The sequence below is a fragment of the Vibrio sp. DW001 genome (assembly GCF_029016285.1).
GTDB lineage: Bacteria > Pseudomonadota > Gammaproteobacteria > Enterobacterales > Vibrionaceae > Vibrio.
In genome coordinates this window covers 1038085-1095755 of sequence record NZ_CP091976.1, presented here as the reverse complement: position 1 = coordinate 1095755, position 57671 = coordinate 1038085, and the positions used below count along the sequence as shown (strand labels likewise).

Here is a 57671-nt window from a genome sequence, read left to right as displayed (position 1 = left end):
TTAACCCAGTAAGCTACATGTCATCTCATGACACAGAATTGTTCTTTAGTCGCTATAAATCATTCGATATGCAAAGAGACGCGGCAAGTGCTTTGTTGCTTAGCCCTGGGGCGATTCAGGTTTATTACGGAGACGAAGTTGCTAGAGCGATTGGCCCATACGCCGATGACTTTCATCAAGGCACACGCTCCGATATGGTTTGGCAATTAGATGACAATAGAAAGAAACTACTTGAACACTGGAAAACGGTTGGGCAGTTTCGAAAATCACACCCTTCTATCGGTGCAGGACAACATAAAGCGCTTAAACAAAAGCAAGGTTATGCTTTCTCTCGAGTTCTTGGGGATGACAAAGTGGTTGTCGCTTTTGTGGGTAAGTAAACTCTGTCCTGTCATTTTGTAGAGCGGGTATTACAATCAATATTGATCAAACACTTCACAAAAGAAATAATGAACCTATATAATCTCCTCTTATATAGGTTCATCAAAAAGGAAATAACCGTGATCTTTAAAAAAATTGTCGCCCTTGCTCTGGCTTTCATCGCTTTCTCAAGCTTTGCAGAAAACCGTGCTGAATTAGCATGGCAAAAAATAGAACAAGGTGCGCTAATCGTTGACGTTAGAACACCACAAGAATTTGACACCCAACATATTGAATCTGCGGTAAATTTCCCGCTAGAGACGGTGAATGTCGCGTTTAATAATGTAGATAAAGATCAACAGATTGTTGTTTATTGCCGCAGTGGTAACCGTTCAGGGCAAGCTGAACGCTTTTTGAAAAAAAATGGATTCACTAACGTTCACAATGGTGGCGGCCTTAACGAGATGCTCGCCTCTAAGTAGCTAGTTTATTCAGCCATAAGAGATCAACTCTACGTTTAGCGCGACTCTGGGTACTTTAGTGGTTTAACGACCATATCTAACCCTTCAATTTTTAGCGCTAAGCAGAGTTGCATCAGATCACCTAATTCTCCCTCAGGAAAAGAATCCTTACGAGCAAACCAGAGCAAATATTCTTCCGGAAGATCGATCAAGGTACGCCCCGCGTATTTACCAAACGGCATCTTGATTCTCGCTAATTTTATCAAGTTCTCTTTCTCTAACACTTATTCATCTCAACTAACTTTAAACCAAAAAACACCACTATACATTGTTAAACAAGAACTCTAAACGAAACGTAATCGTCGCTTCGTCCATTTTATCTTCTTCTATCTTGTTATCCCAATTGTACTCAGGCGTGATCTCATAGAATAACCAATCTCGATAGATATTGTGCCTGTAAGTTACAGATACATTTGTATTGCTGATGTAAGCGTCCGGCTTATCATACCCAGTGATGCTGGCATTATAGCTTAGCGCCTGCTTAGCAGAGATCGATTGATACAAAGTTAACCCACTGGCTAATTCGAAGCTATTGATGTCATCCTCATACTTTGCATAATTGGTCCAACGAACTAAGAATTGCTCATCCAGCGTATGGTCTACATCGATTTGAGTTCTTTCACCCAAAACACTCTTACGGCTATACACTCGCTGTGTAAAGTTAAGTAACGTATCTTGCGACAAAGGATAGCTATAGCGATATCGAGCTTCGATACTTGGTCTCAGTGTCACCTTAATATTGAAACTGCTTTTTTCCCTTGCGTACCAGTCGTATCGAAGCCCTACCGAATTTTCTAATTCGTCGCTGTTCGACGGAAATATATCTTGTAAATCATCGTCTGCATCCGATTCGATTACGATCTTAAGCTTTTTGGTCGCTCTTGGTAAATGCAGTTTCGCTTTCAGTGAGGTTCTAAACTTAAAACCATCCGATTCAGACCAAGAAAAGTCGTTATACCACCTCACCATCGTTCCAGCTCTAGCGTCATCTGTAATCCGTTCGTCCACGAAGAAACTATCAAACCATATCGCTGGTTGGCAAAATTTTGTATTCAAATAATGATAGGTTTTATCGAGTGACCCAACTTCTCTATTGTCACTATAACAGTGCTCCTCAGCACTCTTGAAAGTCACGGCGTCATTACTCTGGTCGATACTCTCTTCTTCTTGTGCCATGGCGAAAGAAAACGGAACAAGCAGTAAGATTATCCATAATTTAAAATATTTCATATCAGGTATAACACACTATATTTTGGAAAAGAGTTCGTTCAGTACTGGCCCTATAACCATGAATTTGATCCGCATGAAAGCGGCAACTTTCACCCGCATTAACTTTCTTCCATTTAGCATCGACATATAACTCTAACTCGCCGCTAAGAACGCATATATGCTCTACTACGCCTACCGCATGAGCGTCTGACATCTGTTGATGGTGATTAACGAGTTCAATCTCGAACATCTCTATTTTCGTATCTGGTTGATAAGGAAACACAGTTTTAACATGCATGTTCTTATCGTTTGGAAAGATGTTAACACTCAAGAGCATTTCGGGCTCCGTCGCAAAAAAAGCAGAAAAAGAGGTATCCAAACCACTCGCAATTTGCCACAGTTTAGAGATTGTCGGGCTCGACTCTTGTCTTTCTATCTGACCTAACATCGCTTTAGAAACCCCGGTCAACTTCGCCGTTGCATCCAAGCTCAACCCTCGATTTTTCCGCAACAGTTTTAGGTGCTCTGCTATATGTGAACGAAATTGGTTCTCACTCATTAATAAAAATCCTGTTGTGCGTTATTGCGCACACTGATATATTGACTCTTTCCTATGCGTTATCACGCACAAAGATTAGCATCCAAGCGAGAGTATTACCATGCCTAGTTCGTTTCAACTTAGTCATTTAACCGCCGGGTTTACTGCTGTCCTCGTTGGGTATACAAGCTCAGTAATATTGGTAATACAAGCGGCGACTTCCTCCGGCGCGTCACCCAATCATATCGCCAGCTGGCTATTCATGCTTGGGGTCGTATTAGGCGTAACGACTATCGGCTATTCTTGGTATTACAAAGTGCCTGTATTGACGGCATGGTCTACACCAGGTGCCGCTATGTTAATAACGGTTGCTCCCGATTACTCGTTACAGGAATGTATTGGCGCTTTTATCTTGTCAGGCCTTTTTGTATTATTAACAGGATTAATTAAACCTATTAACCAACTAATTGATCGCATACCTGCTCAGATCGCCACGGCAATGCTTGCGGCTATTTTACTTCCTTTTTGCCTAAAAGCTTTCGTACCACTAGAACACTCACCAATCCTATTTTTTTCCATGTTTATCGCCTACCTAATAAGCAAATCTGTTGTGCCCAGATACACGATGCTCATACTGCTATTGGTAAGTATCGCCAATGCTTTGTATTTCTATAGTTTTAGCTTTCACACTATTAACTTTACTGTAACCAAGCCTACTTGGGTCACACCTACATTTAGTAACAGCAGTGCTATCAATATCGCTCTACCGCTTTATATTATTACGATGCTATCCCAAAACCTACCGGGCATAGCAATGCTTAATAGCTACGGCTACAAGATTCAGACAAAATCACTTTTTCTTGGTACCGGATTGGCGAATATGATGTCAGCACCATTCGGTGGATTCAGCACCAACCTCGCGGCAATATCCGCAGCAATATGCATGAATAGGGACGTAGATTTAGACGCAAACCAGCGATACCGAGCAACTATTTGGGCAGGTATTTTCTATTTATTGACGGGATGTTGGGCAAGTGCTGTTGTCTCTCTGTTTCTGATTCTACCAACTGACATTGTGCAGATGTTGGCTGGTTTCGCGCTACTCGGCACACTACTCATGTGTCTAAAAACCTCTTTTAGCAAAGAAAAGACAACGGAACCTGCCTTGCTTACTTTCTTAATATCACTTTCGGGCGTCACACTATTTGGTATAAACGCACCAGTTTTGGGTCTGTTGGTTGGTATTGCACTCTTCAAATACCAACAAAAGGCTTAACGCTATCTTCTATATAAGCAGAAGCTCATTAGAAGATAGCGATCAACGTATTATTTTGAGTCAGCAACCGCTGAATCTTTCTTATTGAAATAGTTTTTAGTCAGGGTAAAGACCACCGGACTTAATACCGCAAGTGCTATTAGGTTTGGTATCGCCATCATAGCATTTAACGTGTCACCAAGAAGCCACACAAAGTCCAGCTCCATCATTGCCCCAATAGGTAAAGCAAGAATAAAGATGATACGGAATGGCAATACGGCCTTAGGACCAAATAAATATTCAGCACAACGCTCACCATACACAGACCAACCAACAATAGTCGTAAAGGCAAAAATCGCTAAGCTAACCGCAACCAAATAACTACCACCAGGAATAACCTGACCAAAGGCAGCAGATGTCAGAGCGGCACCAGAGATACCGCTTGTCCATGCGCCAGAAATGATAATGACGAGACCAGTAATACTACAGATGACCAATGTATCTAAGAACGTGCCTAACATCGCTATCAATCCCTGACGAACCGGGTCATCGGTCTGTGCGCTAGCATGCGCGATAGGCGCTGAACCTAGACCGGCTTCGTTAGAGAAAACACCACGGGCAACACCAAAGCGAATTGCCATCCAGACAGTCGCACCAGCAAAACCACCTTCTGCTGAAGCCGGTGTGAAGGCATGTTCAAAGACAAGTGCAAACGCAGGAATGACTTCCCCAAAGTTCATCAGAAGGATCACAACCCCGCATAGAATATAGGCTGTTGCCATAACTGGTACCATTGCACCCGCAAACTTACCAACTCGCTTTAGGCCGCCTAATATCACACCACCCGCTAGAACCATAATAATGAGGCCTACAACGAGGCGCGAAAATGAGAAGTTAGATTCTAAAACTTGAGCGATGGAATTCGATTGAACGGCATTACCAATACCAAAACAAGCAACCGCGCCAAATAAAGCAAACAGAGAACCAAGCCACGCCCACTTCTCACCCATACCATTTTTGATATAGTACATAGGACCACCGACAAATGAGCCATTCTCATCTTTTTCACGGTATTTAACGGCAAGAACAGCCTCTGCATATTTGGTTGCCAAACCGACAAGTGCCGTCAACCACATCCAAAATAGCGCACCCGGGCCACCAATAAATACAGCGGTTGCTACTCCTGCAATATTACCCGTACCCACCGTTGCAGACATCGCCGTCATCAACGCCTGAAACGGAGGTATTTCACCCTCTCCACTCGCCTCACGGCTACTCCACATTAACTTAAATGCACGCCCTACATTTAGGATAGGCATAAACTTCAACCCCACGGTCAAGTAAATACCAACCCCTAAAATGAGGACGAGCATGGGTACACCCCACACTATCCCATTAAGCTGACCGACCAATCCGGAAATAAACTCCATTTTCTGACTCTCCAATAATAGTGACTTTTTAAAAACTACCCTCTCATACCCGTAGCAAATAGCAGACCAAGCATAAGAAATGATTAGAATTATTCCATTTAAAGAGGAATTTCAATGGCAGTGAAACAATAATGAGATAACGCTGCAAGTATAAATTCACACGGCCTTCTACCTTTTATTAGTTTTTAATCTTGAATATTGTTATTTTATTGGAATAATACACTACATCGATATGCGAGAATACTTCACATTCTGGCAACAATAATTTAAAGACCAGTTTTTTCTTAGCATCAATCAGAATTAGTTTTAAACACTGAGTCTCTAACTTTTTTGATGTTCATTGCACCATTAATGATCATTAAGAGTGTGAGTTGTTCATATATGGTGCTGAGTAAAGACTATTATGCTGCTCATTTATTTATAAACTTAACGATTGAATATCGTAAAACCCGTGAATTGATAGGGTGTTATTTCTTTTTGTGTACAGCATATAATTTCGCAAATTTAGGTACATATTGAAATTATATACTTCTGATTAATTATTGATTTTGAATAATTTATCTAGCAATTCACTCCCATCAGAACATTCAACTAATATAGCCCTAAGTTATAGAATGAGGCCATATCCCTAGATTTTCGACATTTAGGCAAAACCCTCTCACTTACCTCTTTAAAAAAGTACATTTTTAATAATATCCGTATAAGAACACCCCATTAGTCGTCATTCCTGTCACGAATATTGCACTGCAACTGATGTCGATACATAGCCTAATCATCTGTGTAGCAACTAATTTCTTAAATGGAGAACACCAATGGAACTGAAAAAACCTTATTTACTTTTTCTTGGGGACGCAGCAGACCCGCTCGCGGCAAAAGTTGCTCAAGGCATAAAAACTTGGCACCCTGAATATTGCGTAGGTCAGTATCGCTTACCAACATGCAATGCGGATTGCGGTGTGGTTGATCTTTCTATTGAAGAAGCAATAGAAGCAGGGGCCAAGACTTTGATCATTGGGGTTGCTAACCGTGGGGGTATTATCTCAAAGGAATGGTGTAGCGTATTAATAGAAGCTTTAAACGCTGGGCTTGATATCGCTTCAGGCTTACATAATAAGTTGACCGACATTCCGGAGTTAGTGGCTAGTGCAAAAAAAAATGATCAGGCACTGTTTGATGTTCGATACCCAACTCAAAACTACCCTGTAGGCAATGGTAAAAAACGCCAAGGAAAACGACTTTTAACGGTTGGCACAGATTGTTCATGCGGCAAGATGTATACATCATTAGCAATAGAGAAAGCGCTGAAAGAACAGGGTGTCAACGCTGACTTTCGTGCAACAGGTCAAACCGGTATTCTGATTACTGGTAACGGAGTGAGTGTTGACTGCGTTGTAGCTGATTTCATCGCAGGTGCAATCGAGACCATCTCACCAGAAAGCACTATAGACCACTGGGACGTAATTGAAGGACAAGGATCTCTATTCCACCCATCCTTTGCTGGTGTGACGACTGGACTGATACATGGGGCGCAAGCCGATGCTCTTGTTCTGTGTCATGAACCCACAAGAACACACATGCGCGGTCTACCAAACTACCTCGTACCCGACATAAAAACGTGTATGGAACTTAACATTGCAACGGCCAGATTGACCAATCCTGATGTACAATTTATTGGAATTTCTGTAAACACCTCTCAGCTTGATGAAAAAGTCGCGCTAGAATTTATGGATAAAGTAGAATCTGAATTCGGTCTACCTGTCGTAGACCCATTCCGTCAAGGTGTAAGCCGTATAGTAAACAAGCTATCGGAGGTATAATGCAAATAAGCTTCAAGGTTAAAAGTTGGCCCATTAGAGGAAGCTTCACCATCTCTAGAGGAAGCAAAACTCAGGCTGATGTGATACAGGTAAAAATAAGTAGTCACGGTGTTATGGGTCGCGGTGAATGCGTCCCATATGCACGTTACAACGAGACGATTGATAGTACCTTAACTGAACTAGAAAACGTGTTACCTGCACTAAAAAATGGGGTCACTCGAGAAACATTGCAAGACCTAATGCCGGCTGGCGCAGCAAGAAATGCCGTCGACTGCGCACTATGGGACCTTGAGTGTAAACAAAAACAACAGCGAATTTGGGACAACTTGGCGATGTCTCCTGACGCTTTGGTCACAGCATTTACTTTATCCCTAGACTCCCCAGAAAACATGAAAAAAGCGGCGATAGAGAATGCATTTCGTCCTTTGCTTAAATTGAAACTAGGAGGCGGTGAAGACTTAGCAAGAGTTGCCGCGGTTCGCGAAGGTTCACCCAATGCAAAGATTATCCTTGATGCAAATGAAGCATGGACACCCGAACTCTATAAAATACTGATTCCAGAACTAGTGAAACTGGGTGTAGCAATGATTGAACAACCTTTCCCTGTAGGGATGGACTATATTCTTGAGACACTACCTAGACCTATTCCAATCTGTGCGGATGAATCTTGTCACGATCGAGAAAGTTTAGGCAAAATAATTGGTCGTTACGATATGATCAATATTAAAACCGACAAAACCGGTGGCTTAACAGAAGCATTAGCACTCAAAAATCAAGCAGAGCAAGCAGGGTTGCAGATCATGGTTGGTTGCATGCTTTCAAGCTCTCTGAGCATGGCACCAGCATTCGTTATTGCTCAAGGTGTCGATATTGTTGATCTTGATGGCCCATTACTGCTAAGTGAAGACATAGAGCACGGATTCGAGTTCGAAAACAATCACATGATGCCCTTCTCTACAGAGTTATGGGGTTAAGGAGTGGTTCATTGCGCTCCCTAGAAAAATTGAATTACATTAGGATGAAAATTATGCAACGTACTGTTTACTTAAATGGCGAGTATCTACCAGAATCTGAAGCAAAGGTTTCCATTTTTGACAGAGGTTTTTTATTCGCCGATGCCATTTATGAGGTGACTGCCGTTGTCGACGGAAAACTCTTAGATCTTGAAGGACACGTCGCGAGACTTGCTCGTTCATGTAGAGAATTGGAAATGAAAAATCCTCTTACTGCTGAAGATCTAATAACCATTCAAAAAAAACTCATTACACTTAATGATCTGAAGGAAGGTGGTATTTATCTACAAGTCACTAGGGGGTCATCTGGCGATCGTGACTTCCCTTACCCTGACGACACTGAGCCAACTGTTGTGTTATTTACTCAATCCCGTGCCGTGATCGACTCAACGAAAGCGAAAAAGGGCATCAAAATTATCTCCATGCCAGATCTTCGTTGGAGACGTCGTGACGTTAAAACGACCTCACTATTGGCAGCCTGTATGGCAAAACAAGCAGCCATGAGTGTTGGCTGTGATGACGCATGGCTGATTGAAGAAGGATACGTCACGGAAGGCGGCTCAAGTAACGCCTACATCGTAACCCAAAACAATACTATTGTTACACGTCCACTCAGTAACGATATTCTCCACGGTATAACACGAGCTTCACTGCTAAAAGTAGCGGAGAAACACAATCTGGCTATCGAAGAAAGGGTATTCACAATAGAAGAAGCTTACGCAGCGAAAGAAGCTTTTATTAGTTCTGCATCAACCTTTATATGGCCTGTCATCTCCATTGATGAGCGGCCAATTGGTGATGGTGTTCCTGGCCCTGTCGCATCACAGCTCCGTGAGATCTATATCGAATTTGCCAAAACACTTTCTGTATGAACATCAAATATTGCTAACATCATGTTAATTCCACGTTAACACCTTTATTCACTATATTGTTTCGCAGGAGCCCCCTTGGCTCCTGATTTTTATCCACTCTAGTTACTGTATACAAACTTTTTCCCTGTTTTTCTTCGAATATTTTTTTAAAACCAGTACAATGCAAGGTCAATTGGCGCCTAATAGACTATAAATTAGCCAAATTGATCAATTCTCAGACAGAAAATTAATACTAGGAGAAAGAATGGAAATGTTAGAAAGCTTTTTTGGGGTCATTGGTGACCTCACTTGGGGATGGTCGCTTATACCATTTCTTGTAATTTTTGGCCTATTTTTTACCATTGTTACTGACTTTGTTCAGTTCCGATTTTTCGGACGTATGTTCCGAGTACTATCAAGCAAAAACCAAACCGCGGGTAAAGACAAAATTTCCGGACGTGAAGCCCTTTTATTATCCGTTGGTGGTCGCGTAGGTGGTGGTAACATCGCTGGTGTTGCCGTTGCTATTACTCTTGGAGGTCCAGGTGCCGTATTCTGGATGTGGGCAATTGCATTGGTCGGTATGGCAACAAGCCTAGTGGAATGTTCACTTGCTCAGCTATACAAGCGTAAAGAAGGTAACGAGTTCCGTGGCGGTCCTGCACGTACGATTATTCATGGCCTTGGTGAAGACTATCGCTGGTTAGCGTATGTACTCGCATTCTGCTTGATTGCCGCTTTCGCGTTTGGTTTTAACGCGTTCCAAGGCAATACCGTTGCTGGTGCAGTGCAAGATAGCTTGGGTATTGACCGTATGTATACGGGTTTATTCCTTGCGATTATTGTCGGTTTCATCATCTACGGTGGTATCAGACGTATCGCTAAGGTTGCAGATATTGTTGTGCCTATTATGGCTATCACTTATGTAGCAATGGCTCTTCTCGTTATTATCACTAACATCACAGAAATTCCTGGTGTTATTGTAAATATCGTATCTAACGCATTCGGCATTGAGGAAGCTGTTGGTGGTGGTATGGGTGCAGCATTAGCGCAAGGTTTGCGTCGTGGTCTGTTCTCTAACGAAGCTGGCCTAGGTTCCGCACCTAACGTAGCGGCAACAGCAGACGTTACTCACCCAGTCAGTCAAGGCATTACTCAATCACTTTCAGTATTTATCGATACTATAATCGTTTGTAGCTGTACGGCTTTTGTTATTTTACTTGGTGATGTGTATGTACCTGGTGCAGAAGGTATTGATGGCATAGTACTTACTCAGCAGTCTTTGGTTTCTCACTTCGGTGCATGGACTCAGTATTACCTAACGTTTGCTATCCTTCTTTTCTCATTCAGTTCCGTTATATACAACTACTATCTTGGTGAGAATGCACTAACCTTTATGACTAAGAACCCAATGGCGATTCACATATTGCGTATTCTTGTCATTGGCGTAGTGTTTGTTGGTGCGGTAGCACCTGGTGCAACAGCGGTCTTCTTCTTCTCTGATCCACTGATGGGAATTTTGGCCATTGTTAACTTGTTAGCACTCATTATGCTGTTCCCAACGGCAACACGACTTATCAAGGATTACAGGAAACAACTTGATGCAGGTGTTGAGCATCCTGTGTTTAATCCTGATGAATATAAAGATCTTGATATCGATACGACTGCTTGGGTTAAAAAAAGTTAATCTAGATAACGTTTAGCTTTATTAGAAATTAATGCCAGTCCGTTCATTCTGACTGGCATTTTTATGTCTGGACTTCCACCCCTCCCACATCATTGATTCGATTAGTCTTCTTTTTGCAACAAACAAGTGAATTTAAAGTGATATATCAACCTTATTGGTTAATGTAGTATCAAACAACGAATGTAAGAACACATACATCATAAACACTTATATAATATATTTATAAAAAGTGATCTGATTGAAGACATCGATAACAAGAATATGCGAAAAACGTGAAGTAAATGAATCTGGAGCATGAATGGAATCTATATATAAAGAGTTGATACAAGAACTCAGCGTTCATATCGACGAAAAGAGAATCATCACAGACCCAACCCTAACCTTGGCATACGGTACAGACGCCAGCTTCTATAGAATGGTGCCCAAACTTATACTGCAACTCGACTCTCTTGATGAAATCGTTCTCGCAATCAAAACCTGCAATGTAAAACAAATACCACTTACCTTTCGAGCCGCAGGCACAAGTTTATCAGGGCAGGCAATATCCGACTCTGTTCTCATCACCCTGACAACCAGTTGGCGCAATCACCAGATAATCAATAATGGTGAACAGATATGGCTACAACCTGGGGTTATCGGCGCAGATGCAAATAAATATCTAGCTCCATTTGGGCGTATGATTGGCCCAGACCCCGCGTCAATCAATACCTGTAAAATTGGCGGCATTGCAGCCAACAATGCCTCTGGCATGTGTTGTGGCACCTCAAAAAATAGCTACAAAACGTTGGCTGGTATGACTGTCGTCCTTGCCGATGGTACCGTGCTAGATACCCTCAACAAAGACAGTATTGAGTCATTTAAATTCAGTCATAAATCCCTCATTTCAGACCTCATTACATTGGCAAAAGAGTGCAATAGTAATGCCGATATGGCGAACAAAATACGCCATAAATATCGCCTTAAAAACACCACGGGATACAGCCTAAACTCACTAGTAGACTATGAAGACCCTATCGATATTCTTCAGCACCTACTAATTGGGTCTGAAGGTACGCTCGGTTTTATCGCTGATATTACTTATAACACGGTGATTGACCACGCTTTCAAGGCGTCAGGGCTTTTTGTATTCTCAGATATTGAAACCACTTGTTTTGCAGTAAGTGAACTCAGCAAAACCAATGTAGCAGCAGTAGAGTTAATGGACAGCCGCTCACTCGCATCTGTAGCCAACGAACCGGGGATGCCCGATTTCATTGCCGAATTAGGGATAAAAGGAAACACAGAAGCAGCCGCTATTCTTGTAGAGATTCACGCCGAAGATGAGCAAGATCTTGCTGTGCAGTCCCAAGCATTAATCAATATAATTAGTCGTTATTCACCCATTGAGGCCGTCGAGTTCAGCCGTAACGCGACGACATGCGCTCAACTATGGGCCATCCGAAAAGGACTATTTCCAGCCGTCGGAGCAGTAAGAGAAACCGGTACAACCGTGATCATCGAAGATGTCGCGTTTCCACTCGACCAGCTCGCACCTGCGGTACGTGAACTACAAAATCTGTTCATTAAATATGATTATCATGAGGCGATAATATTTGGGCATGCATTGGCAGGTAATCTTCACTTTGTATTTACTCAAGCATTTGATAATGAGCCTGAAATAAACCGTTATAGTGCTTTCATGGATGCCGTAGCCCAACTGGTTGCCGTGAAGTACAAAGGGTCGCTCAAAGCAGAACATGGCACAGGCCGTAACATGGCTCCTTACGTTGAGCTGGAATGGGGCAAAGACGGTTACGAATTGATGCAGAAGATCAAAAAAATCTTCGATAAAACCGGCATTCTGAATCCTGGTGTCATCCTTAATAACGACCATGAGTCACATATTAAAAACCTTAAAGAGATGCCTGCGGCAGACGAACTGATCGATAAATGCATAGAGTGTGGATTCTGCGAACCAGTATGCCCTTCGCGAAACCTCTCTTTGACGCCACGGCAACGTAACACGGTGTACCGTGAGATCCGCCGCCTTTACAAAACCAACGAAGACCCTGCAAAACTGGCCGAAATGGAAAAAGTATTCCGCTATCAAGGTATTGATACTTGCGCCGCCACCGGGCTCTGTGCTGACCGGTGTCCGGTAGGTATAAACACGGGTGACCTAATGCGGAAACTGCGTGAAGATCACTCCTCTCTGGCCAATACAATCGCAAGTTGGACAGCCGATCATTTCGAAGCAGTTACCTCCGTTACCAAGCTAGGATTGGGTGCTGCCAATAGTGTGCACGGCATCATTGGAACCAATAACATGAGAGCGGTGACCAAAGCTGCTCACCAGCTATCAGGTAAACGCGTACCATTATGGACTCCCCACCTTCCAATACCAGCCAGAAATGTTTCCGCGATTACGATCCATTCCGTAGGAAAAGAAAAGGTCGTCTACTTCCCTAGTTGTGCATCCCGTAATATGGGACCAGAAAAAAATGCCATCGATAACAGATCATTAACTGAAGTGACCATTTCCTTGCTCGAAAAAGCGGGCTACGATGTTGTACTACCAGATGATATTAACAGCCAGTGCTGTGGCATGCCTTATAAAAGCAAAGGTTTTGTCGATACAGCAAACAGTAAGATGAACGCATTGCAAGACTCACTTTGGCACGCATCACAACAAGGGAAGTATCCTATTTTGATGGATACCAGCCCATGTGCAAGTCTGAGTAAGGGTGCACTTCAAAAAGAATTATCAATATACGAACCGTTTAAATTTGTTGCGGAATACGTCTTACCAAAGCTTACCATCACGCAGCAAAAAGAACCGGTGATGTTACACATTACCTGCACATCACGACGAAATGGTTTAGCAGGCATCATTCAAGACGTCACTGAAGCATGTGCTGAAAAAGTGATCATACCGGAGGATATACAGTGTTGTGGCTTCGCTGGTGATAAAGGATTCACTAAACCGGAACTCAACGCCTCTGCGTTAGCCTCACTGAGATCAGAAGTACCAGAGGATTGCAGCGAGGGGTATTCCAATAGCAGAACCTGTGAAATTGGTCTGTCAGAACATAGCGGGATTGAGTATCGCTCAATCCTTTACTTGGTAGACAGAGTCAGTTAAGACAAAGGTGCCATTTCGAAGTTTCATCGGAGTGGCAAACGGTCAGAAACTCTCTGCGCTTCGATTGTAACAATCGTAGATGTGATCGATAAACAACTTGGTTTTAGTTGGTAGGTGCTTGGTATAAGGATAGACCGCAAATATACCTAAGCATTTTCCAACCTGTTTATGAAGCACTTCTACAAGAGCGCCCTCTTTCAAATCTTCTGCCACCAACACCTTCGGTACGTAAATAAGCCCTTGGCCAAGGAGCGAGGCTCTTCTTAATGCTGAAGCATTATTAGTACAAAAGTTGCCCGATACCTTTAACGTAAATGGTTCTGTCTTTCCTTTAAAAAGCCACTCATCTGAGCCTGTTTCCTGAAACGAGTACCCAAGGCAGTTATGTTTACTCAGCTCTTGAGGGGTCTGAGGAGGTTTGTTTTTTTCGAAATAGCTTGGGGCACCACAAATAACCCAATGGACATCAACTAAACGCCGCGCAATAAGACTCGAATCTGGCAATACACCGGTCCGAATAGCGAGGTCGTAACCTCCAGATAATAGGTCAATAAACTGATTGTCTAAATCCATATGCACCGTGATGTCAGGATATTTACGGCTAAACTCTGCGATAGCTTGAGGCAAGATAAGTTCACCAGAAATAGTCGGTACAGTTATACGAATTGTTCCGGTAAAGGACTCACTCAACCCTTTCAGCTCTTCCTGAGCATTTTTTACGGTAAAATAGATCTCGCGCGCGTGGCGAAAAAAAACCTCTCCTGCTTCAGTAAGGGTCAGTTTGCGAGTTGTACGGAAGATAAGCTGTACGCCTAACTCCTGTTCCAAACGTGTAATACGCTTACTTATTACAGATTTAGTTAATCCAACCTTATCTGCGGCCTTACTAAAAGATCCCAATTCAATCAAATGATAGAAAATTAAAAAGTCGTCTGTATTTCTCTTCATTATTAAACTTCTTGCCGCGTTAAAAATTTATCGATGCCAATAGACTAATAGAAAATAGAGACAATTACAGAGGAATTATTACGAATTTAGAAAATATAACCCATCACAGGAACAATTAAACTCATCCAGAAGAAACCAAGAACCCTCAACTTTATCTAAAAGAAATAACTTTCCATCAGAGTACTTAAACTCAAACTTCCGCTCATGATCATCCGTGTAAGAAAGTCTAATATCATTTGGATTGGCACTGGTTACAGATACATGACTCGGTTCGGCGTTCGTCACATCTATGAATTTATCGACGGCTTCTTTAATTTGATATCGCATAACTGCTCCAGAGGTTGGCCTTTAAAGTAATGTAGATCATATACTTCCTTAAAAACGCGACCGTCATCTTCTTTATCTGGACAATAACGAATTTAATTTAATAACATGTCCTTACAAACGTAAACACACAGTATTCTTCTGTTGGGTTTAACAAAAATCAAGTTGTACTTATTACAAATTAGTAACAAGATAGCCTCATTCTATATCTACCACCCTGCGGTTGGTTTTAAATGTCACTACGTAACACACTTCAACTTTTTCTACTTGCTGCCCTTTGGGGGGGCTCATTTCTGTTTATGCGGATCTCAGCAACAGCTCTTGGCCCTGCCATATTGATTGAAGCTCGCGTCACATTAGCCGCACTGTTTTTATTGGTCGTATCCATTTTTATAAAAAGAAAGCTGCCACTTTTACAGTACAAAAAACACTTTTTTATTATCGGCTTATTTAATACTGCACTGCCATTTCTGTTTTTCGCCTATGCGGCACAAACACTAAATGCATCAACACTTTCCATCTTGAATTCTACTGCCGCGATATGGGGTGCGCTAATTGGTGTATTCTGGACACGAACGCCGTTAACAAAGCACGCCTTATTAGGCATGATTATCGGTATTGTTGGCGTGATTATTCTCGTTGGTTGGGACGCGGTAAATTTGGGCACGGACGCGATACTTCCGATCATCGCCGGAATATTGGCTGCTGTTTGTTACGGTATTGCGAGTAATTACACCAGAACAGCCCCACAAATTTCTTCCTTTGATAATGCCCATGGCAACATGTGGGCCGCCGCCTTGATTGTTTTACCATTAGTGTTTTTTATTCCTATAAGAGAAGTACCAACGATAGAAATCAGTTTATCGGTGTTGGCTTTAGGTATATTCAGTACTGGTGTCGCCTATTTACTCTATTTTAACCTAGTAGCCAGCGTTGGAGCAGCTTCAACCCTATCTGTGACCTTCCTTATTCCGGTATTTGGTATATTTTGGGGGTACCTGATATTAGATGAGCAAGTCGGTTGGAATACGGTTTTTGGTACTATTTTGGTTTTGTCAGGCACCATGTTAGTAACGGGTATTTCAATTCGTTCATTGTTGACTTCAAAAAACAGATACCGAGAGAAAGTATAAAACAATACATTAAGAGCATAGCTAGAATAATGGTATGTGAAATGAATTAAAGCGCGTCTTTAGACTGATGTAACACACAACTGTAAATGACTATCAAAAGGAATATATGCGCAGAATTGTCATGTTAATCGCCACCGTGGCACTGCTGATCTTCTCAGTGATTTGGGTATCATCTTGTTCTCATCTTCATGATTATGAAAGTAATAGTGGTGCTATAGTGACAGGGGTTATCGAAGATACAAACCTCGCCGAATCAAGTGGATTAGCTATTTCAAAATTGAATACAGACACCTTATGGAGCCACAACGATAGTGATAATTCACCCTCATTGATTGCGTTAGATCTGCAAGGGAAATTCCGAGCCAAAGTTAATGTTCAAGGTGTAGAAAATATTGACTGGGAAGATATGGCGACGTTTAAATACAACGAGAAAAACTACCTTATAATCGCCGATACAGGAGACAACTTCGCCGTCAGGGATGAATATCTACTTCATATAATCCAAGAGCCCCTATTAACAAAAAGGCGTTATCTTAATCCAATTCAAGTTATCCCTGAATGGAGCATCTCATACACTTACGCTGATGGTCCTAGAGATTGTGAATCTATCGCCATAGATATAATAAATAAGAAAATAATCCTATTGTCTAAAAGAGATGAACAACCAATCCTATTCGAATTAACACTTAATAGAGATACACCACAAGTCGCAACCAACTTGGGCGCAGTGCCTTCTTTTCCAAAACCGAGCAAGCCAAAGTTTAGCTTTATTTATCTGCTTGGCTATTCATCACAACCTACTGCAATGGATATATCTTCTGATGGACGCTTTGCTGCGGTATTAACTTATGACAGTGCTTTTTTATATGACACCAAAGGCAGTACCGACTGGCACACCGTACTTTCATCTACACCAGTTCGATATGAACTCCCCACACTAAAACAGGCAGAGTCGCTCTCCTTTGGCTCTGACAACCGCAGTATCTATGTTACAACGGAACATTTACCCGCTCCAATCATAACGTTTCCTGTCGATGTGGCGTTATCGCCTTAAGCTCGTTATAGCGTCATTAGACAACATAGAACCGACAGACTTATGTGGCTGTTTATTTGAAATAAATATAGTATGAGTCAAGTTTCCAGACCATTACTACTATTTAATTAATAATGAATATTGAACACCTTAGACTGTTTGTAAGACTCGCCGCCACCAACAATATTAGCCAAGCAGGCCAAGAGCTCGGTCTGTCTCCTGCGGTGGCCAGTTCTCATGTAAATAAACTTGAGGAAGGGCTTGGTGTTCGCCTTGTCCACAGAACCACAAGGAAGGTTTCACTCACTGAAGAGGGAATCGATTTTCTTCCTCATGCAGAGGAAGTCCTTGCCACTATTGAGGCTGCAAGAGCGTCAATCGGTGTCGGTAACATATTACCACAAGGCACTTTGCGAATTACCGCACCCGCATCTTTTGGTCGAATGCACCTGCTACCTGCACTTAAGGAGTTTCTCGCTCTCCATCCTCGCCTTTCTATCGACTTGCGGTTAACGGATTCCATTGTCGACCTTGTTGAAGGCGGGTTTGATATTGCGATTCGAAATGCAGAATTAAAAGACTCTAGTTTAATCGCACGTAAACTGGCCTCTGATAAACGTATTATCTGCGCCTCTCCAGAATACCTAGTAAATTATGGACAACCTGAATCCCCAGAGGATCTTAATAATCATCAGTGCATTAAATTGATGGGGCTTGAAAACTGGTTATTCGACACCCCAGATGGTGAACTGAACATCAAAACCAAAGGCAATTTGAGAACTGACCATGGAGAAGCGGTTAGAGACGCCTGTGTTCATGGGTTAGGGATAGCATTGACCGCTACATGGTGTGTAAATAAGCAACTTGAAAGCGGTGAGTTGATTCAGATACTTAAAGATTACCCATTAGCATCGGATTCTGCTATTTGGGCGGTGTACCCGAGTTCACGCTTGCTAGCTCCTAAGGTTAGAGCCTTCATCGATTACTTTGCAGATTACTATGGCAATCCACCATATTGGGACAGAACCAAATAATAGATTCGATATAATGGACTCCTCATATTAGCCGTAAATCAATTGCTAACTTATAAGAAAATTATTAACCCGTCATCACTTCGCGAGCCACGGGCTAACTAACGCAATGAGTTACTGACATTTTTCCATCAGAATCTTATCAATAACACAAACAAGTGCCGCCGTTTTTCTTGGATCGAGCGCGTCATTATGTGGCGCAGCGAACCGACGAGCATCGTTGTCATAGTATTTACCTGACGCGTCTTCAAATTCTACAGATAGTGCAGCACGACACAAGATATCCGCACCAATACGAAGATCGCCCCCTGTTACACCATAGGCATCTTTTACCATCTTGCTGCCTAACATTGACGCAGGATTAACAGCAATTATCGCGGGTCCGTTTTCGTCTAAAGAAAGCGCTAAATCTCGCGACCACATAGTGATGGCAAGCTTGCTCTGAGCATAAGCGAGTCCATCACCTAATGTAGGCTTGCAGGCAAGAGAGGTCAAATCGACCGACGATTGTGCTGCTGAAGAAACATTAACAACACGAGATGTTGACCCCATCAATGGCAATAGTTTTCGAGTCAACAAATAGGGAGCAATCGTATTAACTACAAAGCGAACATCTAAGCCTTCCGAACTCTCTGCAATTGGTGTTGTATACACGCCGGCATTATTTATCAATACATCAATGTGTTTATGATTAACGATGATCTCAGCGGCCAGCGCCTCTACATCAGATAGACGAGAAAGGTCAGATTCATAACTCTCAACATTTTCCACACTCGACAACGTTGAAAGTAACGTAACGATCTGTTTTAATTTTTCAGTATTTCGGCCATGGACTAAAACTCTGTGTCCTTCAGACACCAGCATCTTAGCTGTTTCAAGTCCAATACCGTCTGTCGCCCCTGTTATAAGAATCGTTTTTTGCATGATTTATTCCTTGTTCGGACTGATATTGATACGTTGGTCCGAGTTTGAAAGTTGACTTCAATATCAATATAGTAACAGTGACGCTAATGGTTGATAATTAGTCAACAACAGAAAACTGTATATAGAAAATATTGAAAATCAAATCGAGAGTAATATCATGCTAAGCAAATTATAAATCAATATAGATATCATTTCTCAGATCATTCGAAACATCCTTATACGGTTTACAACATACTATTGTTCATTGATAAACTGTATCGCACTCAAAGCATCGACTAATCCAAAATATTCACCAGAATCATCGATTGCTATCCAAGGAAATTTATTTTTATTCTTAATTTTTTCATGAATCTCACCAAGCCCAACTGTTTTATGAACCTCGACAAATTTTGCATCCATCATCGCACTAACGGGCTTTGATAATGAGCGATAGTCTTGCATCGTTTCGGTTGCCGTCCCTAAAGACGTAGAGGCATGCAAATTGAAAATTTCACGCGTTAGATACCCGACACATTTATCATCAACAATAACGGGAAGCGTGGTGAAATTGGTATTACTAAATATTTCTCTAACTTCGCCGAGGTTACACCCTGGTGATAGGGTTGGTGGAAACGCAATCAATTCTATCACCGCGCTCTTTGTCTCTTTTAAGTCATTAAGTTTTCTTACATAGTTTATGTTTGGTTGCAACTTATCAAATGGCAGCGGTTTCTCGAAGTAATACCCTTGCAGGTAATCCACTTTTAAATCACCTAACAACACGACTTCCGATAGGTTCTCTACCCCTTCGGCGACAACCTGTACGTTTAGGGTATGCGCTAGCGATGTAATCGTTTTAACGATATGATAATTAGACGAGCCGTAGACCAAATCTTTTACAAACTCTCTGTCTATTTTTAAGATATCAAAATTATTGTTTTTGAGGTAGGAAAACGAAGAGTAACCCGTTCCAAAATCATCAATCGCAACCCTAAAACCAATCTCTCTTAATTTTGATAACTGTTCCACATCTTCATTTTCGCTATTAAAATACGCTGTTTCTGTCAATTCAATGATTGTATAGGGTATATGTTGACTGTATCCACGACACATATTTATTAAATCACCCAATATCACCTTAATCGATTTTTTGGAATTGAGTGAAATATTGATTGATAACTCAACATCTGTACCAAACTTTTGCACCAGTAGATCTCTGGTTTTAAGTGCAATCTCCGCAACCACAAGATCGAGTTGTGCAACCAAGTCCAAATCTTCCGCGATCCTAACCATCTCTTCAGTATTGAGAATGTTATTCTCTCCGTCTCTAAATCGACAGAGAGCCTCTAATTTCGTTACCTTCCAATTATCAGTACAAATGATCGGTTGAAAATAGACCTCAATTTTATTGTGTTTAATTGAGTCCACCACAATTGCTTCTAAGCTATCACGCCTCTTAACTTTCTCATGCAACGTTCTATTATAAAAACAGATATGATTGCTTCCTGATGAGTGCTTCTCATACATCGCTTTTAAAGAGTGTGAGATTAGTCGGCTTGGGGAGGTAGCATCCATACCAAGAACCGAAACACCAATGGATAATTGAGAAATATGTTTATAAATAATGGCATCAATGTGTATCTTAATGTCATTAAAACAGCTTCGAATTGCTTCGTAAATGGATAGTGAGTGAGGCTTATCGAGGCTACGCTCGTACAAAATTGCAATAGAAAAAACACTGGCTTTTAGAAAGCCGGCAATAATGTTTTTATTCTCTCGATCAAACGCGTTGGCCAGCTGTTTCTTGTATTCAAATTCAACATCGCTTTCAAAATTGGGTACAAAAGAAATCACCATCAGACCTTGAGTCTCTTCTTTAGAAGTAAACGTAGATTTCACCCTTAGATAATAATCATTGTCACTTGGGAGTTGTGTTAAGAGCTCAATACCACCGTGTTCAATACCGGCAATTCGATAAGGTGTATCTGATAAATCAACAGTCATTCCCAAATAATAAATATTGCCACGTATGGAAGTAATACGCTGAATCAATAACTCTTCCGGTACAACAATACCTGATTTTCGCTTACTTAAAATCAAACCGCTCCAAAATCCATTCAGCTCTATTTTGGACCACATTTCGTCAAAATATGTCGGGCCATGCTTACCAGCATTAAAGATCGAGGTTTTTTTCCCAACGAGTTCATCAATACGATAACCCGATGTCTTTTCAAATAAACTGTTGCAAGCGACTATTCGGGTTTTCCCATCGGTAATCAACATACCATGGTGTTCATTTTCGAATAACTGATGAAAAAAAGTTGAGAGGTCCTCTTGCGTTGGCGACAAAAAGAGTGGCATTAAGGAACCCGCGATTAAGCCTTCAGATACTTTTATCGCCGTAACTACGCTTAAACTAACACTCGCATCTTCTGTCGCAATGCAAGCCTTTACTGGCTTCGTTTTTTCATCGCCATAGACACTTTTTAACAAGGAAACAATCCGTTTTTGATCTTCACTACTAAAAAGTGCGAGAAAATCTTCAATCGTTGCAATTTCTTTATTGATCATTAAATACTGACGGATCAACACAGAATCAATAGAGAACACTTCCGTTTCAGTATTCCATGTCCAAGAAATCTCTCGTTTTGAATGAAACCCAATCAATTCTTCTTGAACAAGTTTGAGCGTTGACATGTAACGTCCCCTCATTAAGCGACAATTCACTACCATCATTATCTATAATAGTAATACAGTTTTATTCTTTTATTTCAATTGGTTAACTTAATTGTGACCCTTCTTTAATTTTAACGTGATTTGATCGGCGGATGCGTTCCATTTTTCTAGAAATTCTGCTGATTCTATTGGCTTTCCGTAAAAATAACCTTGAATACGATGACAACCTTGGTTTCTCAAGTAGTTATCTTGCCACTGTGTTTCCACCCCTTCAGCGATCACCTCAATGTCTAGGCTGGTTGCCATCAAAATGACGGATTTTGCGAGCGTTCTAGACATTGGGTTTGATTTAATATCTTGTACAAAGCTTTTATCCAATTTAATAATATCGAATGGATACTTGTGCACATAACTCAATGATGAATAACCTGTACCAAAATCATCTAAATAGAGAGAAACACCCATCTCTCTAAGTTTACAAAGTTGCTCTATCTGCTTGTCGTGGTGCCCCAAAAAGACACCCTCCGTTATTTCAATTGCGATATGCTCTGGCTTCAACCTATGTTTACTCAATGCATCCTGAACCAACTGCGGCATATTAGATGAGAGAATCTGAATGGGAGAGACGTTGATGGATATCTTCATATCGACCAAGCCCTCGGTTAGCCAGTGTGCACGAACCCTACACGCTTCATTTAGAACCCACTGGCCAATATCTAGAATTTTTCCATTATGTTCAGCGATAGGAATAAAAACATCAGGTCTAATGTTACCCATATCTGCACTTTCCCAGCGCAACAACGCTTCTGCACCGACTAATTGACCATCAACAGAAGTCACTACAGGTTGAAATACCAAAGTGAATTCATTATTAGCAATAGCGACATCTAGAGAGGATGAAATAGCCACGTGAAGTGCGTCTTTGTGCTTCATTTCTTCGGTGAAGTGAACATACCGATTTCGGCCTTGTTGTTTCGCAGTATGAAGTGCAGTATCTGCCGATTGTAAAAGTGTCGTTACGTCCGCGCCATCTTGTGGGGATAACGCAACACCAATACTAAATGAGATTTGAGTTCTATTATTGCCTTCCACAAACGGTTCCAATACTGACCTCTGAATAGCGTCGCAGATTTGCTCTGTCTCTTTTCTATCCACAACGGGTACAGCCACAATAAATTCATCGGAGGCAAATCGAAAAGCCCGTGCTTTCAAAGGGATCGAATTGGATAAGATTTTCGCCACTTTCTTTAAGATCTCATCACCAAATCGATGACCCAAAGCATCATTAATTATTCTGAACTCGTCGATGTCCACAATTATCAACGCGAGATTGTTTTTATCCGTCGACGTTTCTATTATTTTATGACTAATCTGCGTGTTAAACGCGACTCGATTTCCTAGGTTTGTCAACGCATCGGTATTCGCTAACACCCTCAAGTTTTCTTCGTATTCTTTTTGTGCTGTCATATCTCTTATTATCGACAGAATCGCTTTTTCCTTTCCAAAGGATACTAATTTTGCGTTGGATTCCACATGTATTAATTTTCCAGATTTCGTTTGGTATATTGTTTCAATTCTTTTACTTCCAAGGGTGACGACATCGTTGATATCGTCCAACACATCATTATATGTTGACTCCGTCCTTAGTTGTGAAAGGTGCATACCTTGAAGCTCAGAAGTGGGGTATTGTAAGAACTCGCTCGCAAGCTGGTTGCAAGATACAACCAGCCCAGTGTTACAATCAGAAATGAGTAATGGGTCCCCGGCATTCTCGAATAAACTACTGTACTTTATTTCTCGGCTTCTCAATTTTGAAAATAATTTAGAAAACACAATCGCGACAAAAACAAAAAGAACTAATGCAGAACCAGTGAAAAAAATAAAACCTTGTTTTGTTTGATTAAAAGGTAAATATGCTTCGATACGATCAAGTTCTGTTGTAAGACCGAATTGATACCTATCGTTCCACAGCCAAGCTCCCACGACAGGAATACCTCTGTAATCTTTATATCCATTCGTATCCCAGCCATTCTCACCTTTTACAACACTCGACGCCATTTTTGTTAATAATAGTAACCCATTTTTAGACACCTCTAATTTGGTTGGAACGACGGCTTTTAAATTCTGTACGCTTTGTTTTGATACCAAATCAGGTTTATACGCCATTATTTGCTTTGCAAATCGACTTTGCGTCAGTAAATATCCACTTTTATCTATCAAATAAGTCTCACCTGATTGACCAATTTGTCCTCTATTCACAAGAGTCTGAAGGTGTGTCATCGGGTCTAATCGTAAGGCTAATATCGCGATAATTTTGTTTTCTCTGTTGCGAATACCACTAGCAACAAACATGGTTGGATAATCAACAACATACTCGCCGTCTATTCCAGGCAACGCGACATCTGAAAATTGAGGCAGCGAAATCAGCGTCTCTCCTTGCCAGATTCTATCTAAAAAACCCGGCTGTCTAACCAGTAAATTTTCAGTATCGGTATTGACGTCTCGAGTAGACGCAAGGCTCACATTATTTGGATCTATAATGAAGAAACCTCGAAGATTATGCAGCTTTACAAAGGGATATAGATAGGCTCTTATCTCCTGTTGTATTGGGTCACCAATCAAAGATAAGTTATGCGCGCGTTGTTGTAGCAGTTGTTCGGTTTGAGTAAGGATAAAACTATCGCTAGCTAACATTTTACTTCTCTGTTCATTTTCAAATGCCCAGATCATAATAGCTTGATGAGTCGTATCTCTTATGACTTTTAGTGAATCAGCAAGATGGTTTTCAAAGCTAGATTTAATAGTAAAGAGCGTAAATACGGCCGCGAGGCAAAGCATGCAAGCTGAACTCAATACAATAATTGCAATTTTCCTATCAAACATGAATGACTGATTTTTGCGGAAGCTAGGTTTGAGTAACTCTGTAAAATTAAATTACAACATCGAGGACAACATACCATCTTCTAGTAGGTATATTTATATTAGAAGCTCACCGATAATTATGCCTCTGAATGCATTTCAAAGGGTGAGCAACATAACACTTTATCTCCATTTAGGGATAAAGCATGTTGATTGGTGTCTGCGTCACTTTATCCCTATTTATGATCAATCATTTCTCCAGTTTGCTCTTAATCCTTAACAAGATGAAGCCCGTGTGGTAACGCATCACCAAAGGCTTGTTTTGACTCGGAGGCATCCATCTCCTTGACTTGCTGTACTAGTTCAATCCATGCTGATGACACTTTGCTACGTTGTAGTTTTTCTATAACTTGCTGCCTAAATTCGTCAGAAATATCGAACAAACGGTCGCCTGTTTTACGACACATCATCACCGTTGCAAAACCGATGATAGGCTCTTTAATCCAGTTCTGCGCTAATAATGTCGGCAGCCATTGTTCAACTTGTTCGCGTGGTAATACCGAGTGTTGGCTGCCATACATAAGTTGGCGTGCGGCGATCCTGCCTAATGCCCACCAATGGGCCTGAGAATGCTGCGCTTCATTAACTGCCTTGTTCAGGAACCACTTTGCCATTAAGACCTTATCTTCGGTATGCAGAAGCTCTAAAGACGCACCAAGTCGAACCATCGCTTCGTAATCTTTTTCTTGTGCCTCTTTAGCCACCTTGGGGTTTCGCAATGAGCCAGGGTGCAAATACTTCACTATATCGGTCGCGATTATTTCTTGTTGATCCGCACTTAGCCCTCCCGAAACTCGTCGCCAAAATACCCACCAGTCACTCCAACCTTGATGATTCTGATATTGAATGCCTTGTTGGTATAGCGCCCACAACTGCTCGATACGCCATTCATCGGTAGGGTCGCCGTATCCGGGTCTAAGTGCGTAACCAGAAAGTCGAAGCCAGTTCTTTTCATGTTGCTCTGAGCGACGACGGCGTTTTCTTCCTTTAGAGAAGGCATCGAAAATCTGCCTTGATGTAGAAACATCCCAATCAGCCCTTTTGCCAAGTTTCTGTTCGAGTTCTTTCACCAGAGTTTTGATCACCTTAGGGTCGGCGTTTTTCTTATTTCCACTATATGCTGTGGTGATGAGATCGAGTGATGCTTGAAGCTTGGGATGTGATGTTTTCGATTCCTGAGTCACATCCGCTTGTTTTCTTATCTCAAATTCAACCGCCCAACGATTGGCTGCATCATCCGCACTTACGCACTCCAATTGTAATGTACCCACCTCCGTCAGTTTGCAGGCCAACTGAACTTCAACCCGTTGTTTCTGATTAGCTTGGCGTTCTTCTGTACCTTCCATACGTTCTAAGCTAGTAATGTAAGGTGGCAACGGCGTAAAAACGTCCGTATTTACCTTATACATTGCGCCATTATTGGCTGGTTTATTATCGCTTAACGTATCGTGGATAGAAGTCAGTAAATTAAATCGAACAGGTTCACCTAGGGTCAGTGCAAATTTCCGTCCTGATAATCGGATCTCTTGCCCCTCTTCAATGCCCTTGGCCAATAGACAAATAGCATTGCCAAAGCCTTTTTTCTCAGGTAAATGTAAGAAATACGAACGAGCGGCCCCCCCTCCAATCTTTAACTGGGCACCACGACGCGCTTTACCAAAAGCAACCGCTCCTAAGGCGACAGCAAGATCCGGGTGTGGGTTATCTAATACAGTAACAGGGCTACCCCGCCAATTACTCAGGATAGTTGTGACCTGCTCGGTAACCAGTTCACTGTTAAAGACACCACCGTTAAGCAAAATGCCTACAGGGACAACGAGCTGATCGTTTTTTTCATCACTCGTGATAGCCAATCCAAGCGCATGCCTTGCAACTGACTGATGTTGAGAGATGAATTCAGCCATGTGTTTAGTAATTGCCGGGTCAGCAACATAAGGCAGACCAAATTCAATCACTGCTTTGCGCCTTTTGTCCGGTAAATCGGTTATCCTCACCTTTGGAAAGAACCCATCTAGCGCCAATTGATGTACTTCATGCTTCGATAAATCGACACTTTTGGTGCCGCCAATAAGCCTCGAACCACCGCCCAACATGGTTATCTTAACTTGTTCTTGTTCGGTTTTACTCAGCAGTTGTTCCTTTGCCTTACGCGTTTGCTGAATTAACTTAGAAAGACTCGACGCGTTAAGTTTTTTATCCTTGTTAAATCGTTGCTCTGCAAGGTGCGCTAATGCAAGATCAAGGTTATCACCTCCTAACATGAGGTGATTACCAACCCCAATACGGTTCAACGCCAGTTCATCATCGTTATGATTCGCTTCAATTAAGCTGAGATCTGTGGTCCCTCCTCCCACATCACATACCAAGATAAGAGGCACATCTATTAGCTTTGATTTAGCTGAATCGCTATGGCGCGCATACCAGTCGTAACATACCGCTTGCGGTTCCTCCAACAGCACGACCTTGCTCAAACCAGCTTGTTTTGCGGCTTGGAGGGTCAACTTTCGAGCACTTTCATCAAATGAAGCCGGTACGGTAATCACTACGTCTTGTTTTTCTAGGATATTAATAGGGTTATGATAGTTCCAAGCCTGCCGTACATGATTAAGATAGCTCGCGGTGGCGGTAACGGGAGAGACTTTATCGACATCGTTGCCCGCAACCCAAGGCAGGATATCTGACTCTCTATCCACCGCTTGATGCGACAACCAACTTTTGGCACTAGATATCTGCCGTCCTTCTACCTTTGCTCCTAATTCTCTGGCCCATTCACCAACAATGGCAAGATTAAGATCGCCTTCGACAGGTACGTTCTCCCAAGGTAAAGCCATATCATTTTCAGAAACTTGTCCTTTAGCAGGATGAAACCGAAAAGAGGGCAGCAGAGGTTTTCGGCTTACTTCACCGGGAGCGACGAGTTGATCGATCTTAAAAATCGATACTGGTGAATCTTTGAGCGATTCAGTAATCTCGCTGTATGCAACGACAATATTCGTCGTGCCTAAATCGATACCAACCAAATAACGAGCAGAGACCATGGGTTTTCCTTTAGGTAAAAATCCCCGCGAACGAATAGTGCCAGTCAATCAACAGAGAATTTAGCTTTATACAAATTTACCGTCTAGATTCCCGTGAAAAAGAGAATCTAGACGGTATTCGCTCCTCACATGGTGAAGATGACGAATTTTATTCGACGTATTACTAAGACGTTTCGTTACTAATGGTACTTATTCCGCGTTTGAAACGTCACGCACGTCAAACTCTACATGCCATTTCTGGCCGTTATCACTCGCCATCGCTTCCAAATAAAGTGTACCAAGTTCAGTCACTCGTGCCGCCAACGTAACGGGAACAATCTCGCCGACATTTCGCCCTTCTGATGCGCTAAGCGTAACCTGAATCTCTGGAAGCTCCTCGAGCTCTTCTGATCTCCAGTAATCCAGATGTGTTCCTGCTTGGTCGTCACGACGAGTAGTAGAACCATAAAACTGAAACTGAACCGGTTGGCCGATAACCAACCCAAATTCTTTACTCTCAACCTGACAATATGACCCTTCTTCCATACCAAATGGCGCAACACAAATCGCCTCCATTGGTGGTGCTATTCCTGGTATTGCAGGCATAGAACTTTCGATGCCTACGTAATAGCTACTGGCAATACCACCACGAATGCGGACACCTTTACCTTGTCTTACTGCTCCGTAATATGCCGCACCGTTAGCAACGGCAAGATCGAGATCTAGACCACTCAGTTTCTTAGCCGTTTGGCATTTTGATTGCTCAGAACTGGTCTCTTGTTCAAGATGATTCGATTGCTCAATCCATGCATTAATCGTTGAGGTAAGGCGTGCTTCTAGTAGGCGAGATTTCAACACACCACCATTAAATAAAATGGCGGTTGGCTTAATAAAATCAACGGCTGGATGCTCATCATAAAACCCGCCGAACACCTCTTGAGTTGCATTGCTCTGCTTACATAAAAAGGCGGCGATGTGGCGAGTTATACCGGCGTCTTGAGCATACGGAAGCCCCATATGAGTCAACGCGCTGCGTGCCTTTTGTAAAGGGTGTTCGTGCACTTGAACCATTGGGAAAAAGCCATCGACCAATGTCTGTTGAACCTCTTCTCTGGTCAGCTCGGTTTTCAGTGTAGAACCCAACAATTTTGAACCTCGACTCGGAATAACGATAGGCACAGACTGTACCTCCATATCGTTGAGTAAGGTCTCTTTTGCGTCACGACACGCTTGCGTTATCGCTTGAACTTGCCATGGCTGTAGGTCTTTGCCCTCTTGAGACATTTTCGTTTTAATACGATAGGCAAGGGCAAGGTCCATGTTGTCTCCACCTAACAATATATGCTCACCAACTGCGACACGAGTTAGGCCTAAATTGCCTTCATCTTCTGTTACCGCAACCAATGATAGATCGGTAGTACCTCCGCCAATATCCACGACCAAAACCACATCGCCGACATCAACCTCACTTCTCCATTGATCTTCGCTGTTATTTATCCAGCTATACAATGCAGCTTGTGGCTCTTCAAGCAGTGTTACATGGTTGAAGCCAACGTTCCGCGCCGCCTCTGCAGTAAGTTCTCTAGCCGCAGGGTCAAAAGAAGCAGGAACGGTAAGGGTAAGATCTTGAACTTCAAGTTTATGTTCAGGTTTTTTATGATTCCAAGCTTCTTTTAGATGCTCTAGATACAACTCGGTTGCTCGTAATGGAGATATCTTTACAACTTCTTCTGGACTCCCTTGAGGAAGAAACGCCTCACGCCGGTTCACTCCACCATGACACAACCATGATTTTGCACTAGCAACTAGACGTATTGGTGTTTTCGCACCAAGATTTCGTGCGACGGCACCCACCAAAGCACTCGGTGTCGTGGTCCACGGAAGCACGCGGGAGCCTTCCCCCATTTCATATTCAGAAGGCTGATAAACAAACGATCCTAGTTGAGTTCTCTCTTCAACCTGACCCGCCGCGATAAGCTGAGGGACATTAAGTACTTGCACCATCGCGTCTTCGTTGTTGAGTTCAACAAAAGATAAAACACAGTGGGTCGTCCCTAAGTCGATCCCAACGCTGTATTTAGGCATATCATTTTCCATTAAAGCTCTACCTCTGCAGGCGCAATAATGGCAGCATTATAGTTTTTAGCGAGCTTGGGCAAATTCACTTTATCTGCTTTCCAACCTTTGTGGATAAGCGTGCCGCTAAATGGTGCGCGACCAGTCACATGACCAATTAAGCGAACCGCTTGAGGGTTAAAGCCTTCCTCGATGGTAATTCGAGTCTCTTCTTCCTCATTTTTTATGTGAGAAAGCTCCACATATTCAGACAATACTTTCTGGCCACCTGAATGGATAACGCGAGCAGCCGCGCCTACTTCATCATCAGAAAAACTGGTTAAATCTTCTTTGAGAAAGTCAATCAATCTTGCTTCTTGCTGCATAATTGAAAGCAATTGCATAGCAGAATCGGTGTTAGCGGTCTTCAATTTTGACTCAACTTCAATCACTTTTTCAACGACCTTTTCAACCTCAACAATTTTTTCTACTTCGATTATCTTCTCTACTTGTTTTTCTACTTCAACGATCTTTTCAATGGGCTTTTCAACCGTTTTTTCAATCACTTTAGATTGGCGAGAAATGGCAACAATAAGCAGCATAAGAGAAGACGCAGCAAGGCCACCATGCAACATATCAAAGGTGGTAGGGATCAGATTTAAATCAAAAGTCATTTTTCACTCTCTGTAAATAACAATTCTGGGTGTAACTGACAGGCGACTTTGTCGTCGGCTGCCTACAATAACCATATAATTGGGATCATTGTCTCATATTTAAAGTGTATATGGGCGACAAAATTTCGCTATAAATGCCAATCTATAAATGAAATATCTCGCTGATATTGCTATGGTAATAATTAAATGAAACACAGTGGAGTTAAATTGACGAAGTCAAACTCACAAGCCATCGAGTTTAAAGGTGTTGATAAATGGTTTGGCAACTTTCAAGCATTGGCCAAAATCGACCTTACCGTAGCTGAAGGTGAGATAGTTGTTGTCTGTGGCCCATCAGGCTCGGGAAAATCAACGCTAATTCGCTGCATTAACGGACTAGAACGGGTTGATTCCGGCAGTATCAACGTCTTAGGAAATACAGACCTTTCGAAACAAAAGGGGTTGGTTGGCATGGTGTTTCAACATTTCAATTTGTTTCCTCACTTAACCGTATTAGACAACCTTACTCTGGCCCCAATCCGAACGCTAAAGCTTTCCAAAAAAGAAGCCGAACAACGCGCACTGCATTTCCTCAATCGTGTACACATTGCCGAACAAGCCGATAAATTCCCGATCCAACTCTCTGGAGGGCAGCAACAACGTGTCGCGATTGCTCGTTCTCTCTGTATGATGCCTTCCATCATGTTATTTGATGAACCCACCTCAGCACTTGACCCAGAGATGATCAACGAGGTGTTAGATGTGATGATTGAACTTGCGAGAGAAGGTATGACCATGGTGTGCGTCACCCACGAAATGGGGTTTGCTAAAAAAGTCGCGGATCGTGTCATTTTTATGGATGAAGGTGAAATCATCGAAACAGCACCACCTGAGCAATTGTTTAGCACACCAAAACAACCACGTACACGTGCATTCTTAAACCAGATATTAAGCCATTAATATGGTTAAAATCCTCAAACCCGTTTTCTCGGCACTGCTTCAAATTGCGGTTTTAATTGTCGGAATTGTCTGGCTTTTAGACAGTGGCGCCGAGTCTATGGGTTACCGTTGGCAATGGGAGCGAATACCCGACTACCTATTTTATTACGAGGATGGTGAATGGTGGTCCGCCGAGCTGGTTGATGGTCTTCTCGTCACCATACGTATTTCTCTATTCAGTTTGCTAGCAACCCTCGTACTAGGACTAACCACTGCTCTACTTAGGTTATCAGACTCTATCGTTGGCAGAGCCATTGCCCGTGGGTATATTGAGCTTATACGTAATACACCATTGCTGGTTCAAATATATCTGCTCTACTTTATTTTTGGTCCAGTGATTGGACTCGACCGATTCTCAACCGCAATACTTGCTTTAGCATTATTCCAAGGAGCCTATACAGCGGAAATATTCAGAGCAGGATTAAACAGCATTCCCCGGGGCCAGTTCGAAGCTGCTCGTTCACTTGGACTTTCGCCACTCGATAGTTATCGAGACATTATATTGCCACAGGTAATACAGAGAACGCTGCCACCACTAACAAATGAGGTCGTATCGTTGATTAAAAATTCATCTATTGTTAGCGTCATGGCCATCTTTGACCTTACAACAGAAGGGAGGAATATCGTTTCTGAGACGGCAATGCCATTTGAAATATGGTTTACTATTGCGGCTATTTATCTAGCCTTAACCCTTTCACTATCCGCATTCGCAGCAAGGCTAGAACATAAACTAGGTGCCCAATGGCGAACTCTATAATGGACAAACGAAAAAAACACGGAGTAGAAATATGAGATTATTAAAAAGTGCAATGATTGCAATGTTGGGGGCATTACTATCACTGCCTTCGGTTGCAGATAACGTAAACATCGAAAAAATAGAGCAACGTGGCACGTTGCGTGTTGGTATGTCTACCTTCGTTCCATGGGCGATGCGTAATAAACAGGGTGAATTGATTGGATTTGAGATCGATGTAGCCAACCGCCTAGCGAAAGATTCTGGCTGGAAAGTCGAGTTCGTCCCAACAGCTTGGGACGGAATTATCCCTGCACTCTTGGCGAAGAAATTTGATGTTATTATAGGTGGCATGTCTATCACGCCAGCACGAGCCGAAAGCGTTCTGTTTAGCGCCGCGTATTCACATTCAGGCGTTCAAGTAGCCGCGAATAAAACACTCGCCGCCGGCTTTGATCAAATGAGCGATTTTAATTCTCGCAAAGTGAAAATTGCGGCGCGTCGTGGGGCATTCACTGTACAAGTGGCGCGTGAAACCTTTCCTAAAGCCAAAATCCTTCAATTTGATGACGATGCGCAAGCATTTCAAGAAGTGTTAAACGGCAATGCTCACGCGGTTATCGCCTCTAGCCCTAAACCCGAGCATGAAACTTTAAAACACGAAGATGTCCTTTTTCTTCCTTTCAATGAAAGGCTGTCAAAAGGTAACGAGGCGTTCGCAGTCCGTCTCGGTGAAGACGATAAAAAAGCCTTTTTTGATCATTGGATTAAAGAGCGAACTGAAGACGGTTGGTTGGCTGAACGATACGAATATTGGTTCTCTACGTTAGATTGGCAAAACCAAGTGGCTCAAGGGCAGTAATCTACAATGGAAATAATAAGCTCAATAAGATCAACGAAGGCCCATCGCTCGAAAAGATTAAATCGATTCGATTATTTTCTGCTTGGATTGATTGCGTTTACCGCCATCTGGTTCTATTACCGGTCCTCTATTGGTGTGAACTATCATTGGAACTGGTCTGGTGCTATTGAGCTTATTTTCACTCCAAGAGCAAATGGAGACCTACCGTATTTTTTCCAAGGTGTGGTTTCAACGCTCCGATTAAGTATGTGGGGCGTTGTTTTTTCGCTATTGCTTGGCGTCCTATTAGGCATTGCTAGGCACTCAACATTATCGATATTTCGCGCACCTGCTATCGCCTATATTCAGCTTATTCGCAATATCCCACCGTTGGTTTTTGTGTTTATTTTTTACTTTTTCATCTCCAATCAACTTATCCCATTACTTGGCTTAGACGCCCTGCTTAGAGAACATTCAGGTGAGACGAACGCTGTTCAGGCGATATTATTTGGAAAAGCAAACCTCTGGGAAAACTTACTCTCTGGTGTGCTATGCGTCGGATTACTATCAGCTGCTTACATCGCAGAAGTTGTAAGAGCTGGATTAGAGAACATAGAGAAAGGTCAGTGGGAAGCTGCGGACGTATTGGGCTTATCTACGTGGTCAAAATATCGTTATGTCATTGGCCCTCAAGTAATAAGTACCATTGCGCCTCCGTTGGCAGGGCAGGCTATTTCTCTCGTAAAAGACTCTTCTATTGTTTCATTGATTTCTATTCAAGAACTGACTTTCGTCGGCACAGAAATGGCAAATTCATCTGGATTGATTTTTGAGATATGGTTGTTAGTCGGTTTGTCGTATCTCGTACTCTGCTTCGGGCTCTCTCTGTTATTTTCCAAACTTGAAGCGAACAGTCGAAGGCACTTACAAAAGTAGCGAAGTGCTTGGTTCAGTAATGCTTATTTCAACGATTTAACACTATTTCGAACCACTAGCGTAGGCTCCAGCTGAACCTGTTGTATCTGCTCTGCTCGCTTTTCAATGCGTTTAAGCAAAGTATCAACGGCCGTTTTACCCAATCGGAATTTAGGTTGGTGGATAGTTGTTAGCGCCGGAACCATAAATTTAGCGATATAAATATCATCATAGCCAATAACCGAAAGGTCTTCAGGTACTCTAACCCCCTTTTCATTCGCGGCATTGATTAAGCCCATTGCCATCATATCGTTACAAGCAAAGATAGCACTTGGCAACTCACCACGTTCATAAAGGAGATTAAATGCATCGTATCCGCCATCACACTCGAAGTTAGAAGGAACGACCCATTTATCTTCCAATGATATTCCTTCGTCATCCAGTGCTTGCTGGAAACCTGCAAAACGAATCTGAGCTTGGTGGCGATCTAATGGGCCCGTAATACAACCCATTTCGCGATGACCATTGTCAATCAAATGCTTAGCCGCCATGTAGCCGCCAAGCCTTGAATTGTCTTTAATTTTATCACTCGGGAAATGGGTTTCACCCCAATCCATGACCACGGTAGGGATATCCTGATATCGATCGAATACATCTAAGTGTTTCCCCTCTAGGCTTGAACAGAGCAAAAGCAACCCATCGACTCTTTTTTCCAAAAGGGTGTTAATAGACGCCTTCATTCGAGCATCATCCCCTTCTGTATTACAAAGAATTAGGTTGTAGTCTTGTTCATAGCAGTGCCTTTCTACTCCTTTAACAACTTCACCAAAAAAGGGGTTGGTTGACGTTGTAACCAGTAAACCTATGGTACGAGTGCGATTCATTTTAAGGCTGCGAGCAAGAGCAGAGGGAGAATAATTTAGCTCTTTAGCGGCTTGTTTTACTCGAGTTGTAATCTCTTCGCTTACGTAACGAGTCTGATTAACAACATGGCTTACCGTAGACGTAGAAACATCCGCTAGTTTGGCAATATCTTTCATTGAAGCCATGTTACAACCTTAGATTATTGAGAGTAATTTTAACTATCGTGTTGAGCACTGAATGCATCCACTTCCTTCCGACTAGGAATAGAAGTTTGAGCGCCAAAGCGGGTCACCGAAATCGCGGCAGCAGCATGGGCCAGAACGACAGATTGTTTTAAGTCCATACCGTCCATCAATCCTGTCACTAAACCGCCATTAAAGGTATCTCCTGCCGCTGTCGTATCGGTTGCATCCACTTTAAAACCAGAGATTATTTCGCCTTTACCACGTTCTTCACTAAGCCATACGCCCTGAGCACCTAACGTAATCAACACGGTTTCGATGCCTTTGGCATGCAGAATATCTGAAGCCACTTGTGCAGACTGTTCATCAAACACTGTCACGCCAGTGAGTATTTCCGCCTCGGTTTCATTCGGCGTGATGATATCGACGCAACTTAGTAACCCATCACTAAGTATGGTCGCCGGAGCAGGATTAAGTACTACTTTTGTTCCCGATAACCTAGCTGTTTTCGCCGCCAATTCAACCCCATCCATCGGCGTCTCTAACTGCATAAGCAGAAAATCTGCCTGTTCAATTGACGGAAGATAAGGTGTAATTCGTGCCGCATTCAACCGGCCATTTGCTTCAGCAGAAATACAAATGCTGTTTTCGCCTGTGTCCGCAACCTGAATCATTGCGATTCCTGTTGGCGTATTATCTTCAATCAAAACGGCATCGGTATTCATGCCCTCGTCTTTGAAGCTCTTTTTGATCGCTACGCCAAACGCATCATCGCCTACACTCGCAATAAATCCAATATCTGCGCCTAACCGAACTGCTGCGATTGCTTGATTGGCCCCTTTACCACCAGGAATCACCTGATATCCACCACCGTGGAGCGTTTCACCTGGTCTAGGAAAAGATGGAACCTTTAGAACATGATCAGCGTTGACGCTGCCGAGGACAATGAGCTTACTCATACATTCAACCTATTGAGTAGAGGATATAAAACCGAATAATTTAGTTATTTTACTGAAATAAACAAATTATTTAATTCTCGAAAAAGTTTGACGACGGGTTTCCCCAGCGGTAAGTAATGCTAATAGACTCGACTAAACGAATGTCATCATGTCCGTCATTCCAGTAAACAATGGAACGACGGCTTTTAAAAATAAATGACGACTCCAGCCTATCAACATTACCTATTTTCAGTTTTACTTAAGAACAAGTTTTAGAGGTACTGGGATGTACGTTTCAACTGTCTCACCTTTAAGGATTTTGTCTGCTGTTTCAACACCAAGTGCACCGATCAGCTCAGGTTGTTGAGCAACCGTTGCTGCTAAGTCACCACGTTTAACCGCGGCAATACCGTCATCTGTGCCGTCAAAACCGATGATCATAACGTCTTTACCTGACGCTTGAACCGCGCGAAGTGCACCCAATGCCATTTCGTCATTCTGAGCAAATACCGCTTGAACATCTGGGTTAGCAGCAAGTAAGTTTTCCATTACGTTCAGACCTTTAGTACGGTCAAAATCGGCTGGCTGAGTAGCAAGTAGTTCCATTTTGCTGCCTTTAACAGCATTCATGAAGCCTTCACCACGCTCACGTGCAGCAGAAGTACCCGCGATACCTTCAAGTTGAATAACTTTCGCATTATCACCAATAGCTTCAACAATAAAGTTACCTGCAAGCTCGCCACCAACTACGTTGTCTGATGCAATGTGGCTTGCAACTTTACCACGGCTTGCACCACGGTCTAGAGTAAGCACTGGAATATTTGTTCCGTTAATCATACGGATTGCATTAGAAACCGCGTCAGAATCCGTTGGGTTAATCAGAATTGCCTTCACACCACGAACCGTTAGATCCTCAACATTAGAAAGTTCTTTACTTGGATCATTCTGTGAATCCAGAACGATAAGCTTATAGCCTAATTCTTTTGCTTTTTTCTCAGCGCCATCTTTCATAGAAACGAAAAATGGGTTGTTTAGAGTAGATACTACTACTGCTATTGTATCTTCAGCGAACGCCGTAGTGCTCATTGATGCAGATAAAACAGCGGCTGAGATAAGAGTTGCGATCTTTTTCATTATTGTAGTCCTTTGTTTCATAGTGAGAGCTAAGGTTCACCTTAGCCCTATATTGGTAGAGTTATTTGTTTTTATTATCGACTAAAACTGCCAGAAGAATGACGACAGCTTTGGCAATCATCTGATAGTAAGAAGATACATCTAAAAGGTTTAACGCGTTATTAAGAAAACCAATAATCAATGCGCCAATTAAGGTCCCCATAATACGTCCACGTCCACCGGCTAGGCTGGTACCACCGAGTACTACGGCAGCAATAGCATCAAGTTCATAGGCCATCCCTGCTGTCGGCTGAGCCGACGACAAACGGGATGTCACTATAAGACCGGCTAAAGCCGCGAGTAGACCACAGATGGCGTATACACCTATCTTTACACGATCAACATTAATACCAGATAGGCGTGTTGCTGATTCATTGCCACCTAAGGCGTATACATAACGACCAAATCGCGTGTGGTTTAGCACATACCATGCGGCCGAAAATACAATAACCATAATCCATACAGGAACAGGGATACCTAGAGCATATCCAGTACCAAACCACGCAAACGTATCCGCGGTATCAGTAAATCCAGTCGAAATTGGTCGTCCGTCGGTGTACACCATAGTGACACCACGTAATAAAGTCATCGTAACCAGTGTGGCAATAAAGGCTTGAACCTTACCTTTGGCAATAATCACCCCACTAATTGCGCCTAAAGCCGCACCAGCAAGAAGAGCCGTTGGAACGGCGATAAACACCGAAACTTCCATTGCAATTAAACTCGCGGCAAAGGCTCCGCATAGTGCCATTACAGACCCGACACTCAAATCTATACCAGCGGTGAGAATAACAAGGGTCATCCCAACGGCAATAATTGCATTTACGGATGTTTGTCTCAAAATATTGAGAATGTTATCCATCGTAAAAAAGTAAGGGTTAAGAAACGAGACCACTGCAATCAAAAAAAGCAATGCGATGAGTGATTTCTGCTCGATTAGCCACTCTTTAGTAAATAGTTTTTTATCTTGCATGGGTTCTATCTTTTTGGTTGTTGTATCGTTGTTCATGCTGCTACCTCACTTACTTTTTTACCAACAGCACAAGCCATAAGTTTCTCTTGATCCGCTTCTTTTGCATCAAATTCACCACTGATGTGGCCTTCGTGCATAACAATAATTCGGTCACTCATTCCAAGCACTTCCGGCATTTCCGAAGAGACTAATATAATGCTCATTCCTTCTGCCTTGAACTTATTGATGAGTTGGTATATCTCTTTTTTAGCGCCAACATCTACGCCACGTGTTGGTTCATCTAGGATCAACACCTTTGGCCTTGTCATTAACCCCTTCGCGATAGCCACTTTTTGCTGATTACCACCAGAAAGATTGCCAATAATCTGATTGCGACTCGGCGTTTTAATATTAAAGAGGTTAATAAAATCTTCTACTGCCATAATTTCGTCTTTGTGTTGAATTTGGATCCCTTTCGACAGCTGTTCTAAACAACTAAGTGACATATTTTCTTTAACCGACAAGCTCAATACCAACCCATCGCCTTTACGATCTTCGGAAATATAGGCAATGCCTTGTGCTAATCCTTCTTGTGGGTTTTGCGGATCGATTACTTTTCCATCCAACATCACCTTGCCAGACTCTTTTGGTAACGCCCCATATATCGCTTTCATTAGCTCTGTACGACCTGCCCCCATCAAACCAGAAATGCCGAGGATCTCACCTCTATCTAATGTAAAGCTGACGTTATTAACACCCGAACCAGTTAGATTATTCACTTCCAAACAGGTGGTCCCGTGAACCGCATTGATTCGAGGATATTGTTCTTCAAGTTTACGACCTACCATCATCTCAATGAGCAGATCCTCATTGGTTCCCGCGACCGTGCATTGATTGATAAACTTGCCGTCACGCAATACCGTGATGTCATCGCACATTTGGAAGATCTCTTTCAAACGATGTGAAATATAGACAATGCCACATCCCTCTTGACGCAATTCCTCTATAACCGCAAACAGTGACTCACTCTCTGTATCGGTTAATGCATCGGTAGGTTCATCCATAATGATGACCTTCGAATCAAATGAGAGCGCTTTTGCGATCTCAACCATTTGTTGTTCACCAAGACTCAGCGAACCAAGTTGGTCTCTAGAGCTATGTTTGACATTAAGACGAGCAAGCAGTGCATCCGCCTCTTTATACATTTCAGACCATCTAATGCGGCCTAATGGTGATACTCTTTCACGGCCCAAAAAAATATTTTCTGCGATCGTTAATTCAGGAATAAGATTTAATTCCTGATGAATAATACTGATGCCCGCTTCCTGAGAATGCTTCGGCCCTTGAAATGCGGCGTTGACACCTTGATATCGGATGTCCCCTGCATCTAAAGAATAGATACCTGTTAGCACCTTCATCAACGTAGACTTACCTGCACCATTTTCGCCAAGCAGTGCCATAACACGACCTGGGTATACGTTGAGACAAGCATTATCTAGTGCTTTCACACCGGGAAAGGCTTTGTCTATACCCGTTAGCTCTAAAATTGGTTGAGTCATTACTCTTCCTCGAAATGTCTGCGTTTAAAAAGTGACACCAGTTTGAAAAATCACATTGGCATAAGGCGTACATTCGCCCGTTCTTACTATCGCTTTACTATCAAAAGAGTGAACTTTAAATTCTTCATGAGAAACATAAGTTATGTTCGTTTCTTTACCTGTACTCTGGCTGTCTTTTTTAATCACTTCAAGCAATTGAGAATGTAGCTCAGGACTCACTTGTTTCGTTTCTTCCGCAATGATGACGCCTTCAATTTGAGACTCACTAAGTAATACTTCAACCGTCTGAATAAAACCAGGAACACCATGAGTTAAAGCTAGATCAATTCGTTCTACGCCTTCTGGAATGGGCAGTCCCGCGTCACCAATCGTAATTTCATCTTTGTGCCCTAATGTCGCGACAAGATAAGAAAGTTCAGAATTTAATAAGCGTGTTTTTTTCATATTGGTGACCTAAATTGTGTAATCCTCAAAACGAGAATCTCTCATTTAGAAAAAACCTAACAAGATTTTCACTAACCATCGAAACGTTTCGATGGTGCTAAATAAAACGCCATCGAAACGTTTCGATAGAATATAGCTGCTCAAATATTTTTTGCCTCATAGGAAAAATAAATGTGTGATGGAGGTCTAATGAAAATTCAAAATTTGAAAAGAAAAGCAGAGATCGGTCACTAATTAAGTGATGTGTTAATAAGAGAAAAATCAGTGAAAACTTGGAAATGAAAAGCGATTTTCTTACACAAGACTTATCGAAGTCTCATAGGTTAAATAGCCTAGAGCGAGAAAAAAGCACACCTTTTAGGGTGTGCTTTTACCAATTAGAAGATGAATTGGTATAGGAAACCAGCACCGATTGCCATGCTTAGGATGACGAATAGGAACGCGGCAACCATCTGATTTCTGAAGATAGATTTAAGCAAAATCACTTCCGTTAAACTTGCACCTGCACTGCCAATGATTAACGCCATTACAGCCCCAAGTCCCATCCCTTTCGCGGCCAACGCTGCACTTAGGGGAATCACAGCTTCAGCACGGATATACAATGGAATACCAATTATCGCGGCGACCGGAATAGCGAATGGATTGTCTTCACTTGCAATACTCGCGACAAACTCTGTTGGCATAAAGCCATAAATCATCGAGCCAAGCGCAATACCACCCACCAGATAAGGAAGCACCTTTTTAAAGTCTGTCCATGTACTGTTCCAAATCTTTATCCATTTGCTTACAGGCTTTACTTTTCCACCACATGAGGAAGTACACCCTTTGGTTTCAGGGGTAACATACGCTTCTGGTTTTACGTATTTCTCAAAGCCAAGTTTTTCAAGTGTGTAGCCTGCTACAACGGATACGCCCAGCGCGATAGCAAAGTAGAACGCGGTGACTTTTAGTCCAAACGTTACAGCAAACAGCCCGATGATTATGGGGTTCAACAGTGGGCTCGCAAATAAGAAAACCATCATAGTTCCGAAGCCCGCTTTCGCCCGCAACAAGCCCTTCAAAAAAGGAATGGTTGAGCATGAGCAGAACGGCGTGATTGCGCCGAGGAAACCTGCTACGAGGTACCCTTTACCGTTCTTGCCACTCAGAATACTCTGTATTTTTTCTGGTGGGATGTATTCCTGTAATACACCAACAAGGTAGCTAATCAATAGAAAGAGAATGGTGAGCTCTATCGCTAAAAAGGCAAACATACCTAGCGTGTCCATAACCATGTCTTGTGTAATAACCATAATATATTATCTCGGTATTTCTGGAATAATCGAAATATACTATTGCAAATTAGAGTCGTCAATATATTTCCACTATTATCGAAATATAAATATAGAGAAAACCTACTTTGACCATTAAATCTGTAGTTAAATCATTACAAAAATAGAATTTATAACAAAGTTGACGACCGATAAAAAATCATCAATTTAGTAAGAAGAGCATTTCAGTGAATCAAATACGCAATGTACTCGTATTACTGGTTCAACCTTGAGACAGAACCGCACAATGGGTTGAACATTACCCCTATTTCCAATATTATCGAACTATAAATTAGGAGTAATGAATGAATCTAGAAAGCGTTGCGAAAGCACTGAAAGAACTTGGTCACCCGACCCGCCTAAGCATATATAAAACGGTGGTTAAGGCAGGCTTTCAAGGTATTGCTGTTGGGAAAATTCAAGAGATATTGAAAATCCCAAATTCTACTTTATCTCATCATATTTCTAGCCTCGCTTCCGCCGATCTGATTAAACAACGACGAGAAGGCCGCACACTATACTGTGTAGCAGAGTATGAGAATTTAGAAGGCGTGATCAATTATTTACGGGAAGAGTGTTGCGCAGACGAGTCGGCCCAAGAAACTGAACACCTTTTACTCAGTTAAATTACCTGAGCTTGGTATAGATTAGGATTGAAACTAAAACGAGGTACATTCGTATCAGAATGTACCTCGAGACAATTTGAAAGCGTTTATGCTTGCAAGCGACTAACGAAGAATTCGTGCTCTGAACTTGCGGCCTTTAAGTTTGCCATTTTCTAGCTTTTTGAGTGCTTCTTTAACCACATTTTTATGTACCGCTACATAAGAACGCATGTCAAAAAGATTAATTTTGCCCACTTTTTTGCCATCTATACCGTCTTGACCTGTCAATGCTCCAAGAATATCACCTGCACGTACTTTCTGCTTTTTACCGCCGGAGATCTCTATCGTCACCATTTCAGCTTGGTATGTTGGCTCACTCAATACCTCTTCATTCGGCAGCGCAATGGGATCGATAGGAAGATCCATATACTCATCTATCTGTGCTACTCGATGCATTTCGTTACTGCTAAACAAGCTACACGCCATCCCTTTACTACCCGCACGGCCAGTACGACCTATACGGTGTACATGGACCTCCGGATCGCGAGATAATTGATAATTGATAACCATATCTAGATTATCAACATCAAGTCCACGAGCCGCAACATCCGTCGCAATTAAGATAGAGATGCTTTTATTTGAAAACTGAACCAGAGCTTGATTTCGGTCTCTTTGTTCTAAATCACCATGAAGATCAATAACGTCAAACCCTTCTTGGTACAGCTCTTCAGCTACCTCTTGAACTTCACGTTTTGTATTACAGAAGATCACAGAAGATTCAGGTCGATGCGACAATAGCAGCTTTTTGACCGCATTTAATCTGTCCGTATCATTACCTACTTTGTAGAAGAATTGCGAAATACTTGTATTATCATGGGTTGCCTCAACCTTAACCAGTTCAGGCTTTTTCATTATTTTGTTAGCCACTGTTTGAATCTGTTCTGGGAAGGTCGCACTAAACAAGAGTGTTTGTCTATCTGTTGGTGCTTCACCGATTATCGCATCTAGTGCGTCTTGAAAGCCCATATCCAACATTCTGTCGGCTTCATCCAAAACCAAAGTGTTCAGCTCAGAAAGATCAATACGTCCTTTCTCAAGGTGATCCAAAATACGACCAGGTGTGCCGACCAAAATATGGGCACCGTGTTCAAGTGAACCAATTTGTGGACCCATTGGCATACCACCACAAAGTGTCAATACCTTAATATTGTGAATAGAACGCGCCAGCGATCGGATCTCTTTCGCTACTTGATCAGCGAGTTCCCTTGTTGGGCACAGTACTAAACATTGAACTCTAAAGCGTTTTACATTGAGGTTAGTCAATAAGCTAAGTCCAAACGCAGCCGTCTTACCTGAGCCGGTTTTTCCTTGCCCAATAACATCAACGCCTTTAAGCATAAGGGGTAATGCTTTTGCTTGAATGGGTGTCATTGAGGTGTAACCCAATGTCTCCAAGTTTTGCAATAAAGCAGGCGACAAAGAAAGAGTAGAAAATGGAATCTGGCTCAAGGGAATGTCCTATCGGTTAGGGAGTGACGAAATTGGAAGCGCACGATAACTGTATCGATGCGCTATTACAACTGTTAGTTACTCTAATCATTATTGTTCACCTAAACGCGAGATGCTTAAGTTATCGCTACTTTAGGTTGTATAAAATCACAAATACAAAAATATCGCATTCAGGTGTTATCAATCTTCTTAATAACCCTGCACGGATTACCCGCTGCAACCACATTTTCCGGTACATCTTTGGTAACTACGGCACCAGCACCAATCACTGAATTGGTACCAATTGACACACCCGGACAGATGATTACGCCTCCACCTATCCACACATTATCACCGATTGTGATCGGTAGGCCAAATTCAACACCCTCTTCAACTCTACTTTTTACATCCGTTGGGTGACCCGCGGTATAGATTTGAACATTGGGCGCAAGGAGTACGTTATCACCAATATCAACTCGATTCACATCTAATATAATGCAGTTAAAATTAGCATAAAAGTTCTTACCTACGCGGATATTACCGCCGTAATCACATCGAAAAGGTGGTTCGATATAGGTATCATCAGTCGCATTTGAAATCAGTTGCGTGATCGATGCCTTCCATTCGTCACTATTTGGTAAGCTATTATTTAGTATTTGTAATGTTTTACGGCAAGCGACACGTTCCGAATACAGTTCTTTATCCCAAGCGAGATAGGCCTCGCCAGCCAACATTTTTTCTTTTTCAGTTCTCATTAACTGTTCCAATTTCTGATTTTTTTATCCAAAGTACAACATAGCCTCCAAGAGTGATCTCTTGGTTATGTGGGATATCATTCCCCGTCAACAAGTCAACCATCTGATCCGCCTGTAGCAGATCAAAGATAGAACTTGGTATCGATTGTGGGTGTTCACTGAAATTGCAGATAACTAGCAGCTTCTCTCCGTTTTTATGCTCACGTGAATAAGCAAATAAGTGAGAACGGTAGGTTTCCAGTATCTGTGTACTCGCTTCACCAAACACAGATTCAGACTGACGAATAGCTATCATCTGCTTTAACTGGCGATTAACAATACCTTGTGGGGACGTCGCATGCTTCGCTAAGTTGACGATCTCTGCTGTAATCGCGGGTCGATTGACCCAGCGAGAATCTTCTTTTTTAAATTCATCATCTAGATAAGTATGATCATTCAATGCACCAATTTCATCACCTTGATAAATCAGTGGTATACCACCAATACTCAAGCTTATGCTGTTAAGAAGTAATATCCGTTTGATGGCGTGGTCCAGCGCTTGTGTATCCCCCGATATTATCGCTTTTTCTAGCCCCGCTAATGAAGCCAGTGAGCCGCATACTCGACAATCGCCCGTTGTCGGATTCTCTTGAAATGGTACTCCTTTCGCAAAAGAACCTTCAAAACGACCCGTGTAGTATTGATTCAAAAAACGTCGATGATCGAAACCATTTATCCCTAACTGACTCGCTACATTATCATCAAATGTCCATCCTATATCATCATGACATCGGATATAATTCACCCATGCACAATCGGGAGCAATGTCGAAGCTCTTCTGAAGCGAAGCCGTCAATAGTTTGGTTTCTCTGGTAGCTAAACTTTCCCACAAAAGTGCCATCATAAGTGGGTTATATGAGAGCTGGCATTCATTCTTATCGATATATTTTGCGACTTCATCTGGGTGAACAATCGCTTCTGACTTAAACTGAACCGCGGGGGCCACAATCTGCAAACAAAGATTAAATGCTTGTATAAGCGTATGTGCTTTGGCCAAATTTTCGCACTGTGTCCACTTTTCCTTCCAAATAAACGCAAGTGCATCTAGACGCAACCCTTCACACCCTATATTTGCTAAAAAAAGCATTTCATCCGCAATCGCGTTAAACACCGCAGGGTTAGAATAATTAAGGTCCCATTGGAAACTATTAAATGTTGTCCAAACCCATTTATTTGATTGATCTAGATAGGTAAAACTTCCTCGTCTTACCGTAGGGAAAATTTCACGACATGTTTGATTATATTCATCCACCTCTTTCTTATCATCGAAGAAATGATAAAACTCCGCGAACTCTGGGTCGCCAGCCAATGCTTTTTTTGCCCACTCATGCTCATTTGAGGTGTGGTTAAACACAAAATCAAGAACTAAGCTAATACCCGCTTCGCTAAAAGTAACCGCGAGATCCTCTAGGTCTTTTTCACTTCCTAATGTTGAATCAACTTTACGATAATCTGATACCGCATAACCACCGTCACTATCGCCTTTAGGTGACTGGTACAGCGGCATTAAGTGGATGTAATTAACTCCGAGGCTTTGAAAATAGGGTAGCTTTAATTTAAGGTTTTTTAAATCACCAGCAAACAAATCGACGTAAAGCGCCATGCCCAACATTTTTTCACTTCGATACCAAGTAGGATCGAGAAGACGCTGCTCGTCTCTAATTTTTAACTCAGGTTTACGACTGGCAAATGCCGACGCCAAACGTTTGATTAAGCTTTGAAGATGAAAGAAAAAATCATACTGATCTGAATAGAGTAGATGGAGTTTTGACACCAATTCTGGAAAATGACGATCTAAACGCTCTAGAAAAACCGTTTCCTCTTTATTGGTCAACGTTGGCAGGGTGACTGAACTCAAGACTTGTTTTAATGCTTTCTCGCTCAACGAATGTGACAGCATTGAGAACTCCCTTATTACGTGTACTTTATTGACAGTTAAATAGCATGATATTTAACTTAATCGTTTAAGTAACAGTTAAGGAAGTGATTAAGTCTTATTTTGTGATGCTAATCGCCATAGGTAATCAAACAGATAACGGCCACCGAATACCTTCCCTATTTCAGTGGCTAATCGCTAACGACAATTCGGTCAAAAGAACAATTGCGTTATGTCAGATTAGAAAAACTGAATCGATTTTCTACCACTACTTTTTTTTGTAGGCTCTTCAGGTTCTGATTCAGATTCTTCACTTTCTCGTTCTGTCTCTTCCAGAGGGGCTTCTTCGTATTCATGTTGGATAGGCGCATCTGGCGTTTCATGATCGTTCGACTCAATATCCAAGTCACTCACCACCTGATACTCCTGTGCGACCAGATCTTCCTCAAAAACTTCTGGTAATTCACCTTCAGGAAGATCACACAAAACCACATAATACTCTTGATTAAACTCGACCAGATCGCCGTCAAACATTTTGCGACGTTTTCTGGTCTCTATTTCACCATTAACGGCCACATAACCTTCTGAGATAATATGTTTTGCTTCACCGCCACCGTTGACCAAGTTAGCTATTTTAAATAATTTATAAAGTTCAATTGGCTGACTGCTGATCTCGATACCGATCGCCTCAATTTCGACTTCATCAGTGGAGAGATCGTCTGGTTGCTCTTCGTTCATGGAAATGACCTATAGGGGTATTTGAGCGTAGTGTAACAAAAATCAGTGGCAAGTGGATAAAGTGGGGAATATAAGCGGGTTTAATTACCGTCGTATCGATAACAAAGGGAAAATAACCCATGCTTCATGTAAAAAGCATGGGCCGATATCAGTTTGTGCAAACATCATAGGACCTATGGTTAAGCTGCCTCGAAAGAAAAACAGAACCGACGGTGACCCTTCAAAGGAACAGAGTGTAAACTCACAGAATACTCGACAAAAACGTTTTCAATCGTGGGTGAGACGGATTTTCGAAAAAGTTTTCAGGTATGTCATCAACAAGCAGCTGACCATCTTCCATAAACAGAACTCTGTCTGCTACTTCGCTAGCAAAACCCATCTCGTGAGTTACCACAACCATGGTCATGCCTTCTTCGGCAAGTGACTTCATCACTTCTAAAACCTCTCCGACCATTTCTGGATCGAGTGCAGATGTTGGCTCATCAAATAACATCAGATCCGGATTCATCGCTAACGCACGTGCAATAGCAACACGCTGTTGCTGTCCGCCGGATAGTTGACTTGGAAAGACCTCTATTTTTTCAGCTAACCCTACTCTAGTCAGCAGTTGTACGGCCTTCTTTTCTACTTCCTCTTTATCTAGCTTCGATACTTTCAATGGGGCAAGCATCACATTTTTTTTGACTGAAAGATGGGGGAATAGATTGAAGGACTGGAATACCATGCCAACGTTTTCACGTAGAATATTGATGTCAGTAGATGAATCATACATATTGATACCATCTATAATGATATCGCCGTCTGTCACGACCTCTAATTGGTTTAATGTGCGCAAGAAGGTCGATTTACCTGAACCGGACGGCCCGATAATCACCACGACTTCTCCACGTTTTACAGTAACAGACACCTTTTTTAATGCGTGACAGCCATTATCGTAAATCTTATCTACGCTCGCGGCGACAACCATCTCTTCGCCTTTATAATCCGCTCTAGTCACTGTTTGATAGCCTCTTCTCAATGCGCTGTACGCCGAAAGATAGTGTGGAAGTTAGTACAAGATAAAGCGCCGCAACCGCAAACCATACTTCGAATGTAGCAAAGCTACCAGCAACGACTTCTCGACCAGCCTTAGTCAAATCCGTAATGGAAATGACCGACACCAATGAAGAATCTTTTATTAGGTTAATCAATTGTCCAGCCATAGGTGGTAGCGTGCGCTTAAATGCTTGGGGTAAGATGACGTAAGTCATTGCCTTGGGATAACTCATACCCAAAGAACGTGCTGCTTCCATTTGTCCTTGTGGGATCGATTGGATACCCGAACGGATGATTTCTGCAATATACGCCCCGGTAAAGACAGACAGCGCGGTAATACCTGCGGTAAATCTATCCAGATCGAAAATTGTGCCTAAGAAAAAATAAACAATAAAGATCTGCACAAGAAGTGGCGTACCGCGAATAATCTCAACATACAAAAAAGCGAAATTTCGACTCAATGGATTTGTGGATATACGCATTAATGCGGCAACTAAGCCAATGACAATGGCAAAAGACAATGAAATAATCGAGAGTTGAATCGTCGTAATCAATCCGATTAAAAGTACACCCATACTCTGCTGATTTAGGCTAGAAATTCTGTCGCCAGCAAAGACTAAATCACCCTCTACTACAAACACATCATCTGCCTTTTCAATCCGTTGAGCCGGATCTCCATTGTCAAATTCAATAACAATGTTGTCCTTTTCGACCGTAATAACCGTACCATCACTATCGGCTATCGTTTCAGTTGGTGAAGAGTCAATGATGTATGGGACAATTCGATTCCATTGCCATGTATAATTTATTTTTTGTGAAGCAGAATAAACAGAAAAACCAATGCCGATAAGAGCGAGTACAAATAAAAAGTGCCAAGCCCAATTATTCTTTTTATGTAGCATATCAATACCAAAATGAGAGTAATGAGAGCCAGAAACAGAGCGTTTCTGGCTGATTCCACTTATTTAATTTGTTTTAACCAAGCATCACTCTTGAACCACTTGGCATAGATACGCTCGTAAGTGCCATCGCCTTTGATTTGACGAAGGTAATTATTCAAAAAGTTGACCATATCGGGGTCGCCCTGTTTAACAGCCCAACCAAGCGGTTCGTAGGTGAATGGTTCAAGAATTGCGTTTATTTTCTCGCTATTTTGAGCAGCATAGATAGAGATGAACGGCATGTCGTAGATCATCGCATCAGCCTTACCATTTATTACTTCCAATGCGGCATCAGTTTCAGTTTCAAACGCGTTATACTCCGCCTTACTTAACATTCTTTTTACCACCGTTTCACCGGTTGTACCAAGCTTACTTGCTACTACATATTTAGGGTCGTTAAGGTCTTTGTAGCTGTTAATCTCACCCTTCAACTTAGGATTTAGGAGTATAGATTGGCCAACAACGATATATGGATCCGCAAAATTCACCTTCATATTACGAGGTGCCGTTATCGTCATACCCGCCATAATAATGTCACATTTGCCGGTAATAAGTGCAGGTATAATGCCATCCCATGCTGTGTTTACAGGCACATATTTCACACCCATCTGCTTCGCCATCACTTTACCTAAATCGATATCAAAACCGATGTAGCTGTTGTTAGTAGACTTCATTTCAAATGGCATATAACCCGCATCAAAACACGCGCGTAGTTCACCAGATTCTGCAATACCGTCTAAAATTGGTCCTGCTGTCGCTCCTGCAGAGCAGAGGATTATCGCACTATATGCGGCTAACTTACCTATTTTATGCTTCATTATGTTAATTCCTTGTTGTAATTGTTAATATCTTAGTCCATTAATGGTTTTTTATTCATTATTAGTAAATAATATTGCATTATATATCGATTGTACAGCATAAATAATCAAATGTTTTTTTTAGAGTATCTATTCTTAATCACCAAAATTGTGCATCTATCGTTAGTCAAAGCAATAGTTGTGCCGATAAGATCACACTTGATAAATGGAAATTTAATAGACTTTTAACCCAAAAAAATTAAATATATAAGCACATTAAACTAACATTGTTTTTTTCTATGTATTTTGCTCATAATTGACGCACCTTAATGGTGCAAAAATAAAGAAAATAAATAATATTGGTGCAGATGTTAATTGTTCGATATTTAGCCACTTATATAGAATAAACAGCTAAATTTGAGGAAGCGGCGTTGGAGTCAGCCTTTGTGTATCCCAGCGGTTAGCGACGTATTAATTTTCTCGGTATTAGCTCTATACCAAATTGCTGGCGTTTGGCTGAAGCATTCAGTGCTAGCGCTAGCGCGCTATCAGAGATTAACTCAAATTGCTGAGGCAGCGAGTTCACTTTCATCGGCAGGAAATCGAGCAATCTGTTGTCGCCAAAAGTGCCCAGTTTTATTTTGGACATCAGCTCGGTGTGTTCTAAAAGCACATCTAACACGCCTTCCAAAAGGGTATAAGAAGTGACCACGATGGCGTCTGGTACTTTTTTCTCGCGTACCCATTGAGACAATACAGCTTTACCTTCTTCCCTATTAAAATGCTTGCCATAACCAACGATGGATTCCTTTTTATGGATACGCGCTGCCGCATAAAAACCTAATTGGCGATCTTTAGAGATACTTAATTCAGGCAGAGCACCTATTAATCCAACCGTATTTACGCTTTGCGATAGGACTGAATTGGTCAAATCATAGGCGGAGGTATAGTCTTCACTAATAACACACCCGAAGCATTCATCGTCTAGAGGACGGTCTATTGCCACGACAGGCGTACCTGATTTTTGAATTTTTAAGTAATATTCGTTCGCATTGGGTAAGCAAGTAGCAACAAACAGTGCGTCAATTCGCCGGCTCAACAGTGCTGTAGCCAAACTCTCTTCAATTTCAGCTTCATCATCACTGCACCCAATCAAGATCTGATAACCCGCTTTTCGCGAGTTTTGTTCAAGTAATTTGGCAAGCTTGGTGTAACTCGAGTTCTCCAGATCAGGAATAATTAGGCCAAATGAACGGCTATTCCCCGCCCGCAGAGATGAGGCTGCATGATCAGGTTGGTAATTATGCTCGTTAACAACAGCCATCACTTTATGTTGAGTCTTCTCACTTATACGGTATTTTTTTGCTTTACCGTTGATGACATAACTTGCCGTAGTCTTTGAGACACCTGCCAACTTTGCTATTTCGACTAATGTCATTTCATTACCTTTATGTGCAGTTGATCAAAATTTTACAGATTATTTGTTATTCTAACTTGAATTATACGCTGAATCGATTCAGTATTAAAGCTGAAAGGATTCAGCAAAACTTGAAACATGACTTAAATCACCTATTTTACACCGTGGGTTAGTGAGTTAAACGAAACAACAAGTATCAGCAACATGTGTAGATGTTTGCTGAATTTTTTTAAAGCATTGCTGAACCGATTCAGCTTTAGGTTTACACCGGCGATGAATCGAAGATTGAGAGCAATTAGACCAGATGATTGAAGCTCACATAAAAGAGCTCTAAGAGGCGCACCATGTTAAAACTGACGACGTTAGATATTGAGCTTCAACAAACCGCTCAAGACAAAAATACAGCCATTCGCGTATTAGCGAGCGACCTGGCAAAGAAAGGATTGGTGGAGGTTGAATATGTAGAAGGCATGCTGAATCGGGAAGCACAAAACACAACCTTCCTTGGAAACGGCATTGCGATACCTCATGGTACAACCGATACCCGTCATCTGGTGAAAAGCACTGGCGTCGCTGTCCATCACTTTCCCCAAGGCGTAGATTGGGAAGACGGTAACACGGTTTATATCGCAATAGGCATTGCCGCTAAATCTGACGAGCATTTAGGCATATTAAAGCAGCTGACTAAGGCTCTTTCTGCTGATGGTGTTGAAGAAAAACTCAGAGATGCTTCGTCAAAACAGGAGATCATCGCCCTATTAAATGGTGACGTTCAATTCACTGCAGACTTTGATGAATCTCTGATCTTACAAGACTTTCCTGCAAGCGACATGATTCAACTTTCTGCCGTCGCGGGTGGACTATTAAAAAATACCCATTCAGTTGAGGCGAGCTTCATCGCAGAGCTTGTTAGTAAAAAACCAACCTATCTAGGTAAAGGCTTATGGTTGATCAGCAGTGTTACCTCGGTTTCACGAACTGCAATGTCTATCGTTACTGTCGACCCCGCGTTTTCATTTGAAGGCAAACCCGTCAACGGACTCATTACTTTCTCCGTTTGCAATGCCGCTCACCAAACCATGCTCGATACGGTCAGTGAATTAGTATTCCAACAGAAGCAAACCACCATTCTTCAAGCCACTAAGCAAGAGTTGGTATCTCTATTCACACAAGATGATGGCGAAGCTTCTGCTCCCACGATGTCCGATAATAATGCTGTATTCAAGATAAAAAATGCCCACGGTTTACACGCTCGTCCAGGGGCAATGTTGGTGGCAGAAGCGAAGAAGTTCGAGTCAATTATCAGTGTTAAGAACCTTGATGGAGACGGAAAAACCGTCAACGCAAAAAGCTTAATGAAGGTGATTGGATTAGGCGTTATGCATGGACATTCATTGGCGTTCTCCGCGGATGGAATCGACGCTGGTGAAGCAATAAAAGCAATAGGCATCGCCATTGAGTCTGGCCTAGGTGAAGGGTAAGGATCGTATTATGACAACCAAAAAAGTCGTTACTGTCACGCTAAATCCGGCCTTGGATCTCACCGGTAGTATGGGAACGCTAAATGTAGGTAATGTGAGCCTCGTGAATCAAGGCTCATTACACGCTGCTGGTAAAGGCGTGAATGTTGCGAAAGTGCTTTCTGACTTGGGTGCGGAGGTTACCGTCACGGGATTTCTGGGTCGTGATAATCAGGAGATGTTCTGTCAATTATTTGAAGAGATCGGTGCTACCGACAAATTTGTGCGAGTAGATGGTGCAACGCGCATCAACGTAAAATTAGTCGAGCAATCTGGAGAAGTGAGTGATATCAACTTTCCGGGTGTTGAGGTCAGCGAAGATGACATCGAGCAATTTGAGCAGACGCTTTTTGAGTTGGCGAAGAACCACGATTATTTTGTTATCGCGGGTAGCTTGCCTAAAGGTGTATCACCCGATTTATGCGCCAGCTGGATACAACATCTGCATGACGTTGGTAAGAAAGTGCTGTTTGACAGCAGTCGTGAAGCACTTACCGCTGGTATCAATTCAAATCCATGGCTTATTAAACCTAACGACGAAGAGTTGTCCGAGTTTGTTGGTCGCTCTCTGGATACACCAGTTGAGTGTCAACAAGCTGCGCAAGAGCTTGCCGACAAAGGTATCGACAACATCGTTGTCTCTATGGGGTCCAAAGGGGTGTTGTGGCTTAACCAAAATGAATGGTTACGCTCTCAGCCACCAAAAATGACGGTAGTGAGTACGGTTGGTGCCGGCGATACATTGGTTTCCGGTCTTTGTTGGGGCCATATGCAAAACATGCAGAAACCAGAGTTATTGAAATTCTCTACCGCCCTCTCTGCATTAGCCGTCGCGCAAGTAGGTGTTGGTGTTCCAAGCCTAGAGGTGCTCGAATCCTTACAGAAAAAGATACAAATTACCCAGTTGAGCTAAAACAATAAACCATTATTAGTCAATGAATTAACAAGGTCGATTATTATGAATATAGCTATTATTACAGCTTGTCCAAGTGGTGTTGCAAATAGCATCATTGCAGCAGGGCTACTTGAAAAAGCAGCGAAATCACTCGATTGGATTGCAAAAATTGAATGCCAATCTACCGTCGTGCAGGGAGAGACGCTTACTGCCAATGATATTGCGCAATCTGACGTTGTGATTATCGCCGCTAACACGCCAATTGATACTACACGCTTCATCGGAAAAAAAGTGTATCAAGCGGAGATCTCTAAAATCACTGAAGATACAAAAGCATGGTTAGAAAAAGCCGTTTTAGAGGCGACTGAATTAACCTCTACCGACGCAACGACACTTTCAGTACCCGTATCAAGCCCTAGTACTCCTAAGAAAATTGTCGCCGTTACTGCATGTCCAACAGGTGTTGCACATACTTTCATGGCAGCTGAAGCTTTAGAAAATGAAGGAAAGCGCCTTGGCCATCAAATTAAGGTAGAAACTCGCGGTAGCGTAGGGGCCAAAAACCAGCTTACTGAACAGGAAATCGAAGAGGCTGATTTGGTTATTATCGCAGCAGATATCGATGTACCTTTAGACCGCTTTAACGGTAAGAAACTCTATAAAACGAAAACAGGACCAGCCCTTAAAAAAACCAAGCAAGAAGTGGAAAAAGCGTTCGCTGAAGCAACGGTTTATACCCAATCTAATGGCACTGTCATCGCGAAAGAAGAAGAAAGCAAAGGCATATACCAACACCTGATGACCGGGGTCTCACATATGCTACCCGTCGTTGTGGCTGGTGGTTTGATTATCGCACTTTCATTTGTGTTTGGTATAGAAGCGTTTAAAGAAGAAGGTACTCTTGCTGCGGCACTGATGACAATAGGAGGCGGCTCCGCATTCGCACTTATGATTCCTGTGCTTGCAGGTTACATCGCTTTCTCTATCGCGGATCGTCCAGGCCTTGCACCCGGTCTTGTTGGCGGTATGTTAGCCAGCTCAATTGGTGCGGGTTTCTTAGGTGGTATCTTAGCGGGCTTTATCGCAGGTTACTCAGCTAAGTTTATCGCTGATAAACTGCAGCTTCCTCGATCAATGGATGCGTTAAAACCAATTCTTATTATTCCACTTGTCGCGACCTTATTCACTGGTCTGATAATGATCTATGTGGTTGGTGGCCCGGTTGCTACCGTCATGGCAGCGATGACTGAATTTCTTAACAACATGGGCAATGCCAATGCCATCATGCTAGGTATCGTTCTCGGTTGTATGATGTGTTTCGACCTTGGTGGTCCAGTCAACAAAGCCGCCTACACTTTTGGCGTTGGTTTATTGGCTTCAGAAACCTATGCACCTATGGCTGCTGTCATGGCTGCTGGTATGGTTCCTGCACTCGGTATGGGTTTAGCAACCTTCCTTGCTAAGAAGAAATTCAATCAGAGTGAGCGCGAAGCTGGTAAAGCGTCATTTGTATTGGGTTTATGCTTTATTTCTGAAGGTGCTATTCCGTTTGCCGCCCGTGATCCTATGCGCGTTATCCCTTGTACAATGGCTGGTGGAGCGGTTGCGGGTGCACTTTCAATGCTTGCTGGTTGCGAGTTAATGGCACCACACGGCGGTCTCTTCGTGCTGTTTATTCCAAATGCTATCTCTTCTGTACTCATGTACATTATCGCCATAACAGCAGGTACGGCAGTCACTGGGTTTGGTTATGCGTTTTTGAAAAGCCGCGCTGAACAAACAGAGCAAGCTGTTGCTTAATTGCATTATTTAACCTGCATTCAGGTTATCAGATCAACAGAGCCTTTTTAATGAGGCTCTGTTTCTTTTTGATAGAATAAATAATAAAAATAGTCTGTAAAAAATTGTATCTTGCATCAAGAATTGCAGTATCCTTGCCCGCCTAAGCATTTGGAATATCAATACATTAAGAGCAGTTTCTATGGGCGAGCTGAAAAAAGAAATTACGTTATGGTCTGGTGTCGGCCAATTATCTACCACCCTGTTGGGTACTGGCCTCTTTATGATACCCGCTATCGCAGCAGGTATCGCGGGTGAAGCATCACTATGGGCATGGCTGATTCTATTTGTCGCCATCATCCCTATCGCCCTGACCTTCGCAGCCCTTGGAAAGCGTTTTCCAAGTTCTGGTGGCACCGCTTATTTTGTCCGCAAAGCCTTTGGTCCACGAATGGAGCGTAGCGTTGGGTGGTTATTTTTAAGTGTTACGCCTGTTGGTATTCCCGCGGGTATTGCCTTAGCCGGTAGTTTTGGAAAACCGTTACTCCCTGCCCCTTTTGATCACACCCTCATCGCTGAACTTATCACCATCGGCTTATTGATTGCAGTAAACCTGATTGGTAGTAAATCGTCAGCCCGGATTCAAACGATTGTTGCTTTGGCTATCTGTGCACTTGTCTCTCTGTTCTGGCTCTATGGTGGTGTCAGTACCGCAGATATAAAAATGCCGGTTCTAACCGCCGATTCAATTTTTCCGATTGCATCTGCACTAGGCGTGATGTTCTGGTGTTTTGTCGGTATTGAAGCATTTGCGCATATGGGAGAGGAATTTAAAAATCCCGAAACTGATTTTCCTATCGCGATTATCTTGGGATCTCTCTTTGCTGGCGTGATCTATTGGAGTTGCTCTGTTGTCATTCTGAAGTTCCACGCTTACGGTACAGAAGCGCTTTCTTCTGGATCTATCCCTTGGATAAGTGAACAAATCTTTGGTAGCAAAGGGGCGACGCTTATTAGCCTTGTCGGATATTTTGCCTGCTTCGCTAGCCTTAATTTGTATGTGCAAAGCTTATCTAGAATGGCATACGCCATTGCTAAAAATAGCCACCCTCAGACCAAAATGGCGGTCATCTCTAAACGTGGCGTACCTACCATTGCTACTCTTACTATCACCGGAATTTTGGTTATCTGTTCATTCGTTGGAGAAGTTTTGAGTGTCGATCTAGAAGCTCTGGTTAAATTAGCCAACGGCGTATTTGTCCTGGTTTATTTACTTGCCATGTTATCGGCGTACAAACTTCTCACTGGCATGAACAAAATGCTCTCTCTCATTGCCCTAGTAATCACTATTCTCGTATTTGCATGTCTTGGTTGGGCTTCTTTCTATGCTATAGCTGTCTTTGCTTTGGTTCATTTTGCAAGAAAAGACATGCAATTTTCAAATTACAGCCGGTAGATAAAAATAACACGACGGATCTAAAACGTTTTTACCTTCGACAACCAGTAATCATTACCTGTATTTAGATCATTGATCTGATATGAGCGTTGCTGCTTATTTTAGTCTCATAAACGTCCTGCAATAATGTACGTATACCCCAAAAAGTGTGAACTCCTTATCTTCATTAAGAAAGCGTTTTTAAATCGAGCTTTTGGCTAAAGATTGTCGGTATTAGGCCGCTATACTTAGTAGGTGTTAGTTAGGCTTTATATAAAAAAATAATAATTATATTTACTTGAGCGTACGGAATGGTTTCCTATTCTGTGTATAGGCTTATTGACGAAAGTCCAAAATACCTTTTGTTAAGGGATTTAATATGAAATTTAGTCACAAAATTGTTGCTGCTTCAACATTATTGATGCTTGTAACCGTTGCTATAGTTACTACGAAGCAAGTTTTTACCACCCAAAACCTCCTTACTGATACCATCATGCATGGGTTAAACAATGCAATGGACAGTGTAAAAAGTAATGTCGCTGATAAGATCTCCGGACAAAAAGCACTCGCTATTTATACGACAGAAATGGCTAACGATGATCTAAGCCCTGACGCCATTAAGAAAGCAATTAATAAACCCAGTCTCAAAAAACCGTTCATACTTGTTGGTGCTGGTTTAGAAACAAACGGTAAAGCGATCAGTGGCGATGTTAACTGGGACCCCGGTGCTAGTTGGGATGCTCGCGCTCGTCCTTGGTATAAGGACGCCAAATCAAAAAATGCGCTTATCATTACTGCCCCCTATGCCGATTCTGTTACCAAAGAAATCGTAATCTCAATTGCAACACCATTGAAAAAAAGTGGGCAATTTGTTGGTGCGTTGTTCTTTGATGTGAGCCTAGCAAGTTTGGCCGAAACAATAAACCAAGTGAATCTTTTTGATGCAG

General features: G+C 42.2%; 48 protein-coding genes (2 of these 48 only partly in view). 21 read left to right on the top strand and 27 right to left on the bottom strand.

The genetic code is table 11. From position 1 onward, the window contains the following. Together L3V77_RS22285 and L3V77_RS22280 are read left to right on the top strand one after the other, a co-directional pair. Positions 1–380, top strand: the 3' end of a protein-coding gene (locus tag L3V77_RS22285; protein WP_275138231.1) for an alpha-amylase. 1681 nt of this gene lie to the left of the window's left edge; only the last 380 of its 2061 coding nucleotides appear in the window; its start codon lies beyond the left edge, outside the window; it ends in the stop codon at positions 378–380. Between the two features lie 102 nt (positions 381–482). Next, positions 483–842, top strand: a complete 360-nt coding sequence (locus L3V77_RS22280) for a rhodanese-like domain-containing protein (RefSeq protein WP_275138230.1) — start codon at positions 483–485, stop codon at positions 840–842. Positions 843–877: 35 nt separating this feature from the next. Here the strand turns inward: L3V77_RS22280 and L3V77_RS22275 are convergent, their stop codons facing one another. Genes L3V77_RS22275 through L3V77_RS22265 form a run of 3 tightly spaced genes read right to left on the bottom strand, consistent with a single transcriptional unit; the run spans position 878 to position 2649 of the window. After that, positions 878–1105 (bottom strand): DUF3820 family protein, encoded by a 228-nt coding sequence (locus L3V77_RS22275; RefSeq protein ID WP_275137011.1) that lies wholly within the window; start codon positions 1103–1105, stop codon positions 878–880. 37 nt (positions 1106–1142) lie between these two features. Beyond that, positions 1143–2111 carry a hypothetical protein gene (locus L3V77_RS22270; protein WP_275137010.1) on the bottom strand — a complete coding sequence of 323 codons (969 nt, stop codon included), beginning with the start codon at positions 2109–2111 and terminating at the stop codon, positions 1143–1145. 1 nt (position 2112) lies between these two features. Then, positions 2113–2649 carry an XRE family transcriptional regulator gene (locus L3V77_RS22265; RefSeq protein WP_275137009.1) on the bottom strand — a complete coding sequence of 179 codons (537 nt, stop codon included), beginning with the start codon at positions 2647–2649 and terminating at the stop codon, positions 2113–2115. Between the two features lie 100 nt (positions 2650–2749). Here L3V77_RS22265 and L3V77_RS22260 point away from each other — a divergent pair, with 100 nt between their 5' ends. Next, on the top strand, positions 2750–3904 hold the full coding sequence (locus L3V77_RS22260) for a benzoate/H(+) symporter BenE family transporter (protein WP_275137008.1): 1155 nt from the start codon (positions 2750–2752) through the stop codon (positions 3902–3904). Between the two features lie 50 nt (positions 3905–3954). Here L3V77_RS22260 and L3V77_RS22255 read toward each other — a convergent pair whose 3' ends face one another. Next, a complete protein-coding gene (locus L3V77_RS22255; protein ID WP_275137007.1) occupies positions 3955–5313 on the bottom strand; it encodes a sodium:alanine symporter family protein in 1359 nt (452 codons plus the stop codon). Between the two features lie 812 nt (positions 5314–6125). On the opposite strand from L3V77_RS22255, the gene dgcN reads away from it, so the two are divergent. The 5 genes from dgcN (at position 6126) to L3V77_RS22230 (ending at position 13802) form a co-directional block, all read left to right on the top strand. Next, positions 6126–7130, top strand: a complete 1005-nt coding sequence (dgcN, locus tag L3V77_RS22250; protein WP_275137006.1) for an N-acetyltransferase DgcN — start codon at positions 6126–6128, stop codon at positions 7128–7130. Continuing rightward, entirely contained in the window at positions 7130–8104 is a 975-nt protein-coding gene (gene dgcA / locus L3V77_RS22245) for an N-acetyl-D-Glu racemase DgcA (RefSeq protein WP_275137005.1), read from the top strand. The genes dgcN and dgcA overlap by 1 nt, the downstream gene beginning before the upstream one ends. Before the next feature lie 53 nt (positions 8105–8157). Further along, entirely contained in the window at positions 8158–9015 is an 858-nt protein-coding gene (locus tag L3V77_RS22240; protein ID WP_275137004.1) for a D-amino-acid transaminase, read from the top strand. 244 nt (positions 9016–9259) lie between these two features. Continuing rightward, complete coding sequence (locus L3V77_RS22235; RefSeq protein WP_275137003.1) at positions 9260–10681, top strand: alanine/glycine:cation symporter family protein; 1422 nt, start codon at positions 9260–9262, stop codon at positions 10679–10681. A 298-nt stretch (positions 10682–10979) separates the two neighbouring features. Then, positions 10980–13802, top strand: coding sequence for an FAD-binding and (Fe-S)-binding domain-containing protein (locus L3V77_RS22230; protein WP_275137002.1), 2823 nt, complete (start codon positions 10980–10982; stop codon positions 13800–13802). 42 nt (positions 13803–13844) lie between these two features. Here L3V77_RS22230 and L3V77_RS22225 read toward each other — a convergent pair whose 3' ends face one another. Next, a complete protein-coding gene (locus L3V77_RS22225) occupies positions 13845–14750 on the bottom strand; it encodes a LysR family transcriptional regulator (protein WP_275137001.1) in 906 nt (301 codons plus the stop codon). Between the two features lie 78 nt (positions 14751–14828). Next, entirely contained in the window at positions 14829–15077 is a 249-nt protein-coding gene (locus L3V77_RS22220; protein WP_275137000.1) for a hypothetical protein, read from the bottom strand. Positions 15078–15307: 230 nt separating this feature from the next. Here L3V77_RS22220 and L3V77_RS22215 point away from each other — a divergent pair, with 230 nt between their 5' ends. The 3 genes from L3V77_RS22215 to L3V77_RS22205 all read left to right on the top strand — a co-directional run bounded on the left by L3V77_RS22215 (position 15308) and on the right by L3V77_RS22205 (position 18274). Then, a complete protein-coding gene (locus L3V77_RS22215; RefSeq protein WP_275136999.1) occupies positions 15308–16207 on the top strand; it encodes a DMT family transporter in 900 nt (299 codons plus the stop codon). A 106-nt stretch (positions 16208–16313) separates the two neighbouring features. Beyond that, positions 16314–17261: a hypothetical protein gene (locus L3V77_RS22210; RefSeq protein WP_275136998.1), complete on the top strand. Its 948-nt coding sequence runs from the start codon at positions 16314–16316 to the stop codon at positions 17259–17261. A gap of 113 nt (positions 17262–17374) precedes the next feature. After that, positions 17375–18274, top strand: a complete 900-nt coding sequence (locus L3V77_RS22205) for a LysR family transcriptional regulator (RefSeq protein ID WP_275136997.1) — start codon at positions 17375–17377, stop codon at positions 18272–18274. A gap of 111 nt (positions 18275–18385) precedes the next feature. On the opposite strand, the gene L3V77_RS22200 is transcribed toward L3V77_RS22205, so the two are convergent. The 6 genes from L3V77_RS22200 to L3V77_RS22175 all read right to left on the bottom strand — a co-directional run bounded on the left by L3V77_RS22200 (position 18386) and on the right by L3V77_RS22175 (position 30515). Then, a complete protein-coding gene (locus tag L3V77_RS22200) occupies positions 18386–19195 on the bottom strand; it encodes an SDR family NAD(P)-dependent oxidoreductase (protein ID WP_275136996.1) in 810 nt (269 codons plus the stop codon). A gap of 234 nt (positions 19196–19429) precedes the next feature. Then, positions 19430–21871 carry an EAL domain-containing protein gene (locus tag L3V77_RS22195; protein WP_275136995.1) on the bottom strand — a complete coding sequence of 814 codons (2442 nt, stop codon included), beginning with the start codon at positions 21869–21871 and terminating at the stop codon, positions 19430–19432. Positions 21872–21958: 87 nt separating this feature from the next. Then, on the bottom strand, positions 21959–24733 hold the full coding sequence (locus L3V77_RS22190) for an EAL domain-containing protein (protein ID WP_275136994.1): 2775 nt from the start codon (positions 24731–24733) through the stop codon (positions 21959–21961). A gap of 245 nt (positions 24734–24978) precedes the next feature. Further along, positions 24979–27807, bottom strand: coding sequence for an Hsp70 family protein (locus L3V77_RS22185; protein WP_275136993.1), 2829 nt, complete (start codon positions 27805–27807; stop codon positions 24979–24981). Positions 27808–27996: 189 nt separating this feature from the next. Continuing rightward, entirely contained in the window at positions 27997–29883 is a 1887-nt protein-coding gene (locus L3V77_RS22180; RefSeq protein WP_275136992.1) for an Hsp70 family protein, read from the bottom strand. After that, positions 29883–30515 (bottom strand): DUF2760 domain-containing protein, encoded by a 633-nt coding sequence (locus L3V77_RS22175; protein WP_275136991.1) that lies wholly within the window; start codon positions 30513–30515, stop codon positions 29883–29885. The genes L3V77_RS22180 and L3V77_RS22175 overlap by 1 nt, the downstream gene beginning before the upstream one ends. Positions 30516–30701: 186 nt before the next feature. Here L3V77_RS22175 and L3V77_RS22170 point away from each other — a divergent pair, with 186 nt between their 5' ends. Genes L3V77_RS22170 through L3V77_RS22155 form a run of 4 tightly spaced genes read left to right on the top strand, consistent with a single transcriptional unit; the run spans position 30702 to position 34003 of the window. Then, entirely contained in the window at positions 30702–31454 is a 753-nt protein-coding gene (locus L3V77_RS22170) for an amino acid ABC transporter ATP-binding protein (RefSeq protein ID WP_275136990.1), read from the top strand. Position 31455: 1 nt separating this feature from the next. Beyond that, on the top strand, positions 31456–32250 hold the full coding sequence (locus tag L3V77_RS22165; RefSeq protein ID WP_275136989.1) for an amino acid ABC transporter permease: 795 nt from the start codon (positions 31456–31458) through the stop codon (positions 32248–32250). A gap of 31 nt (positions 32251–32281) precedes the next feature. Further along, entirely contained in the window at positions 32282–33088 is an 807-nt protein-coding gene (locus L3V77_RS22160) for a transporter substrate-binding domain-containing protein (protein WP_275136988.1), read from the top strand. 6 nt (positions 33089–33094) lie between these two features. Next, positions 33095–34003 carry an amino acid ABC transporter permease gene (locus tag L3V77_RS22155; protein ID WP_275136987.1) on the top strand — a complete coding sequence of 303 codons (909 nt, stop codon included), beginning with the start codon at positions 33095–33097 and terminating at the stop codon, positions 34001–34003. Between the two features lie 23 nt (positions 34004–34026). Here L3V77_RS22155 and L3V77_RS22150 read toward each other — a convergent pair whose 3' ends face one another. The 7 genes from L3V77_RS22150 to L3V77_RS22120 all read right to left on the bottom strand — a co-directional run bounded on the left by L3V77_RS22150 (position 34027) and on the right by L3V77_RS22120 (position 41389). Then, positions 34027–35031 (bottom strand): substrate-binding domain-containing protein, encoded by a 1005-nt coding sequence (locus tag L3V77_RS22150; RefSeq protein WP_275136986.1) that lies wholly within the window; start codon positions 35029–35031, stop codon positions 34027–34029. Between the two features lie 29 nt (positions 35032–35060). Next, on the bottom strand, positions 35061–35987 hold the full coding sequence (rbsK, locus tag L3V77_RS22145; protein ID WP_275136985.1) for a ribokinase: 927 nt from the start codon (positions 35985–35987) through the stop codon (positions 35061–35063). A gap of 234 nt (positions 35988–36221) precedes the next feature. Then, positions 36222–37100: a ribose ABC transporter substrate-binding protein RbsB gene (gene rbsB / locus L3V77_RS22140; protein ID WP_275136984.1), complete on the bottom strand. Its 879-nt coding sequence runs from the start codon at positions 37098–37100 to the stop codon at positions 36222–36224. A gap of 61 nt (positions 37101–37161) precedes the next feature. After that, positions 37162–38148 carry a ribose ABC transporter permease gene (rbsC, locus tag L3V77_RS22135; RefSeq protein ID WP_275136983.1) on the bottom strand — a complete coding sequence of 329 codons (987 nt, stop codon included), beginning with the start codon at positions 38146–38148 and terminating at the stop codon, positions 37162–37164. Next, positions 38145–39650 carry a ribose ABC transporter ATP-binding protein RbsA gene (rbsA, locus tag L3V77_RS22130; protein ID WP_275136982.1) on the bottom strand — a complete coding sequence of 502 codons (1506 nt, stop codon included), beginning with the start codon at positions 39648–39650 and terminating at the stop codon, positions 38145–38147. The genes rbsC and rbsA overlap by 4 nt, the downstream gene beginning before the upstream one ends. A 24-nt stretch (positions 39651–39674) precedes the next feature. Further along, on the bottom strand, positions 39675–40094 hold the full coding sequence (gene rbsD, locus L3V77_RS22125; RefSeq protein ID WP_275136981.1) for a D-ribose pyranase: 420 nt from the start codon (positions 40092–40094) through the stop codon (positions 39675–39677). A gap of 377 nt (positions 40095–40471) precedes the next feature. Further along, complete coding sequence (locus L3V77_RS22120) at positions 40472–41389, bottom strand: permease (protein ID WP_275138229.1); 918 nt, start codon at positions 41387–41389, stop codon at positions 40472–40474. Positions 41390–41709: 320 nt separating this feature from the next. On the opposite strand from L3V77_RS22120, the gene L3V77_RS22115 reads away from it, so the two are divergent. Next, positions 41710–42030 (top strand): metalloregulator ArsR/SmtB family transcription factor, encoded by a 321-nt coding sequence (locus L3V77_RS22115; RefSeq protein WP_275136980.1) that lies wholly within the window; start codon positions 41710–41712, stop codon positions 42028–42030. 102 nt (positions 42031–42132) lie between these two features. Here L3V77_RS22115 and dbpA read toward each other — a convergent pair whose 3' ends face one another. From dbpA to cra, 8 genes are all read right to left on the bottom strand, one after another. After that, positions 42133–43518, bottom strand: coding sequence for an ATP-dependent RNA helicase DbpA (dbpA, locus tag L3V77_RS22110; RefSeq protein WP_275136979.1), 1386 nt, complete (start codon positions 43516–43518; stop codon positions 42133–42135). A gap of 170 nt (positions 43519–43688) precedes the next feature. Next, complete coding sequence (locus L3V77_RS22105) at positions 43689–44252, bottom strand: sugar O-acetyltransferase (RefSeq protein ID WP_275136978.1); 564 nt, start codon at positions 44250–44252, stop codon at positions 43689–43691. After that, entirely contained in the window at positions 44242–46191 is a 1950-nt protein-coding gene (locus L3V77_RS22100) for an alpha-amylase family protein (RefSeq protein WP_275136977.1), read from the bottom strand. Before L3V77_RS22100 ends, L3V77_RS22105 begins: the two co-directional genes overlap by 11 nt. A gap of 216 nt (positions 46192–46407) precedes the next feature. Then, entirely contained in the window at positions 46408–46905 is a 498-nt protein-coding gene (locus L3V77_RS22095; RefSeq protein ID WP_275136976.1) for an RNA-binding S4 domain-containing protein, read from the bottom strand. A gap of 241 nt (positions 46906–47146) precedes the next feature. After that, entirely contained in the window at positions 47147–47872 is a 726-nt protein-coding gene (locus L3V77_RS22090) for an amino acid ABC transporter ATP-binding protein (RefSeq protein WP_275138228.1), read from the bottom strand. Between the two features lie 22 nt (positions 47873–47894). Beyond that, positions 47895–48842 (bottom strand): amino acid ABC transporter permease, encoded by a 948-nt coding sequence (locus L3V77_RS22085; protein ID WP_275136975.1) that lies wholly within the window; start codon positions 48840–48842, stop codon positions 47895–47897. Between the two features lie 59 nt (positions 48843–48901). Next, complete coding sequence (locus L3V77_RS22080) at positions 48902–49699, bottom strand: transporter substrate-binding domain-containing protein (RefSeq protein ID WP_275136974.1); 798 nt, start codon at positions 49697–49699, stop codon at positions 48902–48904. 439 nt (positions 49700–50138) lie between these two features. Next, the gene (gene cra, locus L3V77_RS22075) at positions 50139–51116 is read right to left on the bottom strand and encodes a catabolite repressor/activator (RefSeq protein WP_275136973.1); all 978 of its coding nucleotides are present in this window, start codon (positions 51114–51116) and stop codon (positions 50139–50141) included. Positions 51117–51439: 323 nt separating this feature from the next. On the opposite strand from cra, the gene fruB reads away from it, so the two are divergent. From fruB to L3V77_RS22050, 5 genes are all read left to right on the top strand, one after another. Further along, positions 51440–52576 carry a fused PTS fructose transporter subunit IIA/HPr protein gene (gene fruB, locus L3V77_RS22070; RefSeq protein ID WP_275136972.1) on the top strand — a complete coding sequence of 379 codons (1137 nt, stop codon included), beginning with the start codon at positions 51440–51442 and terminating at the stop codon, positions 52574–52576. Positions 52577–52586: 10 nt separating this feature from the next. Beyond that, positions 52587–53528: a 1-phosphofructokinase gene (pfkB, locus tag L3V77_RS22065; protein WP_275136971.1), complete on the top strand. Its 942-nt coding sequence runs from the start codon at positions 52587–52589 to the stop codon at positions 53526–53528. Between the two features lie 45 nt (positions 53529–53573). Next, positions 53574–55310, top strand: coding sequence for a PTS fructose-like transporter subunit IIB (locus L3V77_RS22060; RefSeq protein WP_275136970.1), 1737 nt, complete (start codon positions 53574–53576; stop codon positions 55308–55310). A gap of 181 nt (positions 55311–55491) precedes the next feature. Continuing rightward, entirely contained in the window at positions 55492–56745 is a 1254-nt protein-coding gene (gene yjeH / locus L3V77_RS22055; RefSeq protein WP_275136969.1) for an L-methionine/branched-chain amino acid transporter, read from the top strand. Between the two features lie 358 nt (positions 56746–57103). Then, on the top strand, positions 57104–57671 hold the 5' portion of the coding sequence (locus tag L3V77_RS22050) for a methyl-accepting chemotaxis protein (protein WP_275136968.1). It continues 1301 nt past the right edge of the window; the window shows 568 of its 1869 coding nt (coding positions 1–568); its start codon is at positions 57104–57106; its stop codon lies beyond the right edge, outside the window.

Coding starts and splice junctions, on each gene's coding strand:
- L3V77_RS22270 (WP_275137010.1), bottom strand. CDS start 2,111: ATGAAATATTTTAAATTATGGATAATCTTACTGCTTGTTCCGTTTTCT.
- L3V77_RS22265 (WP_275137009.1), bottom strand. CDS start 2,649: ATGAGTGAGAACCAATTTCGTTCACATATAGCAGAGCACCTAAAACTG.
- L3V77_RS22260 (WP_275137008.1), top strand. CDS start 2,750: ATGCCTAGTTCGTTTCAACTTAGTCATTTAACCGCCGGGTTTACTGCT.
- L3V77_RS22255 (WP_275137007.1), bottom strand. CDS start 5,313: ATGGAGTTTATTTCCGGATTGGTCGGTCAGCTTAATGGGATAGTGTGG.
- dgcN (WP_275137006.1), top strand. CDS start 6,126: ATGGAACTGAAAAAACCTTATTTACTTTTTCTTGGGGACGCAGCAGAC.
- dgcA (WP_275137005.1), top strand. CDS start 7,130: ATGCAAATAAGCTTCAAGGTTAAAAGTTGGCCCATTAGAGGAAGCTTC.
- L3V77_RS22240 (WP_275137004.1), top strand. CDS start 8,158: ATGCAACGTACTGTTTACTTAAATGGCGAGTATCTACCAGAATCTGAA.
- L3V77_RS22235 (WP_275137003.1), top strand. CDS start 9,260: ATGGAAATGTTAGAAAGCTTTTTTGGGGTCATTGGTGACCTCACTTGG.
- L3V77_RS22230 (WP_275137002.1), top strand. CDS start 10,980: ATGGAATCTATATATAAAGAGTTGATACAAGAACTCAGCGTTCATATC.
- L3V77_RS22225 (WP_275137001.1), bottom strand. CDS start 14,750: ATGAAGAGAAATACAGACGACTTTTTAATTTTCTATCATTTGATTGAA.
- L3V77_RS22220 (WP_275137000.1), bottom strand. CDS start 15,077: ATGCGATATCAAATTAAAGAAGCCGTCGATAAATTCATAGATGTGACG.
- L3V77_RS22215 (WP_275136999.1), top strand. CDS start 15,308: ATGTCACTACGTAACACACTTCAACTTTTTCTACTTGCTGCCCTTTGG.
- L3V77_RS22210 (WP_275136998.1), top strand. CDS start 16,314: ATGCGCAGAATTGTCATGTTAATCGCCACCGTGGCACTGCTGATCTTC.
- L3V77_RS22205 (WP_275136997.1), top strand. CDS start 17,375: ATGAATATTGAACACCTTAGACTGTTTGTAAGACTCGCCGCCACCAAC.
- L3V77_RS22200 (WP_275136996.1), bottom strand. CDS start 19,195: ATGCAAAAAACGATTCTTATAACAGGGGCGACAGACGGTATTGGACTT.
- L3V77_RS22195 (WP_275136995.1), bottom strand. CDS start 21,871: ATGTCAACGCTCAAACTTGTTCAAGAAGAATTGATTGGGTTTCATTCA.
- L3V77_RS22190 (WP_275136994.1), bottom strand. CDS start 24,733: ATGTTTGATAGGAAAATTGCAATTATTGTATTGAGTTCAGCTTGCATG.
- L3V77_RS22185 (WP_275136993.1), bottom strand. CDS start 27,807: ATGGTCTCTGCTCGTTATTTGGTTGGTATCGATTTAGGCACGACGAAT.
- L3V77_RS22180 (WP_275136992.1), bottom strand. CDS start 29,883: ATGGAAAATGATATGCCTAAATACAGCGTTGGGATCGACTTAGGGACG.
- L3V77_RS22175 (WP_275136991.1), bottom strand. CDS start 30,515: ATGACTTTTGATTTAAATCTGATCCCTACCACCTTTGATATGTTGCAT.
- L3V77_RS22170 (WP_275136990.1), top strand. CDS start 30,702: ATGAAACACAGTGGAGTTAAATTGACGAAGTCAAACTCACAAGCCATC.
- L3V77_RS22165 (WP_275136989.1), top strand. CDS start 31,456: ATGGTTAAAATCCTCAAACCCGTTTTCTCGGCACTGCTTCAAATTGCG.
- L3V77_RS22160 (WP_275136988.1), top strand. CDS start 32,282: ATGAGATTATTAAAAAGTGCAATGATTGCAATGTTGGGGGCATTACTA.
- L3V77_RS22155 (WP_275136987.1), top strand. CDS start 33,095: ATGGAAATAATAAGCTCAATAAGATCAACGAAGGCCCATCGCTCGAAA.
- L3V77_RS22150 (WP_275136986.1), bottom strand. CDS start 35,031: ATGGCTTCAATGAAAGATATTGCCAAACTAGCGGATGTTTCTACGTCT.
- rbsK (WP_275136985.1), bottom strand. CDS start 35,987: ATGAGTAAGCTCATTGTCCTCGGCAGCGTCAACGCTGATCATGTTCTA.
- rbsB (WP_275136984.1), bottom strand. CDS start 37,100: ATGAAAAAGATCGCAACTCTTATCTCAGCCGCTGTTTTATCTGCATCA.
- rbsC (WP_275136983.1), bottom strand. CDS start 38,148: ATGAACAACGATACAACAACCAAAAAGATAGAACCCATGCAAGATAAA.
- rbsA (WP_275136982.1), bottom strand. CDS start 39,650: ATGACTCAACCAATTTTAGAGCTAACGGGTATAGACAAAGCCTTTCCC.
- rbsD (WP_275136981.1), bottom strand. CDS start 40,094: ATGAAAAAAACACGCTTATTAAATTCTGAACTTTCTTATCTTGTCGCG.
- L3V77_RS22115 (WP_275136980.1), top strand. CDS start 41,710: ATGAATCTAGAAAGCGTTGCGAAAGCACTGAAAGAACTTGGTCACCCG.
- L3V77_RS22105 (WP_275136978.1), bottom strand. CDS start 44,252: ATGAGAACTGAAAAAGAAAAAATGTTGGCTGGCGAGGCCTATCTCGCT.
- L3V77_RS22100 (WP_275136977.1), bottom strand. CDS start 46,191: ATGCTGTCACATTCGTTGAGCGAGAAAGCATTAAAACAAGTCTTGAGT.
- L3V77_RS22095 (WP_275136976.1), bottom strand. CDS start 46,905: ATGAACGAAGAGCAACCAGACGATCTCTCCACTGATGAAGTCGAAATT.
- L3V77_RS22090 (WP_275138228.1), bottom strand. CDS start 47,872: ATGGTTGTCGCCGCGAGCGTAGATAAGATTTACGATAATGGCTGTCAC.
- L3V77_RS22085 (WP_275136975.1), bottom strand. CDS start 48,842: ATGCTACATAAAAAGAATAATTGGGCTTGGCACTTTTTATTTGTACTC.
- L3V77_RS22080 (WP_275136974.1), bottom strand. CDS start 49,699: ATGAAGCATAAAATAGGTAAGTTAGCCGCATATAGTGCGATAATCCTC.
- cra (WP_275136973.1), bottom strand. CDS start 51,116: ATGACATTAGTCGAAATAGCAAAGTTGGCAGGTGTCTCAAAGACTACG.
- fruB (WP_275136972.1), top strand. CDS start 51,440: ATGTTAAAACTGACGACGTTAGATATTGAGCTTCAACAAACCGCTCAA.
- pfkB (WP_275136971.1), top strand. CDS start 52,587: ATGACAACCAAAAAAGTCGTTACTGTCACGCTAAATCCGGCCTTGGAT.
- L3V77_RS22060 (WP_275136970.1), top strand. CDS start 53,574: ATGAATATAGCTATTATTACAGCTTGTCCAAGTGGTGTTGCAAATAGC.
- yjeH (WP_275136969.1), top strand. CDS start 55,492: ATGGGCGAGCTGAAAAAAGAAATTACGTTATGGTCTGGTGTCGGCCAA.